Annotated in this window: 51 protein-coding genes and 3 pseudogenes (1 of these 54 running past the window's edge); 24 read left to right on the forward strand and 30 right to left on the reverse strand. The window is 67.3% G+C overall.

Features of this window, described 5'->3' with window-relative positions:
• Positions 1-387: 387 nt before the first annotated feature.
• From ACIRRA_RS29885 to ACIRRA_RS29910, 6 genes and pseudogenes are all read right to left on the reverse strand, one after another.
• Positions 388-1587: a TetR/AcrR family transcriptional regulator gene (locus ACIRRA_RS29885; RefSeq protein ID WP_402774906.1), complete on the reverse strand. Its 1200-nt coding sequence runs from the start codon at positions 1585-1587 to the stop codon at positions 388-390.
• Between the two features lie 40 nt (positions 1588-1627).
• Positions 1628-2249 (reverse strand): annotated as a pseudogene (locus ACIRRA_RS29890) (acyl-CoA dehydrogenase family protein).
• A gap of 7 nt (positions 2250-2256) precedes the next feature.
• The gene (locus ACIRRA_RS29895) at positions 2257-3087 is read right to left on the reverse strand and encodes an SDR family NAD(P)-dependent oxidoreductase (protein WP_402774908.1); all 831 of its coding nucleotides are present in this window, start codon (positions 3085-3087) and stop codon (positions 2257-2259) included.
• A gap of 36 nt (positions 3088-3123) precedes the next feature.
• A complete protein-coding gene (locus ACIRRA_RS29900; protein ID WP_402774911.1) occupies positions 3124-3537 on the reverse strand; it encodes a MaoC/PaaZ C-terminal domain-containing protein in 414 nt (137 codons plus the stop codon).
• The gene (locus ACIRRA_RS29905; RefSeq protein WP_402774913.1) at positions 3534-3992 is read right to left on the reverse strand and encodes a MaoC family dehydratase N-terminal domain-containing protein; all 459 of its coding nucleotides are present in this window, start codon (positions 3990-3992) and stop codon (positions 3534-3536) included. The genes ACIRRA_RS29900 and ACIRRA_RS29905 overlap by 4 nt, the downstream gene beginning before the upstream one ends.
• Before the next feature lie 4 nt (positions 3993-3996).
• Positions 3997-5181: a lipid-transfer protein gene (locus tag ACIRRA_RS29910; RefSeq protein ID WP_402774915.1), complete on the reverse strand. Its 1185-nt coding sequence runs from the start codon at positions 5179-5181 to the stop codon at positions 3997-3999.
• A gap of 262 nt (positions 5182-5443) precedes the next feature.
• Here ACIRRA_RS29910 and ACIRRA_RS29915 point away from each other — a divergent pair, with 262 nt between their 5' ends.
• A complete protein-coding gene (locus ACIRRA_RS29915; RefSeq protein WP_402774917.1) occupies positions 5444-7057 on the forward strand; it encodes a class I adenylate-forming enzyme family protein in 1614 nt (537 codons plus the stop codon).
• On the opposite strand, the gene ACIRRA_RS29920 is transcribed toward ACIRRA_RS29915, so the two are convergent.
• The 3 genes from ACIRRA_RS29920 to ACIRRA_RS29930 form a co-directional block, all read right to left on the reverse strand.
• Entirely contained in the window at positions 7044-7244 is a 201-nt protein-coding gene (locus ACIRRA_RS29920; protein ID WP_402774919.1) for a hypothetical protein, read from the reverse strand. The two genes, ACIRRA_RS29915 and ACIRRA_RS29920, sit on opposite strands and share 14 nt — an antisense overlap.
• A gap of 475 nt (positions 7245-7719) precedes the next feature.
• Positions 7720-9096, reverse strand: coding sequence for an FAD-binding oxidoreductase (locus tag ACIRRA_RS29925; protein ID WP_402774921.1), 1377 nt, complete (start codon positions 9094-9096; stop codon positions 7720-7722).
• A 157-nt stretch (positions 9097-9253) separates the two neighbouring features.
• Entirely contained in the window at positions 9254-10324 is a 1071-nt protein-coding gene (locus ACIRRA_RS29930) for an alkene reductase (RefSeq protein WP_402774924.1), read from the reverse strand.
• 243 nt (positions 10325-10567) lie between these two features.
• Between ACIRRA_RS29930 and ACIRRA_RS29935 the strand changes: the two genes are divergently transcribed.
• Positions 10568-11098, forward strand: a complete 531-nt coding sequence (locus ACIRRA_RS29935) for a MarR family winged helix-turn-helix transcriptional regulator (protein ID WP_402774926.1) — start codon at positions 10568-10570, stop codon at positions 11096-11098.
• Positions 11099-11118: 20 nt separating this feature from the next.
• On the opposite strand, the gene ACIRRA_RS29940 is transcribed toward ACIRRA_RS29935, so the two are convergent.
• The gene (locus ACIRRA_RS29940) at positions 11119-12009 is read right to left on the reverse strand and encodes an NmrA/HSCARG family protein (protein ID WP_402774928.1); all 891 of its coding nucleotides are present in this window, start codon (positions 12007-12009) and stop codon (positions 11119-11121) included.
• A gap of 528 nt (positions 12010-12537) precedes the next feature.
• Between ACIRRA_RS29940 and ACIRRA_RS29945 the strand changes: the two genes are divergently transcribed.
• Positions 12538-13440: an LLM class flavin-dependent oxidoreductase gene (locus ACIRRA_RS29945; protein WP_402774932.1), complete on the forward strand. Its 903-nt coding sequence runs from the start codon at positions 12538-12540 to the stop codon at positions 13438-13440.
• 80 nt (positions 13441-13520) lie between these two features.
• Here the strand turns inward: ACIRRA_RS29945 and ACIRRA_RS29950 are convergent, their stop codons facing one another.
• From ACIRRA_RS29950 to ACIRRA_RS29960, 3 genes are all read right to left on the reverse strand, one after another.
• Positions 13521-14228, reverse strand: a complete 708-nt coding sequence (locus tag ACIRRA_RS29950; RefSeq protein WP_402774934.1) for a TetR/AcrR family transcriptional regulator — start codon at positions 14226-14228, stop codon at positions 13521-13523.
• 309 nt (positions 14229-14537) lie between these two features.
• Positions 14538-14966: a pyridoxamine 5'-phosphate oxidase family protein gene (locus ACIRRA_RS29955; protein ID WP_402774936.1), complete on the reverse strand. Its 429-nt coding sequence runs from the start codon at positions 14964-14966 to the stop codon at positions 14538-14540.
• 39 nt (positions 14967-15005) lie between these two features.
• Positions 15006-15596, reverse strand: coding sequence for a TetR family transcriptional regulator (locus tag ACIRRA_RS29960; protein ID WP_402774938.1), 591 nt, complete (start codon positions 15594-15596; stop codon positions 15006-15008).
• Positions 15597-15683: 87 nt separating this feature from the next.
• On the opposite strand from ACIRRA_RS29960, the gene ACIRRA_RS29965 reads away from it, so the two are divergent.
• From ACIRRA_RS29965 to ACIRRA_RS29975, 3 genes are all read left to right on the forward strand, one after another.
• A complete protein-coding gene (locus tag ACIRRA_RS29965) occupies positions 15684-15830 on the forward strand; it encodes a hypothetical protein (RefSeq protein ID WP_402774939.1) in 147 nt (48 codons plus the stop codon).
• Between the two features lie 250 nt (positions 15831-16080).
• Positions 16081-16284, forward strand: coding sequence for a multicopper oxidase domain-containing protein (locus ACIRRA_RS29970; RefSeq protein ID WP_402774941.1), 204 nt, complete (start codon positions 16081-16083; stop codon positions 16282-16284).
• Positions 16285-16313: 29 nt separating this feature from the next.
• A complete protein-coding gene (locus ACIRRA_RS29975; RefSeq protein WP_402774943.1) occupies positions 16314-17093 on the forward strand; it encodes an SDR family NAD(P)-dependent oxidoreductase in 780 nt (259 codons plus the stop codon).
• 761 nt (positions 17094-17854) lie between these two features.
• On the opposite strand, the gene ACIRRA_RS29980 is transcribed toward ACIRRA_RS29975, so the two are convergent.
• The gene (locus ACIRRA_RS29980) at positions 17855-17992 is read right to left on the reverse strand and encodes a hypothetical protein (RefSeq protein ID WP_402774944.1); all 138 of its coding nucleotides are present in this window, start codon (positions 17990-17992) and stop codon (positions 17855-17857) included.
• A 603-nt stretch (positions 17993-18595) separates the two neighbouring features.
• Between ACIRRA_RS29980 and ACIRRA_RS29985 the strand changes: the two genes are divergently transcribed.
• Both ACIRRA_RS29985 and ACIRRA_RS29990 read left to right on the forward strand, forming a co-directional pair.
• Positions 18596-19066 carry an HIT family protein gene (locus tag ACIRRA_RS29985; RefSeq protein ID WP_402774946.1) on the forward strand — a complete coding sequence of 157 codons (471 nt, stop codon included), beginning with the start codon at positions 18596-18598 and terminating at the stop codon, positions 19064-19066.
• A gap of 754 nt (positions 19067-19820) precedes the next feature.
• On the forward strand, positions 19821-20453 hold the full coding sequence (locus ACIRRA_RS29990; protein ID WP_402774949.1) for a hypothetical protein: 633 nt from the start codon (positions 19821-19823) through the stop codon (positions 20451-20453).
• A gap of 212 nt (positions 20454-20665) precedes the next feature.
• Here the strand turns inward: ACIRRA_RS29990 and ACIRRA_RS29995 are convergent, their stop codons facing one another.
• The 3 genes from ACIRRA_RS29995 to ACIRRA_RS30005 form a co-directional block, all read right to left on the reverse strand.
• Complete coding sequence (locus ACIRRA_RS29995) at positions 20666-21043, reverse strand: recombinase family protein (protein WP_402774952.1); 378 nt, start codon at positions 21041-21043, stop codon at positions 20666-20668.
• Positions 21044-21106: 63 nt separating this feature from the next.
• Complete coding sequence (locus tag ACIRRA_RS30000) at positions 21107-21952, reverse strand: IPT/TIG domain-containing protein (RefSeq protein ID WP_402774955.1); 846 nt, start codon at positions 21950-21952, stop codon at positions 21107-21109.
• A 941-nt stretch (positions 21953-22893) separates the two neighbouring features.
• Positions 22894-23823, reverse strand: coding sequence for a carotenoid oxygenase family protein (locus ACIRRA_RS30005; protein ID WP_402774958.1), 930 nt, complete (start codon positions 23821-23823; stop codon positions 22894-22896).
• A gap of 347 nt (positions 23824-24170) precedes the next feature.
• On the opposite strand from ACIRRA_RS30005, the gene ACIRRA_RS30010 reads away from it, so the two are divergent.
• Positions 24171-24476 carry a PadR family transcriptional regulator gene (locus ACIRRA_RS30010; RefSeq protein WP_402774961.1) on the forward strand — a complete coding sequence of 102 codons (306 nt, stop codon included), beginning with the start codon at positions 24171-24173 and terminating at the stop codon, positions 24474-24476.
• A 27-nt stretch (positions 24477-24503) separates the two neighbouring features.
• Here the strand turns inward: ACIRRA_RS30010 and ACIRRA_RS30015 are convergent, their stop codons facing one another.
• The gene (locus ACIRRA_RS30015; RefSeq protein ID WP_402774963.1) at positions 24504-25769 is read right to left on the reverse strand and encodes an APC family permease; all 1266 of its coding nucleotides are present in this window, start codon (positions 25767-25769) and stop codon (positions 24504-24506) included.
• Positions 25770-26058: 289 nt separating this feature from the next.
• Here ACIRRA_RS30015 and ACIRRA_RS30020 point away from each other — a divergent pair, with 289 nt between their 5' ends.
• The 3 genes from ACIRRA_RS30020 (at position 26059) to ACIRRA_RS30030 (ending at position 27321) form a co-directional block, all read left to right on the forward strand.
• The gene (locus ACIRRA_RS30020; protein WP_402774966.1) at positions 26059-26223 is read left to right on the forward strand and encodes a hypothetical protein; all 165 of its coding nucleotides are present in this window, start codon (positions 26059-26061) and stop codon (positions 26221-26223) included.
• Between the two features lies 1 nt (position 26224).
• Positions 26225-26590, forward strand: a complete 366-nt coding sequence (locus ACIRRA_RS30025) for a hypothetical protein (RefSeq protein ID WP_402774969.1) — start codon at positions 26225-26227, stop codon at positions 26588-26590.
• 233 nt (positions 26591-26823) lie between these two features.
• Positions 26824-27321 (forward strand): DoxX family protein, encoded by a 498-nt coding sequence (locus tag ACIRRA_RS30030; RefSeq protein WP_402774972.1) that lies wholly within the window; start codon positions 26824-26826, stop codon positions 27319-27321.
• On the opposite strand, the gene ACIRRA_RS30035 is transcribed toward ACIRRA_RS30030, so the two are convergent.
• Positions 27288-27572 carry a multicopper oxidase domain-containing protein gene (locus tag ACIRRA_RS30035; protein WP_402774975.1) on the reverse strand — a complete coding sequence of 95 codons (285 nt, stop codon included), beginning with the start codon at positions 27570-27572 and terminating at the stop codon, positions 27288-27290. The two genes, ACIRRA_RS30030 and ACIRRA_RS30035, sit on opposite strands and share 34 nt — an antisense overlap.
• A 1397-nt stretch (positions 27573-28969) precedes the next feature.
• A complete protein-coding gene (locus tag ACIRRA_RS30040; protein ID WP_402774978.1) occupies positions 28970-29803 on the reverse strand; it encodes a FadR/GntR family transcriptional regulator in 834 nt (277 codons plus the stop codon).
• A 207-nt stretch (positions 29804-30010) separates the two neighbouring features.
• Here ACIRRA_RS30040 and ACIRRA_RS30045 point away from each other — a divergent pair, with 207 nt between their 5' ends.
• The 6 genes from ACIRRA_RS30045 (at position 30011) to ACIRRA_RS30070 (ending at position 36140) form a co-directional block, all read left to right on the forward strand.
• Positions 30011-30529 (forward strand): flavin reductase family protein, encoded by a 519-nt coding sequence (locus ACIRRA_RS30045; RefSeq protein WP_402774981.1) that lies wholly within the window; start codon positions 30011-30013, stop codon positions 30527-30529.
• 44 nt (positions 30530-30573) lie between these two features.
• A complete protein-coding gene (locus ACIRRA_RS30050) occupies positions 30574-31779 on the forward strand; it encodes an acyl-CoA dehydrogenase family protein (RefSeq protein ID WP_402774984.1) in 1206 nt (401 codons plus the stop codon).
• A 32-nt stretch (positions 31780-31811) separates the two neighbouring features.
• The gene (locus ACIRRA_RS30055; RefSeq protein WP_402774987.1) at positions 31812-32186 is read left to right on the forward strand and encodes a nuclear transport factor 2 family protein; all 375 of its coding nucleotides are present in this window, start codon (positions 31812-31814) and stop codon (positions 32184-32186) included.
• A gap of 157 nt (positions 32187-32343) precedes the next feature.
• Positions 32344-34356 carry an acetoacetate--CoA ligase gene (locus ACIRRA_RS30060; protein WP_402774988.1) on the forward strand — a complete coding sequence of 671 codons (2013 nt, stop codon included), beginning with the start codon at positions 32344-32346 and terminating at the stop codon, positions 34354-34356.
• Positions 34353-35276, forward strand: coding sequence for a VOC family protein (locus tag ACIRRA_RS30065; RefSeq protein WP_402774990.1), 924 nt, complete (start codon positions 34353-34355; stop codon positions 35274-35276). Before ACIRRA_RS30060 ends, ACIRRA_RS30065 begins: the two co-directional genes overlap by 4 nt.
• A gap of 30 nt (positions 35277-35306) precedes the next feature.
• Positions 35307-36140, forward strand: coding sequence for a fumarylacetoacetate hydrolase family protein (locus tag ACIRRA_RS30070; RefSeq protein WP_402774992.1), 834 nt, complete (start codon positions 35307-35309; stop codon positions 36138-36140).
• Between the two features lie 137 nt (positions 36141-36277).
• Here ACIRRA_RS30070 and ACIRRA_RS30075 read toward each other — a convergent pair whose 3' ends face one another.
• The 3 genes from ACIRRA_RS30075 to ACIRRA_RS30085 form a co-directional block, all read right to left on the reverse strand.
• On the reverse strand, positions 36278-36502 hold the full coding sequence (locus ACIRRA_RS30075) for a hypothetical protein (protein ID WP_402774995.1): 225 nt from the start codon (positions 36500-36502) through the stop codon (positions 36278-36280).
• Between the two features lie 308 nt (positions 36503-36810).
• Complete coding sequence (locus ACIRRA_RS30080) at positions 36811-40110, reverse strand: protein kinase (RefSeq protein WP_402774998.1); 3300 nt, start codon at positions 40108-40110, stop codon at positions 36811-36813.
• A gap of 459 nt (positions 40111-40569) precedes the next feature.
• Entirely contained in the window at positions 40570-41472 is a 903-nt protein-coding gene (locus tag ACIRRA_RS30085; RefSeq protein WP_402775001.1) for a LysR family transcriptional regulator, read from the reverse strand.
• A 96-nt stretch (positions 41473-41568) separates the two neighbouring features.
• Here ACIRRA_RS30085 and ACIRRA_RS30090 point away from each other — a divergent pair, with 96 nt between their 5' ends.
• From ACIRRA_RS30090 to ACIRRA_RS30115, 6 genes and pseudogenes are all read left to right on the forward strand, one after another.
• Positions 41569-42339: an aspartate/glutamate racemase family protein gene (locus ACIRRA_RS30090; protein ID WP_402775003.1), complete on the forward strand. Its 771-nt coding sequence runs from the start codon at positions 41569-41571 to the stop codon at positions 42337-42339.
• Positions 42340-42393: 54 nt separating this feature from the next.
• Positions 42394-42600: pseudogene (locus tag ACIRRA_RS30095) on the forward strand (PLP-dependent transferase); the annotation flags it as partial.
• Between the two features lie 143 nt (positions 42601-42743).
• Positions 42744-44003 carry an MFS transporter gene (locus ACIRRA_RS30100; RefSeq protein WP_402775006.1) on the forward strand — a complete coding sequence of 420 codons (1260 nt, stop codon included), beginning with the start codon at positions 42744-42746 and terminating at the stop codon, positions 44001-44003.
• Complete coding sequence (locus ACIRRA_RS30105; protein ID WP_402775009.1) at positions 44000-44290, forward strand: sulfurtransferase TusA family protein; 291 nt, start codon at positions 44000-44002, stop codon at positions 44288-44290. Before ACIRRA_RS30100 ends, ACIRRA_RS30105 begins: the two co-directional genes overlap by 4 nt.
• A 123-nt stretch (positions 44291-44413) precedes the next feature.
• Positions 44414-44845, forward strand: coding sequence for a hypothetical protein (locus ACIRRA_RS30110; RefSeq protein WP_402775012.1), 432 nt, complete (start codon positions 44414-44416; stop codon positions 44843-44845).
• Positions 44846-44914: 69 nt separating this feature from the next.
• Positions 44915-45508 carry a TetR/AcrR family transcriptional regulator gene (locus ACIRRA_RS30115; protein WP_402775014.1) on the forward strand — a complete coding sequence of 198 codons (594 nt, stop codon included), beginning with the start codon at positions 44915-44917 and terminating at the stop codon, positions 45506-45508.
• A 25-nt stretch (positions 45509-45533) separates the two neighbouring features.
• Here ACIRRA_RS30115 and istA read toward each other — a convergent pair.
• From istA to ACIRRA_RS30150, 7 genes and pseudogenes are all read right to left on the reverse strand, one after another.
• Positions 45534-46469, reverse strand: a pseudogene (istA, locus tag ACIRRA_RS30120) (IS21 family transposase); the annotation flags it as partial.
• Positions 46470-47300: 831 nt separating this feature from the next.
• The gene (locus ACIRRA_RS30125; protein ID WP_402775017.1) at positions 47301-48524 is read right to left on the reverse strand and encodes an oxygenase MpaB family protein; all 1224 of its coding nucleotides are present in this window, start codon (positions 48522-48524) and stop codon (positions 47301-47303) included.
• On the reverse strand, positions 48521-49066 hold the full coding sequence (locus tag ACIRRA_RS30130) for a nitroreductase family deazaflavin-dependent oxidoreductase (RefSeq protein ID WP_402775020.1): 546 nt from the start codon (positions 49064-49066) through the stop codon (positions 48521-48523). Before ACIRRA_RS30130 ends, ACIRRA_RS30125 begins: the two co-directional genes overlap by 4 nt.
• The gene (locus ACIRRA_RS30135; protein WP_402775023.1) at positions 49063-49689 is read right to left on the reverse strand and encodes an ester cyclase; all 627 of its coding nucleotides are present in this window, start codon (positions 49687-49689) and stop codon (positions 49063-49065) included. Before ACIRRA_RS30135 ends, ACIRRA_RS30130 begins: the two co-directional genes overlap by 4 nt.
• On the reverse strand, positions 49686-50828 hold the full coding sequence (locus ACIRRA_RS30140; RefSeq protein WP_402775025.1) for a thiolase family protein: 1143 nt from the start codon (positions 50826-50828) through the stop codon (positions 49686-49688). Before ACIRRA_RS30140 ends, ACIRRA_RS30135 begins: the two co-directional genes overlap by 4 nt.
• Positions 50829-50830: 2 nt before the next feature.
• The gene (locus ACIRRA_RS30145) at positions 50831-51982 is read right to left on the reverse strand and encodes a Rieske 2Fe-2S domain-containing protein (RefSeq protein WP_402775028.1); all 1152 of its coding nucleotides are present in this window, start codon (positions 51980-51982) and stop codon (positions 50831-50833) included.
• Positions 51979-56690: the 3' portion of an SDR family NAD(P)-dependent oxidoreductase gene (locus ACIRRA_RS30150; RefSeq protein ID WP_402775030.1), read on the reverse strand. The gene runs 1798 nt beyond the window's last position; 4712 of the gene's 6510 nt are visible here — the last part of the coding sequence; the start codon falls outside the window, past its right edge; its stop codon occupies positions 51979-51981. The genes ACIRRA_RS30145 and ACIRRA_RS30150 overlap by 4 nt, the downstream gene beginning before the upstream one ends.

Raw genomic sequence — 56690 nt, forward strand, 5'->3', positions numbered from 1 at the left:
CCCACCGCAGCAGTATCGGTCACATCGATCGTTGTCGTGTCAGACATCAAGTGCCACTCCTTGATTCGGAGTTACACCGTTGTTTTTACAGTCCCAAGATCAACGGGCGGTATCGATTAACTTCGACGGTCCACGCTTGTCCTGCTACGTCCGGCCAACCACCGACGCCGACGGTATTACTCGGTCACTGGGAGATCCCGGATATCGAGATACGCTGTGTGCCTTGATCAGCCAGACCGTCGTATCTATTGAAGAAGCTGTCGGCACCGCGCTTGTCCTGCGGTTCGCGAGTTTACGAACGACAGTGCGACAGAGCCGTTGTTTCCAGTCCCCACCGAGGTGCGCCAGAGCTGTTGTCTCGACATTTCCCCGGAGATGAAGTCGAGGCTATCGCGGGGGTAATTCGAGAACGCGGGTGGCGAGGAGTTCGGTAGCGTCTGCCAGGCCGGTGTAGGCGTGCAGGTGCGGGGTGGCGGCGATGTCGTTGATGGTGTTGATGATGGCTTGCACCCGGATTCGAGCGTGGATGGATTCCTGAGCGGGGTGGAGTTGGCGCAGTAGGTCGACCCACTGGGTGATGTAGTCGTGCTGGGCGGTGCGGATGCGATGGCGCTGTTGGGGACCCAGTTGGTCGGTGTCGCTGGTGAGTAGGCCGATGAGGGTTGCGTTTTCGAAGGCGAATTCGGTGTAGCTGTGCAGTATTCGGTGCAGGGCGTCGGCGGGGCCGGTGGCGCGGTTCAGCTGGCGGTGCAGGTCGGCCTGCAATATCAGGTTGCCTTGGTCGAGGATGGCGGTGAGGATGTCGGCTTTGCTGGCGAAGTGGTTGTAGATGCTGGGGCCGGCGATGCCGACAGCTTCGCCGATGTCTTCCGTTGCCACTCCGGCGTATCCGCGTTCGCCGAACAGAATTGTCGCCTCGGTGAGGATCGCGTTGCGGCGCGACGGCCACCAGGCGCGGTGCTGCGGGGATGGCGCAGGCGTGGTGGCGGGCAATGGCAGAACCGGGGCGGTGATGAGGGCATCGATCATGTCCGCCAGTAGCCCCTGGTATTGCTCGCGGGGCAGCTCGAGGCTGTGGAAGGAAACGCTGGTCGCGACGCCTAGGACGGCCCAGGCGAGCATGTCGGCTTGTTCGAAGCTCAGTTGTGGACGCTGTCGTGTGATCAACGCGGCCAGTCGGGATGCGATGGCGCGTAGCCGGTTTCGCAGCGTAGTGCGGGCGTTGCTGTCGAGGTAGCGGGCCTCGCGGTGCCAGAGTGCTCCGATGCCACGATGGTCGAGCATGGTGGCGGCGAGTGTGGCTGCGATGTCGGTTGTGGGGTCGTCGTGCAGCCGGTCGAGGGCGGTGTCGGTGGTGGCGAGTGCGTCGGCGATGACCGCGTTGAGTATGTCTTGTTTGTTGGGGAAGTGCCGGTAGAGGGCGGACGGGCCGATCGCGACGGCGTCGGCGACATCGCCGACGCCGACGTTGGTGTAGCCGTTCCGGTAGAACAGGTCTGATGCTGCTGTCACGATGAGGGCGCGGCGGTTGGCCGGGCGGGTGCCGCGAGCGGGACGGGTTCGAGCCTGCTCATCCGTTTCGCTCACGGCATACCCTTTCTTCCTGGCCGATGCGGCCCCCGACTCACTATAGGGAGCGGGCGACGAGTTCTTTCATGACCTCGTTGGCGCCGGCGTAGATGCGTTGCACGCGAGCGTCGGCATACATGCGCGCGATCGGGTACTCCAACATGTATCCATAACCGCCGAACAGTTGCAGGCAGCGGTCGACCACCTGGCCCTGGACATCGGTGGTGTAGGCCTTGGCCATGGACGCGGTGGGACCGTCGAGTTCGCCGCGCAGGTGTCGTTCGATGCAGCTGTCGACGAAGACCTGAAGGTTTTCGCGCCGTTGATCACATAGGTGCCACCCTCGCGCACGGCAGTGGTGCGGATGGCCTTCAGGTCCGATCCCGTGCCCGGTTCAGTCATGGCGATGGCCAGTACCAGTTCTCCGGTGGCGGCTTTGGGCAGCCACGCGCGTCCCGGGTCACCGCGTCGGGTCAGATGGTCCCGCCGTACTCGGCCGGGATGGAGGCGCATAAAAGGCCCAGATCGCCTGCCTTGTTCCAGAATTCACGGTCGACGCATTGCTGTTCGGCGAATCGTTGCTCGTGTGGCAGCAGTTCGGCTTGAAAGAACTTCGTGGCCATATCGTGCAGTGCCGCGATTTCGTCGTCGATCCACGGCGAGCGGTAGGACAAGCTCATGGGTGCCTCAGAAGATGTAGCCGCCGCCGCAGACCAGGGTTTGGCCGCTGACGTAGTCGGATTCGGGTGTGCACAGCAGATATACCGCGCCTGCGGCCTCGGCCGGGGAGCCGGCGCGGCCGAGCGGGATCATGCGCTCCATCGCGGTGAGCAGTTCTGGGTTCACGCCGACCTTGAGCTGGCGGCCCTGCACGTCGATGGTGCTGTTGCCGTCGGCCGACGCTTCGGTGAGGCGGGTCTTGATGAACCCGAACGCGACCGTGTTGACGGTGACGTTGTAGCGGCCCCATTCCTTGGCGAGGGTCTTGGTCAGGCCGAGGACGCCGGCTTTGGCGGAGGAGTAGTTCGCTTGTCCCGCATTGCCTCCGGTGCCGGCGACAGAGGAGATGTTGACGACCTTGCGGCCGTGCACCGGTACCCCTGCCGCCTGTGCCTGCTTGACCAGTCCGGCGATCACCGGCTGTGCGGCGCGCAGGATCCGGAACGGCGCCTTGAGGTGCACGTCGAGAATGGCGTCCCACTGCTCGTCGGTCATCTTCTGGATCACCGAATCCCAGGTGTAGCCGGCATTGTTGACGATGATGTCCAGGCCGCCGAAGTTGTCGACCGCGGCGGCGACGAACCGGTCGGCGAAACCCTCCTCGGTCACGCTGCCCGGCACCGCGACCGCACGCCCGCCCGCGGATTCGATCGCGGCGACGGTCTCCGTCGCGGGTTCGGCATCGAGGTCGTTGACGACGACGGCGGCGCCCTGGCCGGCGAGCTTGAGCGCGATCTCACGGCCGATGCCGCGACCCGAGCCGGTCACGATGGCGACGCGATTGTCCAGATTTCCCATGTGCAGCAGGTCCTTTCGAAGATGTGGGGTGCGGTGTCAGAGGGCTACTACGGCGGTGCCGGTGAGCGTGACGGTGCCATCGGCCAGGGTGACCGCGAGGTCGACGGTGGCGCGGCGTTCGCCGTTCACGTCCTCGATGGCGACGATGGTGCCGGTGGCGGTCGGCTCGGCGAGAACCGGCGTGATCGCCGCGAACCGCACGTGATAGGAGCGGATGGCTTCGGGCGCGACCCAGTTGGTGAGCAACCGGCCGAGGTAGGCCATGGAGAGCATGCCGTGCGCGAAGACGTCGTCCAATCCGGCGGAGCGGGCGACGTCGGTGTCGATGTGGATCGGATTGTGGTCACCGGATGCGCCCGCGAACAAGGCCAGTGTGGTGCGGGTGACGGTCCCCGCGGCGACCGGCGGCAGTTTGGAGCCTACGGTGATATCGGTTGTGCTGCTGGTCATTTCCCTGCTCCCGGATGCCGGACGACGAGTACGGACTGCAGCTCGGCGACGAGGCTGCCGTCAGCGCGGGTCAGCGTGGACTCCTTGACGACGAAGTCGAGTGCGCCGCCCTTCTTGCTGTAGACGTCGGTGATCCTCGGGCTGACGGTCACCACGTCACCGGCGTGGGCGGTCGAGTGGTAGGTGAAGCGCTGTTCGCCGTGCAGCACGTGGCGCAGGTCGACGCCGAGATCGGCCAGCCAGGCGAAAGGATCGGGGTTCTCGAGCTCGATGGCGAAAAGGTAGGTCGGCGGCACCGGCAGCGTCGCGTGCCCGGCGGCGCGGGCGGCCTGCTCGTCGGTGAAGATCGGATTGGTCTCCCCGATGGCCTTGGCGAACAAGCGCAACCGGCCCGCATCGATGGTCATCGTGGTCGCAGGTAGCACGGTGCCGACCGCGCTGGGATCGACGGTCACTGGTTCAGCTCACTTTCCGGTAGAGGGTCACGACGGCCGCGCCACCGAGACCGATGTTGTGCTGCAAGGCAATTCGCGCATCCGGGACCTGGCGGGCGTCGGCTTGTCCGCGCAGTTGCCAGACCAGCTCGGCGCACTGCGCCAATCCGGTCGCGCCCAGCGGGTGCCCCTTGGACAGCAGTCCGCCGGACGGGTTGGTCACCACCCGCCCGCCGTAGGTGTTGTCGCCGTCGGCGATGAACTTCTCGGCGGTGCCCTCGGCGGTCAGGCCGAGGGCTTCGTAGCTGAGCAGCTCGTTGGTGGTGAAGCAGTCGTGCAGTTCGACCACCGGGATGTCGAGGGGATCCACGCCGGAGTCCTCGTAGACCTGCTCGGCGGCAGCCTTGGTCATCTGATAGCCGACGATGCTGATCATCGAAGCGTCGGCGAAGGTGGACGGCAGGTCGGTCGTCATCGCCTGCGCGGCGATCACCACATCCGATCGCAGACCGTGCGCGCGGGCATAGTCCTCACCCACCAGCACCGCCGCCGCGGCACCGCAGGTCGGCGGGCAGCACTGCAGCCTGGTGAGCGGCCCGTAGATGCGCGGCGCGGCCAGCACCTCCTCGACGGTCACCGGGTCACGAAACACCGCGTACGGATTGTTGGCCGCGTGCCTGCGCGCCTTCACCGAGATCTGCGCGTACACCGCGGGGTCCATACCGTACTTCTCGGCGTATTCGCGGCCCGCGCCGCCGAAATACCGGGCAGCGAACGGCTCGTCACCGTCACCCTGCAACGGGTGTACCACGGTGTCGAAACTGTCGAACGGTGACGGACGATCGGTCCACTTCGCGCCGAGCGCCCCACGCTCCATCTGCTCGAACCCCAGCGCCAGCACCACATCGGCGACGCCGTGCTCGATGGCCTGCCGCGCCAGGAACAGCGCCGAGGACCCGGTCGAGCAGTTGTTGTTGACGTTCACGACCGGAATGCCGCTCGTACCGACCCGGTAGAGGGCGGCCTGCCCCGACGTCGAGTCCCCGTACACGTACCCGGTGTAGGCCTGCTGGATTCGGTCGTAGCTGATCCCGGCATCGGCCAGCGCCGCGCGGGCGGCCTTCTCGCCCATCCGGTCGTAGGACTCGGTTCGGCTGGGCGTGGTGAACGGGATCATGCCCACGCCCGCGACCACGGCACGTCTGCTCATTCAAGAACTCCTACACTGGAAAACTATTTGATATTCACTTAATAGACGATGCAGGGAGGACGCGCAAGTGCCCAACATGGTCACTTCTAGTGTTAGTCAGCGAAAGATGCGAATCGGCGAACGGCTCATGCTGTGTCCTACGTGTTGTTGCTGTGCTCTTTACAGCTATCAGGTTTTCACTTACGGTAGCGGATGAGAGGCGGGTCACACTGCAGTCGGGGGTTGCTCGCCGGTAACGAATTCGACCCAGGAGAAGCAGCCCATGCATACGATCGACGCGACACTGCGAGCAACGGCGGCCCGGGTGCCTGATCGCCGGGCTTTGGTGTGCGGTCCGGTGGAATACAGCTATGCCGAACTCGACGCTGCGGTCGGCCGGGTCGCCGGGGTGCTGGCAGATCACGGTCTATGCAAGGGTGACCGGCTCGCCCTGCTGGCCACCAACTCCGAGCGGTTCGTGCTCGTCTTCTATGCCGCTCATCGGCTGGGCGCGATCTTCGTGCCGATCAATCCCGCTTCGGCGAGCCCTGAGGTCGACTACATCCTGCGCGATTCGGGCGCAACCGTCCTGGTGTTCGATGCGGCCATGGAGAAGACGGTGCACACGCTCGCCGTCAGCGGCCTGCCCGAGGGCCTGCGCCTGCTGTCGCTGGGTGCAGCAGCCGGATCCGAGGATCTGATCGCCGCCACCGCACACCACCGCGACGATCCGATCGCCGACATCGTCACCGCCACTGACGACGCCCAGTTGCTCTACACCTCCGGCACCACCGGCGCGCCGAAAGGCGCACTGTTCGACCATCATCGGGTGCTGGCCACGGCCGCCGGCGTCATCGCGATGTGCGGACTGGCCGACGCCGACGTGCTGCTGCACGTCGCACCGCTCTATCACGCCGCCCAACTGTGCATCATGCTGATCCCCGGCACACTCGTCGGAGCCACCCACATCGTGCACAGCGGCTTCGACCCCGCCGCCACGCTGGACACTCTCGAACGTGAACGCGTCACCATGTTCTTCGGCGTTCCGACCATGTACCAGTTCCTGCTCCGCCTGCCTGATTTGCCGCGTCGCGACCTATCCGCCTGGCGCACCGGCATGTTCGGTGCGGCGCCCATGCCGCCGGCCGCCGTGCAACAACTCGTCGCCACCCTGCCCGGCGTGAACTTCATGCAGCTGTGCGGCCAGACCGAGGCCGGTCCCGGCGGCATCTTCGCCAATCGCGACCAAACGCGCCAGCGGCCCGACGCCACCGGGCGACAAGCGATAGTGGGCATGCAGTTCCGCGTCGTCGACTCCGACAGCAACGACATCATGCCCGGCGAAGCGGGGGAACTGCTGCTGAGCGGTGACGGAGTCATGAAGGGCTACTGGAACAAGCCCGAGGCCACCGCCGCCACCCTCGTCGACGGTTGGGTGCACACCGGCGACGTCTGCCGACTCGACTCGGATGGCTACGTCACACTGATCGACCGGCTCAAGGACATGATCATCACCGGTGGCCGCAACGTGTACTCGGTCGAGGTGGAAGCAGCCATCGCCGCGCACCCCAGCGTGCTCGACGCCGCAGTCGTGGCCAGACCGCACCTCGAATACGGTGAAAGCATCGTCGCGGTGGTAGTACTCGCCGACGGGGCCGGCCTGACCCTCGAAGAACTACGCGCCTTCGCCGCAGACCGCATCGCACGCTACAAGCTTCCACACGACCTGGTCCTCGTCCCACAGATCCCGCGCAATCCCTCGGGCAAGATCCTCAAACGGCAACTGCGCGAAACTCTGCCGGCCCCAGCGGAACTGGTCGAGGAACACCGAATGAGGCAGCGCCGTACCGACGATCCGGACCCTCACCGAGGCCGTCGCAGCGCTATGCAGCCATGAGGTCAGCGCGGTCGAGGTGATCGAGGCTGCCCTCGCCAACGCCGACCGCCACGATGGCGCCATGGGAGTGTTCATCAACCGGGTTCGACGAACGGGCCCGGGAACAGGCCGAGCGTGCCGACGCCAGGATCGCCGTCGGCGCACCGTTGTCGGCGTTGGACGGAATACCGGTGGGAGTCGAGGACATTGTCGCTCTCCCGCATGGGCCGACGACCGCGCAGAGTCTCGTTCTCGATCCCGAATGGGCCCGCGCGGTGACCTGCTCGATCGATGGACCGGCTACGGCCTCGGAACCCGGGGCGTCCTCGCTGCGGGTGAGGCTGTGACCGGCGCGGATTATGTTCAGGCGCAACGTGTCCGGCGAATTGCGCAAGATCGAGTCAGTGAGCTCCTCGACGATGGGGATCTTATTGTCACACCGACCAGTCACCTGGGCGCATCGCGGCTGGATGCCATCGACCAACATCAGCCGATGGCGGTCTTGGCTTCCCTGCATGCCCTTCGGCGCACAATTACGCCTCGAAAGCTCATCCCATTCCGGGGTCAACCGACGCCCACGCTGGAGCGTTCCGGTTCGGTGGGCCCTTGGGGCGCGTGCAGATCCCGTGTCGCTCCTGCCCGAAGCCAGCGCAGCGCGTGGGGTCGTGGCGGGGCGGTGCGCGTCAGACGGTTTTCGCAGGTGGGATGTTGTGGTTGATCCGGAAGATGTTGTCCGGGTCGTAGGCGGCCTTGAGTAGGGTCAGTCGCTGGTAGTCAGCCGGTGTGTAGCCGCGGCGGACGTCTGCGGTGGTCGTGTCGCTGGTGGACATGAAGTTCGGCAGTGTGGTCCCGGTGTCCCATTCCGCCAGGCGGTTCAATATGGCCAGCTGTGCGTCGTGCGAAGCGGCAGCAGCTTGGGCCGGTGCCGGCATGCTCATCGACAGGAGAAACTCGCCCTGCGGTCGGCCGAAGGCGCCCGGCCGGGTGGCGGGCCGGCTCAGGGCCCCTCCGAGGTGGCGTATCTCCACCGAGCCCGGCGGCAGGCTCGCCGCCGGTCCCGCGATGTCCAGGAGGGCGTCTGCCGCCGCTGCGTCGATGCTGCGCAGGACGGTTGCCCGGGACCAGGCAGGTGTCGGCTGGGTCGGCTCGCCATAGACCTCGCCGATGCGGGTGTAGGGCATCTCGGCGACGGTGTCGCGCTCCGGGCCGAGCGCGCGCAGCGGCGCTACCCGTTGTTCCCCTTCCTCGGCGGGTCCGGTGTAGACGATCCGCAGATGGATCAGCAACCGTGCGCGCTGCTGGTCGGGCAGGGCGGGGCTGTCCGGGAAGCGGAGCAGCGCCATCGAGGAGCACATGTCCTCCGGTTGCTCTGGTAGCCAGGCGAGGTACCGCCTCAGCACGGTTTCGGCCTGTGCGCCGGAAAAGAAGAGACCGCCTCCGTACAACCGCGTCATGGGCACGAGGTCGATGTCGGCGGTCGTGACCACGCCGAAGTTGCTCTTGCCGCCGCGGATCGCCCAGAACAGGTCGGTGTCGGCGGAAGGCGACACCGACCGCACGTCGCCGTCGGCGGTGACCACCTGCATCGACCGGACATGGTCGGCTGCGAAGCCGAACCTGCGTCCGAGGACGGGAAGCCCGCCGCCGGTCAGATAGCCCATGACCCCGACGCCCGGGGCGGAGCCGTTGAGCGGGGCAAGCCCCGCCGTCGCGGTCTGGGCGACTACCTCGCCCCATCGCAGGCCGGCACCCACACGGGCAGTGCGGGAGTCCGGGTCCACCGACAGTTCGGTCAGCTGTCCGGTGTTGATGAAAACGGCGCCGTCGGCTGGTAGGGAGACCCCGTGACCGGTGGCCTGAACGGCGACCGGAAGACGGGCGCGGGCGGCATGCCGGACTGCTTCGGCGACGTCTTGGGCGCAGGTGGGGATCACGACGACCGCCGGACTGTGGGTAGCGGTCAGGTTCCAGCCGGCGTGCTGTTCGGCGAAGCCCTTCTCGCCTGGGAACAGCGTCCGGACAGTCAGATCACGCAGCGCCGAAGCATCGTTCGAAGTCATGGCGTGTCGCATTCTGGAAGACGGATCGGGTCTGGTCCCCGACGCGCTTTCGCCAGGTCCCCAACCGCCGTCCTGCCGATCAGGGGTCCACGCTGATGCGAAGATATGCCGGCCGATAGCCCGACGGCCCTCATCCGCATCACCCTTTCTAGCACGGTCAGCCGGTGAGAGCGGGGTAGTCGGTGTAGCCGTGCTGGTCGCCGCCGTAGAAAGTGGCGCGGTCGGGATCGTTGAAGGGGCCGCCGGCGGCCAGGCGGTCGGGGAGGTCGGGGTTGGCGATGAACAGAGCGCCGAAGCTGATGATGTCAGCGGTGCCGTCTTCGATGAGCGTGAGTTCGCCGGGGCCGGTCACGGCGTCGGGGGTGGAGGGGTTGAGGATGAAGGTGCCGCTGAACCGCTTGCGCAGCTGAAGGGTCAGCTCCCGGTCCGGACCTTCCATCACGTGCAGGTAGGCGAGACCGAGTGGCTCGATTGCTGCCACGAGGGCCTGGTAGGTGTCGTGGTAGCCGTCCTCGGTGATGTCGTTGTACGTCACGGCCGGGGAAATCCTCAGGCCCACGCGGTGGGAGCCGATGGCGTCGGCGACCGCTCGGGTGACCTCGACGGTGAAACGGATTCTGCCCTGCACCGAGCCGCCCCAGCCGTCGGTGCGCTGGTTGGCGTTGGTGGATAGAAACTGGTGCAGCAGGTAGCCGTTGGCGCCGTGCAGTTCGACCCCGTCGAAGCCGGCGGCGATCGCGTTGCGGGCGGCCTGCGCGAAATCGTTGATCGTCTCGGCGATGCCGGCCTCGGTCAGCTCGGCCGGGGTGACGAAATCCTTCATGCCCTGGTGGGTGAACACCTGGCCGGCCGCGGCGATGGGCGAAGGGCCGACGGGCATCAGCCCGGCGGGTAGCAGGCTGGGGTGACCGATGCGGCCGGTGTGCATCAGCTGCGCGAAGATCACGCCGCCTTCGCGGTGCACTGCGTCGGTCACCTGCCGCCATGCTGCGACCTGCTCGTCCGAGTGCAGACCCGGGGTGTCGATGTAGCCCTGGCCGACTACCGACGGCTGGGTGCCCTCGGTGATGGTCAGCCCCGCGCTTGCGCGCTGCGCGTAGTAGGTCGCCATCGCTGCCGTCGGGCTCGCACCGGCTCCATACGCGCGGCTGCGGGTCATCGGGGACATCGCGATGCGGTTGGCCAGGCGCCTACCGCCCAGGTCGATCGGATCGAACCCAGTAGTCATGATCACAAACCAGTCTTTCGTGAGAAGGTGTGGCGACGGCCGGGCCGACCGACCGCGTATCCGCCGGTGCGAATTACTCTTGTTCGAACAGGTAAGTCGCTTCGAGCATTCCCGCGACGCAGTGAGGCCAGCCACAGTCGTTGCAGCTGCATCGATACCATTTCCGTACGTCGAGATTGGGTGCCAGAGGCGATTCGACTACTCTCGTTATCTGTCTGGTCAACTTCAAGGGGAAGGGGCTGCATGGTCCAGAGCGAACCGGTTTGCGGAGGGAAACCGGCCCAGCCGGCCGACGAGGCGGGCCGTGCCGATGCGACGGTGCCGCTGCCCGTGTCTGCCCGTACCGGGCCGATCAGTCATGCGATCTTCCGCGTCGCCCGCTTGCACCGTATGCTCGCCGGCCAGCTCCTGCGCCGCGTGGGCCTGCACCCCGGCCAGGAACTGGTGATGATGCAGCTGTGGGAACTCGGGCCGCAGCGTCAGACCGACCTCGTCCGCCTCCTGGACTCCGACGCCGCCACCATGACCCGCACGGTCCAGCGCCTGGAACACGCCGGCTTCGTCCGTCGCAGCCCCTGTCCCACCGACCGGCGAGCCACCCTTATCGCGGCCACGGTCGCAGGGCAGGCCCTGCGCCACGAGGTCGAACGCATTTGGGCCGAACTGGAGGAGCGCACCACCGGCGACCTCACCGCTCAACAGCAAGACGCCTGCCTGGGTGTCCTCAACCGCCTCGAAAGCAACCTCGCCCGCGCAGCCGATACCCGCACCTGAAACCGGCGGCCGGTATCGGGTCAGGGCTGCCAATGGTGCCGGTGCAGATAGTTCTCGAAGGTCAGCATGTCCGGGTTCAGCGTGCGCAGGCTGTCGAGATCGGCTTCGTAGCCGGTGGTTTCGAACCAGCGGTTCATCACATACATTTCCTCGCCCTGCCGGTCGCGGAATTCGTCCCAGGAGATCGGTGCCACGGCGACGGGCCGTTGTGTGACCCGGGTGAAGACCTCGGCTGTTTCGGTCATGGACAGCTCGTCCCCCGCCAGGTCCACCGACCGCCCGATCCAGTGCTCCGGCCGGGTGAGGGCCAGTAGGGTGAACGTGCCGATGTCTTCGACACTGACCTGCTGCAGCGGCCGGTCCGCAGACAGCGGTGTCACCAACGAGCCGTGCATGATCTCCTCCCGACGGCCCTCCCAGTTCTCCATCAAGAACACCGGCCGCAACACGGTGAAGGGCAGTGAACTCGCCGCCAGATGCCGTTCCACCTCGTACTTGCTGTCGAAATGCGGAATCCCGGTGTTCTTGTCGGCACTGCCGACCGAGCTGAAGACGAAGTGTCCGACCCCCGCTTCCGCGGCGAGATCCACCATGAGCTTGCCCTGCGCCACCTCCCCGTCGTAGCCGGCTTCGAAGAACTGGGTCACACAGAACACCGAACCCACACCGGCCAGAGCACCGCGTATCGAGTCCGCGTCACCGAGATCCCCGGCCACGACCTCGGCACCGTGATCGGCCAGGGCACGCGCAGAGGCTTTGCCCGGATTTCGGGTCAGCGCCCGCACCGGCACACCAGCCCCCAGCAGGCGCCGCGCCACCGCTCCCCCCTGTTGGCCGGTGGCACCAACCACCAAAACCGGAGAATGGGACCTACCAGCGTCAGAATTCATCGGCGATGACCTCCAGACCATCAGGCGGAACCACCCGGCCGCAAGGCGCAGCAGACGTCCGCATCACCACTGTCGGCACCAACCCGATCAGTCTCACCAGCGAGAAGCTGCCCAACCCCGCGCCCGTGTGTGGGACCCGGCCAACCCCTGCGACAGGGTCCGTCAGTGCTCGCACTGGACAGCGCCCTGCCACATACGCTTCAGGCCGGGCATAGCGCGCCTCGGCTTCGGCGAGCGCCCGATACAGCGCCGCGGCCGAGGAGTTCTTGCCAGCGATCGTGCCAGCTATGACGACCGGCTCCTTGGACCGACACGCGACGCTGGCACCGGTACCTCTTTTCGCCCCGCGCTCGGTATTCGTTGCGGTCGACTGCGGCGCCGACGTGTCAGCTGTGGTTGCCGGTCAGACGCGTCCGCGACCGTCCCGACGACAGGGCTGCAGTGACGGAACACGACAACCCCTATCAGGCGGGACAACCGAGCGCCGAGCGTGTACGCCACTGCCCATTCGGCGACTCGGGTGGCCGGAGAGGGACTACGGTGCGAGATATGGCCGACTACGGACGTCCTGTCGAGTTCGGAGCATTCCCCACGCCCGACGCCGCCCGGGCGCCCGATGTCCTCGCCCTGGCGCAGCTCGCTGAACGAGCGGGCCTGGAGTTCGTGGCGATCCAGGATCACCCGTACCAGAGCCGTTTCTTGGACACGTGGTCTCTGATGGCGGTGGTACTGGCCCGCACCGAACGAATCCGCGTGTTCCCGGACGTGGCCAACCTGCCGCTGCGTCCGCCCGCTGTCATGGCCAAGGCGGCTGCCAGCCTCGACATCCTGTCCGGCGGACGTTTCGAGCTCGGCCTCGGCGCGGGCGCGTTCTGGGAGGCCATCACCGCCATGGGCGGCCCGTCCCGGACCCCCGGGCGGGCCGCGGCCGCTCTCGAGGAAGCCGTCGATGTCATCCGGCTCCTGTGGTCCGGCGAGCACTCGGTGCGCTACGACGGTGAATGCTATCGGCTCGCCGGCGTCCATCCCGGCCCTCGCCCCGCTCATCCTGTCGGCATCTGGCTGGGCGTGCTCGGGCCGCGTCTGCTGAACATGCTGGGCCGCAAGGCCGATGGCTGGTGCCCCTCCAGCAGCTACGTGCCGCCCGAGAAACTGCCCGCTCTGCAGCATCGCATCGATGACGGCGCCGCCGCAGCCGGCCGCGATGCGCGTGAGATCCGCCGCGTCTACAACGTTTTCGGTGCCATCACCGACGGTCCGTCCGGTGGCTTCCTGGTCGGCCCGCCCCGCAAGTGGGTCGAGGAGCTCACAGTCCTTGCCCTGGAGTACGGCATGGACACCTTCGTCTTCGGCGCCGAGGCCGACGACCCCGTCCAGCATCAGCGTTGGGCTGCCGAAGTCGTCCCCGCCGTGCGCGAAGAAGTCTCCCGGCACCGAGGCGGGCGCAACTGAGTCGACCGCCGCTCCCGCACGAAATCGTCATCACAACCGAAGCTCGGCGATGACGTTGGTGTTCGACTTGCGGGGTTGTCTCATGGTTCGTGTTCTCCGGGGAACCTTGGTGTGCGGGCGGTCATCTGGTCGGCGGTGGCGTTGGGCGTGTATTGCTGGGTGAGTCGTCTGGCGACGGTCTCCCAGTTGTCGGCAATCCGTTCGAGCGGGATGTTCTGCTCGCGTATTTGATGCAGGACCAAGTGCGCGTCGAGGCCGGCGAGCAGCAGTTGAGCGGTGAGCAGCAGGTCGCCCGGGGTGCCGGACTGCCCGAGCAACATCACGGCGTGGTCGAGCATGGCTGCGTAGGCCCCCTCGGCGAAGATCGGGCCCACAGCCATGAGCACGTCACCCTGGACCGGTATCAGCTCGAGTTTCGCGCGGCCGAACGCCACCAACCGGTCGACCGGGTCGGCGCCCGGCCCCAACGGCGGCGGGCCGGAGATCATCGCGGCCTGCAGCCGGCGCTCGGAGTGGTCGAGCAGCGCCAGCATCAGGCCAGAGCGGCTGCCGAAGCGTCGGTAGACGGTGCCTTTCCCGACGCCGGCGTGCCGGGCCAGCTCATCCATCGTCAGCGCGGCGGGTCCGTGTTCGGTGATCAGCCGGGCCGCCGCTTCCAGAAGAGCGCGCCGGTTACGGGCGGCATCGCTGCGTTCGTTCGGCACGTCGGTGTCGGGAATCGTCAGTAGCGCCGGCTCGCCGCAGGGCTGGTGAGCGATCTCCTCCTGGGCGGGTATCCCAAGGATCATACCTGTCTGAACAGTTAATCTGCCGCGATCATTTCCAGCTGCACTGCATAGAGGTTCACCAGCGCAAGCTATCCAGTGGTCCTGATAGGCCGAACCTTCTCGAGGGCCGTATTCTTGATCACACAACCAATTAGTTGATTGAGCGGAGCTATGTCAGCGTTTGTTCGAACATGCGGGCAGTCTCGACAGCGATTGGCGTCGACGAAAGGGGCGGCTGTGACCGGGCCCGTCACCGGCAACAGCGCTCGGGGGTGATGAGCCCCCTGCGTCACACCGGGGGAGCAAGCCGGCGCAGCGAGTGCCGATGGATCATTGGTTGGCCGAGGTGCGCTTGCGCGGGGCGGCCGACGCGTAGGGGTCCGCGTCGATGCCCCATGAGTTCACCCAGTTCGGGATCAGCTCGATCCAGCGAGGGCCGAAACCGGGCCCGAGGACCTCACCGCCGGACTCGTGAATGCGTACGTCGCCTTTGACGGTGACGCCGCGGGGCGTCCATGTCGGCTCGGTGACGAGGTCGTCGACAACGAACGCGGCCTGCGGATTGACGCGGAGGTGGCGAATGTAGAGCCGCTCCCGACCCTGGAACGAATGGCCACCGATCTTGATGACCTCATGCTCGGGGTCGAGGCGGAACCCGGTCGGTATGACATGCGGTAGGCCCGACTTCCCTGTGGTGGCCAACCGTCCCAGTGGCTGCTGCAGGAGAAACTGCTTCTCGTTCTCGGTGAAAAAGCCCATGGTGGTGCTCTCCTTTCTGGATCAGTCGGTGCGAAATGGTTATCCGGGGTGTTCGGTATCCGGATCGGCCGGCGCGATCAACTCGCGCAGCAAAGGTGTCGTCAGCGCCACGATGTCATCGATGTCGGCGGCGTGCAGATCGGGCATGCGCAGCAGATATCGCTGGCTGGCAATGCCCATGAGTATCGCCTGGACCAGGGCCGCGCGCAGTCGCGCATCCGGCGCGTCGATATCGGCGGCGAGCTTGTCCACGGCCTGGACCGTGATGTGGGTGCGCAGGATCTCGGCGGCCTCCTCGCTGGTCATGCTCGCGCGCAGGAGGACCGCCATCGGACCGTCGGGCTGGGCTGCCCAGCTTTCGAGGATGCCCCGTATCTGGTTGGACGCAGTGGCGGCCGGGTCGTTGGACAGGATTCGATCGAAGGGGATCTCCCAATGCACAACCTCACGGAACAACTGAAGTTTGCTGCCGAAGTACTGAATGACCGATGACTTGTCGACCTCGGCGGCCGCGGCGATTGCGCGAACCGTCGCACGCTCGAATCCGACCTCGGCGAACGTGCGCCGTGCCGCATCCACGATGCGTGCCCGGGTGCGCTCACCCTTGGCCGAGCGCGGCTGCTCCGGCATGTGATCCGCCCCTCCCTAAAAATAGACAAGCGTTGAGATATCGTGAGTATAGCCCACCACGCCACCCGGACAACGAAGGAGACAGTGATGCGCAAGCTCCGCTCGAACCCGGCGACGAGGGTCTTCAACCGCATGATGAGCGCCCGCGCCCGCCGCAACAGAGGCCGGGTCATGGGCATGAACGTTCTGGTCCTGCACACCACCAGAAGAAGGCAGACCGGGTCATTCCGGTGATTCGCCTGTCCGCCACCGGGCAGACCCCGCAGCCACCACGAGCCCTTCGATGACCATGGCGCCGTATCCGGACACACGTGCGAGGAATACATGACAGACACCCGGACCGACACAACCGAGCAGGTATCGCCCATGGGGGTGCATCCGGTCGTGCTCGAGGCGCGCGATGGGTGCTGCGGCTGGTGCCAGCGGTGGCCCCGGCCGACAGCCTCGCGCAGCGCAGCGCAGCACTGCTCGGCGCGGGCGTGCGATGGCAGCTGTCGACCCCGCACACCCTCTCGAGCGCGGTCAGGCTCCCGGAGGCGTTCACGCTGTCGGGAACCGCGCCGACCCCGCTGGCCCCCACCGCAGCGACGACCGAGCCGACTACCCCGGCCGCTTCCTCATCCACTGCCACACCCTCGAACACGAAGACATGGCCATGATGGCCAACCTCGTCACAAGCCGGGATTGAATCCCGATCCTCCTCCCCGAAAGGAAATCATGACACCAGGACAGAGCACGCGTTTCACCGACAAGGTCGCGGTGGTGACCGGCGGCAGCCGAGGTATCGGCGCGGCGGTCGCTACCCGGCTGGCGGCCGAGGGCGCCGTCGTGGCCATCGGCTACCGCGGCAACCAGGAGGCGGCCGAACAGCTCCTCGCCACACTGCCGGCCGGGCGCGCAATCGCGGTGCGCGCGGACGTCGCCGACCCCGACCAGACCGCGGCACTGATCGAGCAGGCAGTCACCGAGTTCGGCCGACTCGACGTGTTGGCCTCCTGCGCCGGTATCGAGCATTTCGGCACGCTCGAGAGCCTCACTCCGGGCGAGTTCGACCGCGTTTTCGCCGTCAACACCCGCGGCCAGCTCTTCGCGGTCCAGCACGCCGCCGCACATATGCGCGAAGGCGGCCGGATCGTGCTCACCTCATCGGTCAGCGCCTCCCGCGCGGTGTTCGGCCACACCCTCTACGCCGCCTCCAAGGCAGCGGTGGAATCGATGGTCCTCAACCTCTCCGCCGAACTGGGCCAGCGCGGCATCACCATCAACGCCATCGCCCCCGGTGGCACCGCCACCGATATGGCCACCGAGCACGGCGCCAGCTACCAGCACCCACAACTACGTGACGTGCTTTCCATGGCACAGTGGCTATCGGTGCACGGCGCGCTCGGCCGCCTGGCCGAACCCGAGGAAATCGCCGCCGGCTACGCCTTCCTCGCCTCCGACGACGCCGCCTACATGACCGGCCGCACCCTCCAGATCGACGGCGGCTTCTTCTAAATCACCCGACCGTCCTCGGGGCAGGTCATACTCTGCTGCGAAATCGAAGTCGTCTCGGTGGTCAGGTGCGGCAGCGCGCGCAGACCACGGATCAAGGTGGCGAAAGGGTGCGGCGGGTGGTCGCACGCCGACATCTTCATGCGGGGGCGTCGCGCAGACGCCCAGCTCAGCACCCAGCGGGGGCCGAGCTGGTTACCGACATTTCGTGGGAAATCCTACTGCCATGAGGTGGGGAAATCCGCGGGCCGAACGTCACAGTGACACAACCGCACCGGGTTCGGTCCCCACCGCCGCAGGCCACGCGGGGGAGGACCCCGCCCCTCCGGGCGGTGGTCGCCGACGGGCCGCCCCGCCGGGTGCCGGACATGAGGACGAGTATCGGCCGCCGCGGCGTCGATACGCCAGACCGTGAGCCCGCAGGCTGCCCGCATGCCGATGGTGTTCTGGGCCAGCCGAACCCTGCGGTGGCCGGCCACACCAAAACCGCAGTCCTGCATCGACTTTCGACACGTGACGCAAGACTTGGAGACACCTCATCTGACCGCAGTGCCCTAGTGTCTCCCGCATGACAGAAGATGCCGCCCGCCGAGGATGCGGTCGGCGACCCGACGACCATGGCGGGACCGCAATGACCGCACTCGACGGCTGTGCTGGTCGGGTATGAGGCCGGTGTCAACGGTCAGATGGTGCGGTAGATCGTCAGTCTCGTGAACCAGCCGGCGCAGGAACGCCACGACATGTGCATCGAGGTTCGAAGTGGGTCATCTCGGTTTGCGGCGAATGACCCGGTTCTCGAACATGATTCCGCCGATCAGCATCGCAAAGAGAACGGTGAAGCCGAGCCACATTGCCGTCGCCTGACCGACGGCACCCGCGGCCAGGATCGCCGCGAATGCCACGAGTAGACGCCACGCCCGAACCAGAAACACAATCCGCCCCCATAATTGCGATGATCTTGTCGCCTCGATCCTAATCACGGTCTGGCGCAGGGCAACTCGCGGCTGCCGTCTTCATCTTCGAGATCACCATCGCCGAACCGACCCTATCAGCACAGCTCGGACAAACACCTGGGGGAGCCGCACCAGCGGCGCCTGCGGTGGCGCATGGGGGGGTCGGTGTCGGCGTAGGCGAATCCGGTGCCCACGCCGAACACGATCGGGACGGCGAGCGCGGCGACAGCAAGCGCTGTTCTCGAGACAGTTCTCCTGGACGCGGGGTACGGCACAGTGGACCGCGCCCTCTGGGGCGAGGTAGCAATGGTGAATTTCGTTGGGCTCCTAGACATTCGGTGTTCGTTCGGTGTCTTGATCGGATCGCTGTGGCTACCGGCGTCCAGCGTGGCTGCCGCGCTAGCGGCGGCAGGGCGAGTCGGTTCGGCTCGTGCGTGTCGCACGACGGAACCGAAACCTACGGCACCAAGTTGATAGCCTGCGGCCATCGCGATCATGGCCTGACCTGTGTCGGTGTCGGTGCGGCCTTTCGCAGCTGGCTACGGTGTGGGCATGGGTGATTGGCGCGACGACCGGATCGGCAGTGCCTTGGGTGGGCAGAATCCGACGGTGATGCGTCGGCTCAGGGCGGGGTTCGCTGTCATCGGTGACACGCAGTTCCTGCCCGGTTATTCGCTGCTGTTGACCGATGAGCCTGCGGTGCAGCGTCTTTCCGAGCTGCCGCGCCCGCGCCGGGTGGCGTTTCTGGCCGATATGGATCGGCTGGGGGAGGCGGTCGAGCGGGCGTGTGGGCGACTGGATCCGGCTTTCCGGCGGGTGAATCTGGAGATACTCGGGAACACCGACCCGTTCCTGCATGTTCACGTGTGGCCGCGATTCGATTGGGAGCCCGGCGATCTGGTGGGCGGCCCGGTGTGGCTGTATCCGCGCGATCGGTGGACCGATGAGCGCTACGCACTCGGCGCGCGGCATGACGAGATCCGGAAGGCGATCATCAGCGAGCTGGACGCACTACCGGAGTGAGGGAGAGCGGCAGCGGCCTGAGTGCTCGCGCTCGCCACCGATTTTCGGCCCGCGAGTACCCCGGTCCTGGGCGGCCACCCGTAACGGGGGAACTGGTCGTCCGTTATGAACAATCATGGGGAGAGCATGCGACAGAGTCGATGGCTGCGGCGGCGAGGAGGGTATGCGCCGGCTGCTCGAATTGTGGATGCTGTACGAGTAGATCCCTCGGTGGCGGAGTATCACCACGATTGCCTCGGTGCTGATCGACCGTTACCCCGCGCTCGCCGCACTGCTCATCGATATCCGCTGCCGATCGTGGATGATCGGATCGGTGTTGGAGCGAAAGCGCGAGCACCACACGATCAGTCAGCGCTGTTGCCGATGCCAGAGCCGAGATGCGGCGAGGGCGCGGTGTGGCTGTGGGCGGGTGTTCCGGGATGCGAGCGCGTTGGCGATGTTCGTCGCTCAGCAGAGTGGGGGACCGAATCAGACCACACCCGACCATGACTGCAGCGTCCGCTCTCTTGCTGACGCAGCGGCCAGGCCCCGCGACCCGACGGTTTCGCCACGAAACCGGACCACGATGCAGCCGGGCTTCCGGTAAAGTTCGCGGGTTGACAACACATTTGAAGGTCAGGGGCTTGCCGAGGCTCTGTGAGCAATGGCTCGTCATCAGTGGCGAGTTCACGGCTCGCATTGCTGTCGGTTCCACGGCCGAAGCTACGGGATCGCTGGTCATGGATTCCGATCCACGAACAGTGATGAGGTCTCGATGTCCGAACCGTACTCCGCGATGGCGCAGTTCCAGATCTCGCGGTCGTCCCTGAGGAGCTACCTCGCGGCACCTGCGCGGCCCACGTCCTATTGGTCGGACTGGCCCGCCATGTGCGGCCGCAAGGATGCAACGGGGCAGCAGAACGGCCTGCCGTTCTCCCTGCACCGGGAGATGGACTTCGACTCCGTCGACCGCTGGCTGTCCGAGGGGGATTACCGCAGTCACCTGCGCGTCATCCTGGGGGTTGCTGAACTGCCGTCCCTCGCTCGCTTCAACTACGACGAGGAGACGGGTCTGGCCACGGTTGTGAATCTCACGGTGGGTGCCGAGTGCTTTCGCAACCCGCTCTGGTTCCTCGCCACCGTCCGAGGAGCCGCCGGTTACATGGATGGCACCGGAGGGCTGGCGGTAATCCGTCAGCACATCTGGGGTGGCCCGGACAGCAAGTACACCATGGCCGTGTTGCGGCTCGAACAGGGCGGAACGCGCTTCCTTCACTCGGCCGGTGACGCCGACGCCTACTCCGATGCAGTGCGCCGGGCCAACACCGTCTTCACTGGTATCGGCCTTGGCCCGGATGGGCTCGCCCTTGGCGACACCGAAGCCGTCGCCAACCTCGACCGGGTCTGAGCGGCCCAGCCCAGATTCATCAGGCGCAGCCAGCCAGCACGCCCGTCTCCCCGAGAGACGACTGATGAGATCGCATATTCCAATCTGGAGCCTCGGGAAGTACGACGAATCCGGCCAGCGGTGAACGTCAGAAGCCACCACCCCCGGACCGGTACCACCACCCCAAATACCACCGTCGGCCGAGCCACCTCCGTCACCGAGGAAACCGCTACTCAGGATCTCACCGTCCCGACCGCCGAGGAAGCCCCACACGTGCTGACCTGCCGATTCGGTGTCGCTCGACTGGCGCGGAAAGCAACGGATATGGCGTACCCGCAGGTGAGGGCTGACAGGTTGGCTCGGTCATGGCGCCGGTCGGCTTCAGGGGCGCGGGCTGCGGCCAGCCCGTCGCGGGTGCGTTCGGACATCAGCGCGTGCTCGAATTCGGCTATCCCGCCGAGGATTTGGAAGAACATGCGGCCGACAGCGGTGCAGGTGTCGATGCCCTGGTCGAGCACCACCAGGTCCACGCCTCGGTCTTGGAGTGTCCTGGACAGCTCGATCAGGTGCTCGAGGGAGCACCCGAGACGGTCGAGCTTGGTCACTACCACGATTGTCCCCGGCCGGCCCGGGCCGGCCGGGGACAGCGAATAGTTCAGCAGTCCACCCGAAGCTCAAAAGGTGAGACCGATTGCGCCGGTGGGGACGGCGGCGACCAAGGTGGGGCTACCGCCACCGATCGGCGCCGATACCACCCTCAGGCTGCCGCTGTCGGTGATGAACAGGGTGCCACCGGCCGCGACGACATCGATAGGGCCCACCAGACCGGTCGTCACCAGGGGGGTGATCGGGCCGCCGGTTGTCGGTACCGACACCACCCTGTTGGCCCCGAATTCGGCGATGTAGAGGGTGTTACCGACGCGGGTGAGCCCCCTGGGCTGATTCAGGCCGGTCGCCAGGACAGTTGCCGCGCCGCCGGTTGCCGGTACCGAATACACCGTGCCCGGGTTGGCGCTATCGGTGACATAGAGAAGGCCGGGGCCATAGATGTAGGGCAGCGGGTTGCTCGTGCCGTCCAGATTCGCGGCGACGGTGACCTGCACCGTGCCTGTCCCGGGCGGGGCGATGGCCGTGATCTGCGTATCGGAGACGATGGTGAATGTGGTTGCGGTGGCACCGAACTGCACCGTCAATGGGCCGACATTGGCGAACCCCGAACCGGTGATGGTTACAGAGTTCCTACCCGCTTCAGGGCCGAAAGAGGGTGTAAGCGACGTAAGAATAGGGGACATGGGTCGGCCTCCAGACTGAAATACGGTGAAAGAGTTATCCTGCAAAGGGTTCCGATCTTGTCGTGACCTCGCTATCTCCAGTAACCCTCCATCGGAGGCACTTCGGCAACGAATCTGCAGTCCGTTTCCGTCCGGTATTGCCCAGTTTGGGGGTTTACTGGCCGGCTGGATCCGGCGCTGAGGCGGTCCAATCGCCGAACAGGGTTGCCGTGTAGCGAAATCACCCATGCCGCAGCATCACTCGTAAATCCGAAAACGGATGAAAACGGACCGGCAGAGACGTTGCCCGGCAACCGATCCGGAGAAATTAGGGATTCCGGACTCGCACGGAAAACAAGTGGTTTCGGTAGTAACCGTGCGGAAACAACGACAATGGCTCGACCAGCAGCGATACCGTGCTGTCGGTGCCTGGTGCGACGATGGGCCGGAGGTCGGTGTCCGGTTCCCTTCCGGGACAGCGGCCGGTGTGGAGGGAGTCCTGGTGTGTGATTCCAGGGCTCCCTCGTCGATTACAGGGTTGGGATGCGGCCGGGTGCGGTGTCGGTGCATCAAGTAGCCGCATACCGCGCTGACCGAACCGGTCAGCGCGGGGCGCCGGCGGCCGGAACCCGTTGCGGTGCAGAACGTCCGCAACTGCCGATGAGCGACCTCACCGTATGAGCAGTAGCATCCTCCACGACCAACTCGACCTTGCCGACCCCGTCAGCGCCCGGCTGCTCGATTCCGGGACGGGGTTCACCTCCGACGCCACGGTCACGCGACGGTGGCGATCCTTCACAGGTGGCGGTCGGGGTCGGCGAGGTGGGCGGCGTATCCGCCACATTTGGCGCCCTCGGCCGCCTTGATGATGGACCCACCGACGGATAGGGCGGTGGCGATCACCTCGTCCGCCTTCTCCCGGCTGTCGACGGTGCAGTGGAACGAGACGCCGCGGAAGCCCTCGCCCTCTGGCGAGACGCCCGCGTCGTTCGCGGCCCAGTCGATCGGATAGATCCCAGCGGCGAACCGCCGCCCAGCTCGAAGGTCGCGAAACTCGGAAAGTCCTGCCCCAGCTTCGCGCCGAGCCCCTCACAGAACTTCTTGGAACGCTCCACGTCGGAAACGGCCGGCCCGATGGTGGTCGCCTGCGGAGTCATTGTCTTCCCCATTCTCTTTCGCAGGTCACATCTTCAGTCGGCGATCCAGGAGCCGTGGGTTCCGCCGGGGACGCGGCGCGGGAGTCGCACCGCCGCAAGGGGATCGGCGGTGAAGTCGCGGGCATCGAGGATCAGCAGCTCGGAGGTGGCGGTGGCGGGATCGCCGACGAGGGTGAGCAGGTAGTCGTCATCCTCGGCGGTGGCGTCCGCGGCGGAGACGAAGACGGCCTCGCCGGGAACGCGGCCCGGACCGGTGGATGCGAGTACACGAGCGCCGGTGTCGTTGTCGTACTTGATGATTCCGATGCGGTCGTGGCCGGATCCGGGGAAGGCGACGGCGTAGCTGTAGCGGTTGCGGCGGCCGAGGTAGTCGCCATTGATGGTGGGGAAGTCGGTGATCAGGTCATCGAGCAGGTCCTCCCGGGCACGGGTGCCGGTCGGGTCGATGGCGTAGCGGTATTGGAGGGCACCGCCGTTCGGGTTGGTGGGGTGGCCGGGCGCGCCGATCCACCACTTCCAGGAGGTCTCCCACGCGGAGCGGTCGAAGCGCGGCCCCTCGACCACGACCCGGCCATCGTCGTCCTCATAGGTGTTCGAAACGTGCAGCAGCGCACCGGGATCGACCTCGTACCAGCGGACCGGGCCATTGTCCGAGCGCGGCAGCAGACCGATGCGCGGGGCGTAGGAGTCACTCCAGCGGTAAGGGATGCCCGAGGTCTCGGCGTGATCGAAGACCACCGACATGTCCAGCCACACCACGTAGTTCGCGGTCAGGCCGAAGTCGTGCATGAGGGACGGACCCGCACCGTCGACCACCCGCTGGTGGCGGATCTCGCCGTCGGCGGAGGCGATGTAGTAGGTCAGATGCGGCGCGAAGGGGGAGTAGGCGAAGAAGTGCAGTTCACCGGTGATCGGGTCCTCCTTGCTCGCCTGTCGACGGTGGAGTCGAACTGGAAATCCCACGCCCACACCACCTTCGGTGCGTCCGCATCGACCGCCTGGCACCGACGAACATCCGGCCCGTTTGCGCGGGGGAATGGGTGCGGACCTGCAGGCCCTGCTCGCGCCAGAGCTGGTGCACCTTCTTCTTGTTCATCGCGCTGCCCTCGTCGAACCGCAACGCCGCCCAGGCGCGACGGGGAACCCGTGACCGGGGTGCTCGGGTGCGTAGGAACGCGGCCAGGCCCGCAGGCTGGCATCCGGATCCGCCAGTGTCGCCGCGGTCCTGCCAGGGACCGGGTGGTGGCCCGGAGCGGATAGAATCGGTTGCCGATATCGGTTTCGTCATATCGTGTGAAGGGTGGTGCGGGATGCGAGAGTTCCAGAGAGGGGCCGTGCGGCTGCACATCCTCCATCACGCGGCCCAGGAGGGTGTGCACGGTGCGTGGCTGACCACCGAGCTGGCGCAGCACGGCTACGACATCAGCCCGGGCACCTTGTATCCGACGTTGCATCGGCTCGAGGCCGACGGGCTGCTGGCCTCCGAGCAGCAGGTCGTGGATGGTCGGGTGCGGCGGGTGTATCGCGCGACCCCGGACGGGCTGGCGGCCTTGGCCGCAGACCGGAAAGCGTTGGCGGAGTTGGCGCGTGAGGTACTCGGCGAGCACACCGCCTGAGCTGCCGCTACCGGCAGGGCGCTGCGCTCACCGCGAGACCGGGGCGAGCCGGCGGCGCAGCAGGTAGACCAGCGCGCCGGCGGCGAGGACCGCGGTGCCGGACAAGACCGAGTTCAGGGGCAGGGCGAAGGCCAGGATCACGCATCCGGCCAGGCCGAGAACGGGAATCACGCGGGGCGGGCGGCCTTCATCGGCGGCGAGGGTCCAGGCCGAGGCATTGGCGATGGCGTAGTAGGCCAGCACGCCGAAGGAGGAGAACCCGATCGCGCCTCGCACGTCGACGACCGCGGCGAGCACCGCGACGACTGCGCCGACGGCCAGCTCGGCGTGGTGGGGCACCTCGAAGCGAGGGTGTACCGCTGCCAGCTGGTGGGGCAGGTGCCGATCACGGGCCATGGCCAAGGTGGTGCGCGAGACGCCCAGGACCAGCGCCAGTAGTGATCCCAGGGCCGCGACCGCCGCACCGGCCCGCACCACCGGCACCAGCGCCGGTGCCCCGGCCGCTCGCACGGTATCGGCCAACGGTGCTGTGGCAGAACCCAATCCGTGCGGGCCGAGCACCGCCAGGGCCGCGACAGCGACAGTGGCGTAGACGACCAGCGTGATACCCAGCGCGATCGGGATCGCGCGGGGGATCGTGCGGGCCGGATCGCGCACTTCCTCGCCGAGGGTGGCGATGCGCGCGTATCCGGCGAAGGCGAAGAACAACAGTCCGGCTGCCTGCAGCACCCCGCGCGCCGAGGCATCGGACCCGATCGCCAGATGCCCGGCATCGGCGGCCGAGGAGGTGAAGGCGGCGACCACGACAGCGGCCAGCACTGCGAGCACGACCGCGACGATGATCCGGGTCGCCAGCGCCGATTTCTGCACGCCGCGATAGTTGACCGCGGTCAGCGCGACCACCGCGGCGACGGCGACCGCGTGCGCTTGGCCCGGCCACACGTAGGTGCCGATGGTCAGCGCCATGGCCGCACACGAGGCGGTCTTGCCGACCACGAACCCCCACCCGGCCAGATACCCCCAGAACTCACCGAGGCGTTCACGCCCGTAGACGTAGGTGCCGCCGGAGGCCGGATATCGCGCCGCCAAGCGGGCGGAGGAGGTGGCGTTGCAGTAGGCGACCACCGCCGCGACCGCCAGCCCGATCAGCAGTCCGGACCCTGCCGCCGCCGCGGCAGGGGCGAGTGCGGCGAAGATCCCGGCGCCGATCATCGAGCCCAGCCCGATCACCACGGCGTCGCCGACGCCGAGCCGCCGCCGCAACTGGGTATCGGGATGGCTGGACGATGACATGACGCAACGCTCCTGTCTGGCGGGGACGAGACAGCGGCCACGATAGCCGATATCGGAAACCGATAATGATCGGCGGAAAGGAGTTCACCCACTCGCCATGTGGGTATCGATCCGGCGTGTGGGCCACGCGGGTCGCCGTGCTCGCCGGTAGGGTCGGGTGCTGTATCGGGTGACGATATCGGGAGGCGAGTGTCGATGGCAGGAACGCGGCGGTGGTAGCCGATGCCCGGCCCCGACGGCCCGACGGCGACGTTCGGCACGCCGTAATGCCGGCCCGGGGAGTGCAGCCGTGACCGGGCGATCGGCTCGCCGTCTGAGGGTCGCCGAGGCCCTGGTCGTCGCGACCGTGATCGTCGGCGGGCTGTTCGGATCGCTGCTGGACCGTGCGCTGGTCGCCACGCCCGCGTGGCGGGATCTAGGGGTGGTGGCGTGGGCCGATTCTGGGGCCGGGTGACGTGGTGTACCCGGTCGGCGGGATCCTCTGGTGGGGCCTGGTTTTCGCGGCCGTGATCGCCTGCCGGCGGGATCGGTCGGTATCGCACGCGGTCCGGGTGCCGCTGTATCTGGCAGTGGTGGCGGTACTCGGGGCGATCGTCTCAACCGTGATCGCGGCTCCGACGATGCAGCATGTGGGCGCGGTCGCCGACACTGACACCGCCGCGTTGCAGCACGCGTTCGACACGTTCACCGTGTGGGGTGTCTACGTGCGGGGCATCTGCTTCGCTGCCGGATTCCTGTGCAGCGTATGGGCGCTGGTCGTCCTGCTGCTCGAACACCCTCTACCGGTACCGAACTCCTCGGCCACCGCCTCGACCCCGTGACACCGGTGCCGATCGGTCCGCGACGAACGCAAGGACCCGACGAGGTCATCAGCGCAGCGGCGGGATCGGTGGCCCGCGGCGGATTCACAGGGCTCTCCCCGGCAAACGGCACCCCCACGCCGAGCGGGAATCCGCACTGTTCCAACCCCGCGCCATCGACACCCCTGCTGCCCAGGTGAGTACGCTCGATCCGAAATGCCGTATCGGGTGACGATATCGGGAGGCGAGTACTGATGGCAGGAACGCAGCGGTGGTCGTTGTCGCGGATACTCGGCGCGGACGGCCCGGCGGCGGTGATCTGTATCCGGGTGGCGGTGGGGCTGGTGTTCCTCAGCGAGGGCGTTCAGAAGTTCCTCTACCCGCACACGCTGGGGCCGGGCCGCTTCGACAAGATCGGAATACCGGCACCGACGTTCTTCGCCAACCTCGACGGTGTCGTCGAAATCGCCTGCGGCACCCTGATCGTCATCGGCCTGCTGACGCGGCTGGCAGCGGTGCCCCTGCTGATCGACATCAGTCTGGCGATCGTGCTGACCAAACTGCGCGAGCTGCGCCCCGGCGGATTCGGTGGCGTACAAGGCTTCTGGGGCATGGCCCACGACGCCCGCACCGATTTCGCGATGCTGCTCGGCCTGATCTTCCTGCTGTGGGTCGGCCCTGGCCGCTGGTCACTGGACGCGATGATCGCCCAGCATGCTCAGCTCACACGCAGCAAGGCCATGAACCCGTAGTCCATATGCAGCTGCTGGTGGCAGTGCAGCAGCGAGGCACCGGTCTGGTCGGTGACGACACAGATGGCCATTTCCTGGTAGCCGCCGAGCATCGGCATATCCTTGCGCAGCCCCGCAGTCGGGGTTCCGGCGATGTGGGTGACCTCGAAGGTGTTGCGGTGCAGGTGGATCGGGTGGATGTTCCCCATGTCCACCTCCGGGATGTCGAGCAGCAGCAGCTCATCGGCGCGGGCCGCGGTCTCGTACAGCATCGTCCACAGCACCTTCTCCCGCAGCGGCACATCCTCCGCAATCCGGACGCCCGGAGTCGGCGGAGGCCACCCCCGCCCCGCGCCGATAGCAAGGAATGTCGATAAAAGGACGGTTCGTCACTGTGGCGTAGGGGGAGCGCGGGGAGGGGAGAAAACGGACGAAGCAGGCCCGGAAGCCCGACCGACGCGGCCGACCCCCATCCACGCCCCGACAATGCGCCAACACCCGCCGCCGCAGCGGACTTCGTCCACGCGCAAGCGTCGGCATGAACAACGCGCGCCGGACAGTGTTCACGTAAACATCCGCGCACCGGGAAGCGCGACAACCGACACAAGGGGCCGATGCGGGGAAGCGACGCACTGGGGCCCGGACCAACCGGGGCCGATGCCTCAACTTGACATAATTTACTTCTAATCGGCGAAAGCTGTTGCAATACAAGACAACCCAGGGGAGAGGCCCCCAGAACCGTCCAAACAAACCCGAGAGTGCCGAACCCACCCGCATGCCATCCAGAAAAGGTGAAAGTGCCGAACCCGCGACACCGACCAGACCGACCGAACCAACCACACAACCGCCCGGCAGCGGGGGCAGAATCCAGGCGCACCTGAAAGTGCCGAAGCCTCAAAACGCCAGGGAGCAACGAACACCCGCGCCGCGGGCCGCACAATCCAGGAAAACCCGGAAGCTCCGGCGCGAGCCGTGAAACCGGAACTTCAGGTCACATCAGGAACAAAACGTCACAGTGACGCAATTAAATCATGAATGACTATGCGGAGACATGAATCAAACACGGCCCAACACTCAGGTCTTCCTGGATTGCCGCGCATCGCCGAAGCCGCTCTCACGCCCCGCGGATGACTCCCACCTTTTTCCTGGACCGAACAGCGTTGCCACACTGCGGGTTTCAAGATCAACTGCCCTGCCCGTAATCGCGCCGATAATCTACATTATGTAAAGCTGTGGAGATGTCGGCCCGTCCCCCGCAACGAGCTCATCCGCGTGAGTGAAGGTGCACAGGAGCTCTGTTCGTTTCCCGTTGAGCGGTCAGGCCTAGCTTCTGCTGATTCCTCCGTCCAGATACCGGAACAAGCGAACGGCTTCCCCCCATCTGTGGTGCGCCGGCAATGCCTTCGCGCAACATGATGGTGCGGAACAGCTCGAACAGTTCCTCGTGCTGGAGGGCAGGCCGGTTCTCTTGGCGCCAGCGAAGGATGTCGGGTCCGTCCATCCAGCTATTCGACGGGCGCGGCACGGCTATACACGGGTGCCCCACCCCGCCCAAAGGCCCGGTCCGCGCTACGGCCGCGATCGTCGACCCGGACGAACCCTGAGCCTTCGGCTCACCTGTGTTCCGCTTTGGCCTTGCGCAACAACTACCGGACGGGCTCGATTCGATCTACTGACGCCGTTCGCGAGGTGCACTCGGCGCGGCCCGCCGCAGGATTGCATTGGGGATCGTGCGGCGAAGCGCGTCGACCGCGGCATCCCGGTCGGGCCTTTCGAGCGCCTCGACGAGGTCTTCCATGACCTCGGCCAACGGGTTCAGATCGATATCTTCAGGCGCGGTCGTCTCGAGTTTCGTGAGCAGGTAGGTCGTGCCGACGTCCATGATGCTCAGGTAGAGGGCGTTGAGCAGAACCCCTTTGCCCAGATCGGCAAGGCAGGCGTGGAGATCCCAGCACGCCCGGACGAAGTCCGAGACCGATCCCGAATCGCGAGTGTGGCGCACGCGTTCCAAGTTCTCGGCGAGTGCGTCCCGATCGGCGCGGGTGATCCGGCGCAACGCCTCCTCGATGAGCAGGGGCGCTATCGCGTCGCGAATTTGCACGGCTTCGGCGAAGGCCGCGTCCTCGTCGGCGGCGGTGCGAAACCATCCGTTCATCCGAGACAGCGGCGAGGGGTCGCACGCGAATAGCCCCCCGCCCGGTCCGGGGCGGGAGGTGATGATCTCGCGTGTCTGCGCGAGTTTGATCGCTTCGTTGATGGTGCCGACAGAGACGCCGCAGATTTTGCGCAACTCGTCTTTGCTGCCGATACGCGCGCCGGCGGGTACTGCCGCCGCAAGTCGGGCGATCTGGCCTGCGGCCTGTTCGGCGCGGGAGCTGCCCAAGGACACTGTGCTGCCCACATCTGTCGCACGGGTCCAGAGCTCACGGGAGTATGCGGGGCCCTCGAAATCCTCGATGGCCGCTCCGGCGACCGTGCCGTCGTTCTCGTCGCTTCCACTCATCGCTGCCCTCCCAGCCGAAAGACCGTGCTCAGCCACTCTAGCAATTAATCATGACTATTAGGCCACAGCGCCTCGCGCGAGGGCGATCGAGGATGGAAAAAAATCATGATTAATTCAGCCCAACCTCTTGACACGTGACCGGGGTCACCTCAACACTGGGGCATGCAAGCAATTAATCATGATGATTTGCTGGAAGGTTGATCGGCCATGTTGGAGCAGCATTTTCGGGACCTCATGGCGGGAGTGTGCGCTCCGGTCACAGTGATCACCGCCGCCGACGAGGACGGCCCACACGGCGCCACGGTGAGCTCGCTGGCCTCGCTGTCGTTGCGTCCGGCGTTGATCTCGATCGCGCTGGATCGCCGATCCAGCCTGCTGACTCGAATCAGGACGAGCGGCCGCTTCGCGGTCAACGTCCTCGCTTCCACGCAGGACGACTTGGCGATGCTGTTCGCGACTCGCGGCGCCGACCGGTTCTCCGCCACCGAATGGTCCCCCGAGGAAGGGCTACCACGCTTGGCCGGTGTGGCCGGCTGGGCTGCCTGTGAGGTGTGGCAGACCGTCGAAGCCGGCGATCACCTGCTGTTGATCGGCCTGGTCACCCGCGCTGCGTCCGCCCAGGAGGCGCCACTGGTGTACGGCTACCGCACCTTCGGCACCCATTCGCGCTTCGCTGCTCGTCCCCGCAAGCCCATCGTCGACGACATCGCCGCCTACTCCCGCTGAACTCACTCACATGCTCCACGCAACCGATCAGGAAAGAAGGATCAATGACTGCCACCGAACTGCCCTACGTCACCGACACACCGAGCGCTGCCGAACTGGTTGCCAGGGTCAAGGAACTCACTCCTCTGTTGAAGCGCAACGCCGCGGCCGGTGAACAAGACCGCCGGGTCGTCGAGGAAAGCATTCGCGCCCTCACGGATGCGGGCCTGTTCAAGATCGCCGTCCCTGCGCGTTACGGCGGCTACGAGACTTCGATGCGCACCATGCTCGATGTCTCCGCCGCGGTCGCTGAGGCCGACGGCGGCACGGCGTGGGTGGTGACACTGACCAATGTCATGTCGTGGGTGGTCGGGCTGTTCCCCGAACGCGCCCAGGACGAGGTCTTCGGCGCCGACCCCGACGCCAAGGTCTGCGGCGTGCTGACCCCCACCGCGGAAACCCGCAAAGTCGACGGCGGATGGCGCGTGACCGGCAAGTGGTACTACAACTCCGGCTCCCTGCACGCCACGTGGGCCGGGCTGGGCATCCCGATCACCGACGAGGACGGCAACGTCACCGATCAGGGCATGGCGCTGATCCCGCGCACCGATCTGAACCTCGAGGACACGTGGTTCGTCGCCGGGATGCGGTCCTCGGGCAGCAACTGCATGGTCGCCGAGGACGTGTTCGTACCCGAGCACCGCGTGATGCGGATACCGCCGGCGATCGGCGGCGACTATCCCACCGAGCACAAAGACGAGGTCTTCTACCGGTCCGCGATGGTTCCCGTACTGGCGTTGGTGCTGATCGGCCCGCAGCTGGGCATGGGCAAGGCCGCACTCGACCTGGTCGTGGAGAAGGCCGCGAAGAAACCGATCTCCTACACGTTCTTCACCGCTCAGAAGGACTCGGTCGGCTTCCAGTTGCAGATCGCCGAAGCCGCGCGGCTGATCGACACCGCTCGTCTGATCGCCTACCGCGCCGCCGCCGACATCGACGAGGCCGCCGCGCGCGGCGTGTACCCCGACTACCTCACCAGGGCCCGCGTGCGCTCGGACACCGGCTATGTCGCCGAATGCACCACCCGAGCCATCGAGATCCTGCTGTCCGCACACGGCGCCGGCTCCTTCGCCGAGGCCAATCCGCTGCAACGGATCTGGCGTGACTCCGCCACTGCCGCCCGCCATGCCATCGTCTGCCCACAGGTGAGCTACGAGACCTACAGCAAAGCCCTGCTCGGCGTGACCGAGCCCATCACTCCGCTGGTCTGACCGTGTATGTCGCCGCAACCGCAGACGCCGCTGTGATCGCTCAACGAGAAGAGATGCGCACGCTCGCTCTGGTGGAAGGCCGCTATGACGAAGTCGCCGCGATATACGACGACCGACTGGTCTACACCCACTCCACCGGAGCTCGCGATGACAAGGCCACCACGCTCGGGCGGCTGATGGAAGGCACCCTGCGCTACGAGGTGATCGACCACGATCTCGACCACATCGAAGTCGTCGGCGACACCGCCCTCGTCACCGGTCGTCTGCGGGCCACCGTCGTGGTCGCCGGTGGTCGCCGTGAGATCGAGTCGTCGACCTCGATGGTGTGGACACGACCGCGCCAGGGCGGTGCCTGGATCGTCCTGATCTTCCACTCTTCTCCCGCGCCTTCGAAGGAGTCGAGATGACAACCTCAGCCGCCTGGCGCCGTGGATACCGCGATGGTCCCCGGTGTTCGCATCCGGAGCGAAACGGTCCCGTCGCCAACGCTTACGGCAACGAGGTTCATGCCCTTCGTGGCCCAGACGGATGCGTGATGCCCGCATGATTCGACAGGAGAACGACATGGCTGCGCCCATCTGGGTGCCCGACCCCTCTGCTGTCGAGGGTGCACGTATCTCGCGATTCACCGAATTCATCGAGGCCGAGCATGCGGTGCGGTTACCGAGCTATTCCGACCTGCATCGCTGGTCGGTCGAGAACCTCGGCGAGTTCTGGCAGGCGGTGTGGGACTTTTTCGGCGTCCAGTCCCCCACCGCGCCGGGTCCTGCGTTGACCGATGCGCTGATGCCTCATGTCACATGGTTCCCGGGAGCACAGCTCAACTACGCCGAATATTTGCTGCGCGGACGTGATCCGGACGCGGTCGCCCTCGTCGACGCCACCGAAGCCGGGGGCGAGACGACCATGGTGACCTGGGGCGAGTTAAGCAGGCAGGTCGCGGGTTTGGCCAAGAGCTTGGCCGGCCACGGCGTCGGACCGGGTGACCGTGTGGCGGGATATCTGCCCAACTGCGCCGAGGCGGTCGTGGCGTTCCTCGCCACGGCATCACTAGGCGCGGTATGGGCTTGCTGCGGGCAGGACTACGCGGTGCCCGCCGCGCATGCCCGGCTCGGGCAGCTCGAACCGGTCGCGTTGATCACCTCCGACGGCTACCGGTTGAACGGTGCCGTCCGCAGCAAGACCGATGATGCGGCCCGACTGCATTCGCTGCTGCCGAGCGTGCGGGTGGCGATTGCGGTGGACCGCGTCGGTTCCGGCGTGGCCGGGATGATGCGGTGGTCGGATGCGACTGCCGGCGAACACCGCCTGGCCCCGCGGCCTGTGCCGTTCGACCACCCGCTGTGGGTGGTGTTCTCGTCCGGCACCACCGGCGTGCCCAAAGGCATCGTCCACGGTCATGGCGGTGTGCTGCTCGAACAACTCAAGTCCAGTGCCCTGCACTTCGACCTCGGCGAGACCGACACCTTCTTCTGGTTCACTACACCGAGCTGGATGGTGTGGAACAGCCTGATCGGCGGTCTCCTCGTCGGGGCACGGATCGTCTGCTACGACGGCAGCGCGACCCATCCGAATGCCGGCGCCTTGTGGGACATCGTCGACCGGTTCGGTGTCACCGTCTTCGGCACCAGTCCCGGCTATCTGCTCGACTGCCGGAAGAATGCCTCTGACCTGCGCAGCACCCGATCGCTGGACGCGTTGCGGTGCGTCGGGGTGACCGGGGCCACGTTGCCCGCCGCCACCGCCGAATGGGTGGCCCGCGAGCTCGGGCCGCGGGTGCGTATCGCGTCGACCAGCGGCGGTACCGACGTTGTCACCGGATTCGTCGGTGGCGCACCGACTCTCCCGGTCTACGCCGAGGAGATCTCGGGGCCGTGCCTCGGGGTGGCCGTCGACGCCTACGACGCGGACGGCAACTCGCTGACCGGGCAGGTCGGTGAGCTGGTGGTCACCGCCCCGATGCCGTCGATGCCGCTGCGGTTCTGGAACGACCCCGGCGATATCCGATACCGCGACGCCTACTTCTCGATGTACCCGGGCGTGTGGCGACAAGGCGACTGGATCACCCGCACACACACGGGTGGAGTGGTCATGCACGGCCGCTCCGATTCCACCCTCAACCGGCATGGCGTGCGAATGGGCAGCTCCGACATCTACGACGCCGTCGAGGTCCTGCCCGAGGTCAACGAAGCCCTCGTCCTCGGCGTCGAGGAACCCGGCGGCGGTTACTGGATGCCGCTGTTCGTCGTCCCGACCCAGGGCGTCGCGTTCGACGAGCGGCTTCGGGCGCGGATCACCGACGCGATCCGACGTAACGCCTCACCGCGCCACGTCCCCGACGAGATCATTCGCGCACCCGGCATCCCGCACACCCGCACCGGCAAAAAGCTCGAGATCCCGCTCAAACGCATCATGCAGGGCGCGCCGCCCGAGAGCGTGGTCGACCCCGCCACCGTGGACGCCCCCGAGCTCGTCGACTGGTACGCCGGCATCGCCGCCGACCGTGGCAAGCCCCCGCTCGCCCAACCCGATACCGGCCTCGATCGGCCGGCCGAACACGCTGAGGAAAGACCATGAGCCTGCATCGTTTGACCACCATCACCATCGGGGTGCCCGATCCCGACGCCACCGCCGACTACTACCGCGACTTCGGCCTGACCGACCTGGGCGGAAACCGCTTCGGCACAGTCGACGGCGGAGAACAACTACGCATCGCGCGCACACCGCAACGGCGGCTGCTCGAACTCGGCATCGGAGCACACGATCCCGAGGACCTGGCCCGGATCGCGGCACAGCTGGACAAGCTGGCCATCGCGCACACGGCCGACGATCGTTCGTTGACCGTGCAGGATCCGAACTCCTCGCTGACCGTGAACGTCGAAATCGCCCCGGAGATCCAGCAGCAGCCCGCTTCGTCGCCGGTCACCAACGGCCCAGGACGTCACGACCGGCGCGACCAGCGCGCTGCGGTGATCAGCCGCACCGAGCCGGTTCGACCCCGCAAACTCGGCCACGTTGTCATCGGCTCGCTCGATCAGGAAGCCAGCCAACGCTTCTTCGCCGAGGGCCTCGGTTTCAAGGTCAGCGACAGCGTCCCCGGACTGGCCGCTTTCATGCGCTGCTCCACCGACCACCACAACGTCCTCGTACAACAGGCACCGCTGAACTTCCTGCACCACACCGCCTGGGAGGTCGACGACGTCGACGAGGTCGGGCGGGGCGCCACCGCGATGCTCGAAGACAACCCCGACCGCCACGTATGGGGCCTGGGACGCCACCACATCGGGTCGAACTTCTTCTGGTATCTGAAGGACCCGGCCGGAAACTTCTCCGAGTACTACAGCGATCTGGACTGCGTCGTCGACGACGCGCTATGGAAGCCCGAAGTCGTCGAAGGCATCAAGGGCCTCTACAACTGGGGTCCGCCACCGCCACCGTCGTTCCTGGCACCGGAAGATCTCGCCGCCCTCATGACCGGCTCGCACGCGCCGCACTAGACCGAAAACCATCGCCTCCAAAGGACACTCATGCGTATCAGCAGCATCGACAACCGCTACCACGTGATCGCGGGTGACACCGCCGTCGACATCGCCGAAGCCAGCAACGGACGTTTCGCCCCGGAAGGCTTCGACATCTACGAACGTTGGACCGAACTCGCCGACTGGGTGAGCACCCTGCCAGCCGACGTCTACCACCCGTTCGGCCCGGCCCGAGTGGGCGCGCCGGTGGCGATGCCGCGTCAGGTGTTCGCGATCGGGTTGAACTATCGCGATCACGCCGCCGAATCGAATCTGCCCGAGCCCGACGCACCGCTGGTGTTCACCAAGTTCCCGACCTGCATCACCGGCCCGAACGCGGCTGTCACTCTGCCGTCGGGCAATGTCGACTGGGAGGTCGAGCTGGTCGCGGTGATCGGCAAGCGCGCCGATCGAGCCGCCGAGGACCACGGCTGGGACTACGTCGCGGGATTGACTGTGGGACAAGATCTTTCCGAGCGAAAGGTGCAACTCGCCGGGCCCGCCCCCCAGTTCGGGCTTGGTAAGTCATTTCCCGGTTTCGGGCCGATCGGTCCCGCCGTGGTGACCCTCGACGAAATTCCCGATCCGGGCAACCTAGCGATCGGATGCTCCCTCGGCGACGAGGTACTGCAGAAAGGCAATACCAGCGATCTGATCTTCGCGGTGCCCGAACTCATCGCGCGGATCTCCGCGATCTGCCCGCTACTCCCCGGTGACGTGATCTTCACTGGAACCCCCGCCGGGGTCGGCGCCGCCCGCACACCGCAACGGTTCCTGCCGCGTGATGCCACACTCGTCAGCTATGTCGAGGGCCTCGGCGAACTCCGCAACCCCTTGGTGTAGCCGCGACAAACAACTCGACGCCGAGGGAAGTCGGCGGGACCAGGCTTGCTGACCAAGCCCAAGAGTCGCCGACCGGCTCCTGGGCTTCGGGCGATGAACGCACCATAATGCCGCGACCCGCGCGGCTCAGCGCCGCCTCAGAACAACCGATCACCCGAAGGCTCCGACACCGAGGTAGCCCGCATGCGTACACGCTCCTCGTCGCCGACGACGTCCTGGATCGCGTCGATCTGGTCCTGAACCACCTCGGCGCGCGCCACCAACTCGACCCGGTCGGGCTCGGTGAGGCTCTCGGCACCGAGCTTCTCGAAAACGCACGAGAGCACTGACCGTAAGTCCTCCAGCCTGCTGTCCGACTCCACGAGCCCTCACCCTACGTCCGAACCCAACGAACATCCGCCCCTGCCACGACCCGCTCCGCGCTGGCCGGGCCGGCCAACGCGGAGCAGCGACAGATCAACCAGGCGCGCGAGGACAGCGGATCGTCCGCTCATGCCGAGTTGAGTGTGGTCCATCGCGAACGCGGTCGGCTCGAGTCATCAGGCGAATGCAGAGCCTTTTGTTCTCGGTTCGGCTGAGTTCGCCAGGCGGGACCACCCGCGTATCGCGCCGGGACCGTGTGGATCCCGTGTTCCACAGCGGTCTCGAACATGGTCAGCGGCCCGAGCCCTCAACTGTGTGCGGGTCGGCTCTGTTCGGTGACCCAGGCGGCAATCTGGACGCGCGAGGTGAATCCGAGTTTGGTCAGGATGTGTTCGACGTGTCCCTCAGCGGTGCGCTGGGCGATGTGCAGGCGGGTGGCGATGGCCCTGTTGGTCAGGCCGTCGGCGACGAGTGTGGCGACCTGCTGCTCCCGGCGGGTCAGCTCCGCGGAGGGACTTCGACCGGGGGCTGTGGCCGTCGGTTGCTCTCCGATGGCGTAGTTGATCGCGGCGTCGAGATCCAGCGCGGCGCCTTCGCGGTAGGCGGTCTCGAAGGGTCCCCGGCCGAGCGTGCGACGGGCGGCTCGCTCGCAGTCCTCGTGGTAGACCACCAGGTCCGGAAAGATCATCGCGGAAGCGCTGATCGCTCGAGACAGAGCGTTCGCGGCGCCCAGCAACACGGCCGCGCGCCGCGCGCTGCCCTGCGCTTGCGCAATCCATGCCAGTGTTTCCATGGTCTGCGCGACCATGAACCAGTCTTTCTGCTGCCTGGTCATCTGCATCGCTTGCCGCAGCAGCCGCAGCGCCCGGTCGCTATCGCCCTGGTGCCACGCGGCAATCGCTGCTCCCCACGAGGCAGCTGACCGATGAAACGATTCGCCGTGGGATTCGGTGATCGCGACGGCCTGTTCGTAGTACGAGAGGCATGCTGCGCTGTCCTCCCGAAATATGGACACCCATCCGAGCGCGAACAGGGCCCAGATCTGTCCATAAGCGTCCCCTTGCGCAGCGAACCACGCGAGGGCGGCTTCCGCGGGGGCGCGGGCGCGCTGCGGGTCGCCGCTGTTGAGCGCGTGAAGGGCTTGGCCGAGATCCGCGAACGCGTGCACGATCGGGTTGTCCGTCGTTGCGGCGAGTGCCTGCGCCTGCATGGCCCGTGCGGACACCGCGACGCGATCGTCCTGGCCAATGGCCACCAGGTTGGCGCGCCACAGCGCCTTGGCGCGCAGCGTCGTAGCGGTAGCTGACCCGTCGGCGAGGGCGCGATCGAGCCAGTACCGCGCCTCACTGAGCTGGCCTCGCGCGATCCAGAACGGCTGCAGGGCCGCCGCGAACGACACCGCGGCCTCGGGTTCCGCCTCGGTATCGGTCAGGCAGAAATCCAACGCCTCGCGCAGATTCGATTGCTCGCGGTCGAGGCGGGCGATCCAGTGCAGCTGGCGGGGGCTTATCCAGTCGGCCTCGGCGCGCTCGGCGAGCTGCCGGTACCAGGCCCGGTGCCGACGCCGGAGGTCGGTGTACCGGCCGGACTGCTCGAGCTTGTCGCGGCCATACTCGCGCACCGTCTCGAGCAGCCGGAACCGCACCACCGACCCCGACTCCTCGCGGTTCAGGATGGACTTGTCGACCAGGGCGGTGAGGATGTCGAGCAGCTGCGCTCCGAGGTCGTTTCGGCACATCTGTTCGACAGCGTCCAGCTCACAGCTGCCGGCGAACACCGACAGCTGTGACCACACCTGTTGTTCGGCTGCGGTGCACAGGGAGTAACTCCAGTCGATACACCGCTGCAGGGTCTGCTGGCGGTCCGGAGCGCTGCGGCTGCCGTGGGTCAGCAGCGCATACCGGTCGGTGAGCCGCTGCAGGATCTGTTCGGGTGACAGTGCCCGCAGCCGGGCCGCGGCCAATTCGATCGCCAACGGCAGCCCGTCGAGCCCGCGGCAGATTTCGGTCACGGCGGAGAGGTTGTCCTCGGTGAGCGCGAAGCCGGGTACGGCGGCGGCAGCGCGTTCGACGAACAGGGTGACCGCGTCGCAGCGTGCCGCCCCCCGCAGCGACGGCGGCCGATCCGGATCGGGAACCGACAACGGCCGCACGTGTAACACCGTTTCCCCGCCGATGCCCAGGGGCTCGCGGCTGGTGGTGAGGATCCGCAGAGTCGGGCACTCCCGCAGCAGAGTTTCGACAATCCTCGCAGCCGCGTCCACGATGTGTTCGCAATTGTCCAGCACCAGCAGCGACTGTCGCGAAGCCAGGTAGTCGATCAACACGTCGAGCACCAGTTTCCCTTGCGGGCGCAACCCCACGGCGGTGGCGATCACTCCCGGCAGCAGGGCATCGTCGTGCACGTCGGAGAGCTGGACCAGCCACACCCCGTCTGGGAATTTGCGCTGTGCATCGGTCGCGACCCGCGACGCCAGTCGCGTTTTGCCGACCCCGCCGATTCCGGTCAAGGTAACCAGCCGGGAACTCGCCAGCTGGGTCTTGGCCTCGGTCAATTCGGTGCGGCGGCCGACGAAGCTCGTCAGCTCGAGAGGAAAGGACCCCGCGCTGACCGGCGAAGCGAATGGCAGGGGCTCCCGGGCCGGCGAGCGGCCGGTGGTCACAGGAGTCAACGGAACCGGGGTGCTCTCCTGCCGCTCGGTACCCGCTTCGGCGCGCACCGCCATCTCGTCCACCGGCAACCCGCGCCCGGCTTGCAGTGCTTGCAACTGCTCGCTCAACGCCTCGGCGGAGGGTCGCTCCCCGGGCGTACGAGCCATGGCATGTTCGATCACCGTCGAGATGCCGTCGTCGATGCCATGCTCGCGCAGATCTGGTGCCGGTTGGGTGGTGATCCGAACGAATTGGGCGACCACCTGCTCGCCGCTGCGTCGCTCGAACGCTGCGTGCCCGGTCAGCGCGGCGAACAAGGTGGCGCCGAGCCCGTAGACGTCCGCGGCGGGGGTGGGTGCCTCACCCGCCAGGACCTCCGGCGCGGTGAACGCCGGCGAACCGGTGACCAAGCCGGTAGCGGTGTGGAACCCGTCGGGGATACGCGCGATACCGAAATCGGTCAGTGCCGGCTCACCGTAGTCGGTGATCAGGATGTTGCTGGGTTTGACGTCTCGGTGCAGGATACCGAGCCGATGCGCGGTCTCGAGCGCCCCCGCAATCCTCACCCCCACTCGCAACGTCTCGTCCACCGACAGCGGACCGTAACGACGGATCCGGGCGTCGAGGGAATCCTGCGGATAATAGGGCATCACCAGATACGGCCGACCGGACGCCGTCATGCCCACCTGCAGCACGTCGACGATGTTCGGGTGCCCGGTCAGCCGACCCATCGCCCGTTGCTCCCGAACGAACCGCTCGCGGTTGTCCTCCTCGAGGTGCGCGGTGAGCACCTTGATCGCCACTGTCCGGTCCAACGCCTCTTGGGTGCAGCGATATACCAGACCGAACCCGCCGCACCCGATCTGCTGGGCGTCGGTGAATCCGGCCGCTGCCAGCTCCGCCGTGATATCACGGACCACGTCGCGCTGAGTTTCCAATGGGTCGATGTCGACCATGCGCCGGTCCTGCTTCCTGACGCACCCAGGATATCGCGCGGTCAATCGTTGCCACCTCACCTTTCACCCCGTCGAAGGCGGCGAAAACCTGAAGTGCACGGCCCGTAGCGCCCAATCTCGGCAGATCCGGCGCCAGCGCGATCACTAACGCCCTGACCAGTGGATTTCCGGGGTGAGCCGATTTCTGCGAAATCCGGCGCTGAGCGGTTGTCGCGCACCGGTACCGGCTATGTGCGATAACTCAGGTGCTCACCTGGGGAAACTGCCCTACCGAGGCGCGGCGGCTCCGCGAACTATCTGCGGTAGAGCCTTACCGCCGGATCTGGCGGACTTGGCCCTCACGGGCCGGGACGTCCACCGCGCCTTGGGTTTTGGCGCGCGTAGCCAGCGGCACCGTGTCGGTGATGATGGCGGTGCCAGCGACCAGGCCGAGATTCCCCCTCCCGGCTCTGCGTCAGATCACCGGCGCGCCCGCCGGCGTGCGGTCGCTGTCTGTTGGAGGGCTCGGACGGCCTGGGTGACGGCGGGGATCCGTAGTGCTTCGCGGTGGCACAGCAGGTGCAGGGCCCGGTCGGTAATCTCGAGCGGGAGCACGTGCACGTCGGGGTGGCGGTAGGCGTCGAGGGCGAGCTGCGGCAGCAGGGCGACGCCCAGGTCGCGGGCCACCAGGTTCTGGACGACCACGTAGTCGTCGGTGCTGTGCCGGATGTCGGGGGTGAAGCCGGCGGCCGCGCAGGTGCGGGTGAGGTGGGCGGCGCAGCTCGGGCAGCCGGCGATCCACGGGGTCGACGCCAGGCGGGCCAGCGGATCGGCGGCGGTCGCTGCGGGGTGGCCGGCGGGGACGACCAGACGCACCGGATCGTCGGCGAGCGGGATCAGCCGGAGGTCGGGGCCGTGGTCCGGCGGCCGATCGTCGTGCGAGAAGAGCACGGCGAGATCGGCTTCTCCGGCCGCCACCAGCCGGGCGGCCTCGGGAGGTTCGCACTCGGCCAGGCGGATCTCGAGACCCGGGTGGCGGCGGGCCAGGTCCGTCATGGCGGACGGCACCAGGATGGCGCAGGCGGACGGGAAGGCCGTCAGGCGGACGGTGCCGGCGCTGAGCTCGGCGAGCGCGGCCATGTCCTCCTCGGCCGCGTGCAGACGGGTGGCGATGGCGTCGGCGTGGCGCAGCAGCGTCGTGCCGGCCTCGGTGAGCCTGATGCCGCGGGAGTGGCGGATCACCAGGGGAAGGCCCGCCTGCCGTTCGAGCTGGCGCAGATGCTGGCTGACGGCGGGCTGGGTCCAGCCGAGCTTCCGAGCCGCCGCCGCGATCGAGGCGGTCCGGGCGACCTCGCGGAAGATCAGCAGGCGGTGCGTGTCCACAGCTCCAAGTATCCCTTGGGGGTCGGGCAAGGAGGACGGGGCTACCAGGAGTGCCGGGCGCGGAGCACGCTGGGCGGACCGACCTCAGGAGGAAACGTGCGGACCATCGGATTGATCGGCGGGATGAGCTGGGAGTCCTCGGCGGAGTACTACCGGCTCCTCAACGGCCTCACCCGCGAGCGGCTGGGCGGGCACCACTGCGCGCCGAGCGTCATGATCACCGTGGACTTCGCCGAGATCGAGGCGATGCAGCGGGCCGACGACTGGCAGGGCGCGGCCGAGCGGCTCGCCGAGGCTGCCGTGGGACTGGAGCGTGCCGGGGCGGAGCTCGTGGTGCTCTGCACCAACACGATGCACCGCGTGGCGGACGACATCGCCGCCGCGATCCGGATCCCGTTCGTGGACATCGTCGACGTCACGGCGGAGCGGATCCTGGCGGCCGGCAGCGGTACCGTCGGCCTGCTCGGCACGCGCTTCACGATGGAGGGCGGGTTCTATCGGGCCCGGATGGCGGCGCACGGGATCGAGGTCCTCGTCCCGGAGGCGTCGGACCGTGCGCTCGTCCACGACGTCATCTACCGCGAACTGACCCGGGGCGTGGTCCGGGACTCCTCGCGGCAGGAGTTCCGGCGGATCATCGGGGACCTCGCCGAACGGGGTGCCGACGGCGTGGTCCTCGGGTGCACCGAGATCCCGCTGCTGATCGGCCCGGCCGACACCCCGGTGCACCTCTTCGACACCACCCGCCTGCACGTCGAACACGCCGTCGAACTGGCCCTGGCCGCACCGGACGCGGTGCCCGGCGGCACGTCGGCCCCTGCCCGGCCGGCGGCGACGGGAGGAGGCGCCTGCTCGGCGCCCGGATGACGGTACTTCCGGTCGACCAGGACGGCTTGGTCGGACACCGACGCCGCCCAGACCGCCACCGTGGTCGACCGCCCGACGCTATGTGCCAGCGCCCCCAGCCTCGGCGGCGTCGAGTCCCTGGTCACCCTGCCCATCACCACCACCCACCACGGCCTGGACCCCGCCGAACGCGCCCGCCGCGGCATCGCCGACAGCATGATCCGCCTGTCCGTCGGCCTCGAAGACCCCGCCGACCTCGCCCAGGCCCTCCAAGCCGACTGACAGCCGCGCACCTCCGGCCCGGACCCGATGGGCCCGGGCCGGGGCCTGCACCCCACGAACCACGCGCGCGCACCGCGCCCCTGCTCGCCGCCCCTGACTTCAGCCTGCCCAGCCACTCCACCGCCCACGGAGAGCCCCCGGACATGACCAACACCGCCACCGGCAGCGCGACGGCCGCCATACCCGGCACCGCCCAGGCCCAGCACCGCATCCTGCGCGTCCTGGTCGCCTCCCAGATCCTCAGCGGCGCCGGGCTCGCCGCCGGAGTCACCGTCGGCGCCCTCCTCGCCCAGCAGATGCTCGGCTCCACCAGCCTCGCCGGCCTGCCCAGCGCCCTGTTCACCGCCGGATCCGCCCTCGCCGCCGTCGCCGTCGGCCGTATCTCGCAGGCCCGCGGACGCCGCCCGGGACTCGCCGTCGGCTACCTCACCGGCGCCATCGGCAGCGCCGGCGTCATCACCGCCGCCGCCCTCAACAACCCCGCCCTGCTGTTCATCGCCCTGTTCATCTACGGCGCCGGCACCGCCACCAACCTCCAGGCCCGCTACGCCGGAGCCGACCTCGCCGACCCCGCCCGACGCGCCCGAGCCGTCTCCACCGTCCTGGTCGCCACCACCCTGGGCGGCGTGGCAGGCCCCAACCTCGCCGCCCCCACTGGCGACCTCGCCCACGCCCTCGGCCTCCCCACCCTCACCGGCCCCTTCCTCCTGTCGGGTGCCGCCTACGCGCTCGCCGCCCTCGTCCTCGCCCTGCGACTGCGCCCCGACCCCCTGCTCTTGGCCCGCACCATCGCCGCCGCCGAACCCGCCCACGCCACCGACGACACCCACAGCCCCGACCAGACCCGCGACAGCCGCCGCAGCCTCGTCCTCGGCGCCGTCGTCATGATCCTCACCCAGCTCGTCATGGTCGCGATCATGACGATGACCCCGGTCCACATGCACGACATGGGCCACGGCACCGCCGCCTCCGGTCTGGTCATCGCCATCCACATCGGCGCGATGTACCTCCCCTCGCCCCTGACCGGCTGGCTCGTCGACCGCTACGGCCGCATCAAGGTCGCAGCCGCCTCCGGCGTCACCCTCCTCGCCGCGGGCGTGCTCGCCGCCACCGCCCCCGGCGACTCCGTCGCGCTCCTCGCCCTCGCCCTGGCCCTGCTCGGACTCGGCTGGAACTTCGGCCTCGTCTCCGGCACCGCGATCACCACGGACACCGTGCCGCTCGCCACCCGCGCCAAGACCCAGGGCCTGGTCGACGTCGCCATCGCCATCGCCGGCGCCACCGGCGGCCTCACCTCCGGCCTCATGGTCGCCGCCACCAGCTACCCCGCCCTCGCGCTGACCGGCGGCCTGCTCGCCCTCGCCCTCATCCCCGCCGTCGCCGCCACCGCCTACCGCCGATGACCCCCACCAACCCCGCGCCCGACATCACCGTCGACGGAACCGGCCTGCTGTGCGTGACCCTGCTCATCAAGCTCCGCGACGCGATCGCCGACGCCACCCCCAGCACCCGGGTGCACGTCATCGCCACCGACCCCGCGGCCCCGCTCGACCTGCCCGCCTGGTGCCACATGACCGGCCACCACTACCTCGGCCCCGTCGTCGACCCCGCCGAGCGCCCCGTCTACGCCCTCACCCTGGCAGCCGGCGCCCGACCCACCCAGCCCGACGCACCCTGGCGCCTGCGGTAGTCGAGCGCGGCCCGCCCGGCCTCGGTTCGGGGGCTGCGCGATCTTTGCCTTTTAATATGAGTACAACGTAAGCTTACGCTGTACTCAAACATGAAACGCCTTCGACCCACAGGGAGATGCTCCGTGTATACGATCGCCGTCACCGTGCCGCTGGTCTGGCTGGCCTGGCTGGTCCTCACCGAGTGGGTACCGATGTTCCCGCTCAACGACCTGAGAGCCGACAACCGCCGCGAGAGGCTCGGCGACGCAGCCGTCAACTACCCGATCCCGCTGCTCATCGCCGGTGGTATTGCCCTGGACCACCAGGCTTCGCGGATCGCGGCCCTGGCGCTGTGTCTGCTGGTCCTGGCCGGTCACGTGGCGAGCTGGTGGCTGCCCTACTTCGGTATCAGCACGGCGGCGCAACGGGAGTCCTACACCCGGGACTACGCCCGCACGCTGAAGGTCCTGCCCGTCCAGGGGCACGCGGTGGTGCCTGACGTCCAGCACATGGCGGTCGGTGTCCTCACCCTGGCGATGACGGGCAGCACCCTGGCCGTCACCCTGACCAGGTGAATCTGTCACGCTGAGGGCATGAATCAGGCGTCACGAGCCGGCCGGGGAGGCCGACCCGCACAAATCAGTGTGGACCAGATCACCGCCGCGGCGATCGAGGTGCTCGACCGCGATGGCCTGGAGGCGCTGACGATGCGCCGGATCGGTGCGCACCTGGGGGTGGCAGCAATGTCGCTGTACCGTCACCTCCCGGGCCGTGACGCCATCCTGTCCACAGTGGTCAACCACCTGTTCGCCACCGCGCTGGCAGATCTGGACGCCGGGCCGGCCTGGCCCGAGGCGCTGACCGCCTTCGCGGTCGCCTACCGCCGCATGCTGCTGGAGCATCCGAACGCGGTGCCCCTGCTGGCCACGCGCCCGGTGGACCCCGACACGGCCGTCCCGGTCCTGGCCGTGCTGCTCGAGCGCTTCACCGCCGCCGGCGTCGCCCAGGACGAGGCGCTGATCCGCATCCAGTCCGTCGGCGTCTATACGCTGGGCCACGCCCTGGCACAGGTGGGGGCAGGAGGGGACACCGAGGACAGCCGCACCGGGGTAACGCAGGACTCCGCCTCGCTTGACTACTACCAGCGGTGGTTCGACGCCGGCCTGCAGGCGCTGGTCGCCGGCCTCGAGCTCCGCCAGACACCCGGACAGGGAGCCGGGACAACAGCGGGCGCGTAGCCGTGCCGCTCCGAACGTGAAGGCAATCGCGCGGCAGCCGCGCCGAACGCCTCCATCCGGTCTGCGGCGCGACAGGCGGCCGGGTGAGCATCGCCTGGCGGTCCGCCGTGATCCGGTCGGTCGGTGCGCAGCCCAGCGCGCGCCGAGTCCGGGCGTTCACCAACTCCAGCCACTCGACGAGCTGGGTGTTGAAATCGGTTGGGCCGGCGAATGTTCGGCCTGGCAGGAACGACCGTTCCCGATAGTCGTGGGCTCACTCGATCATGCCCTTGGCCTCTGGATCAGCGGGCTTGCAGACGATCACCTTGCAACCCGGCGTTCCTCGGAAGGCCCGGCATTCTCTGGTGAGTTCGCTGTGCCCGCCGCGCCAGCGGCCGATCGCTGCTTCGCCGTCCCAAACCAAAACCTTTGGCACAGAACCTAATCGGTGGATATGAGCCCACCATCCGGCGAACAAGTCTTCGGCATCGCGGGTCGGGATCAGCATCGCCATCAACCACCGCGAATATCCCAGCACCATCGTCAGCACCGGCACCTGTTTCGGGCCGCGGACCTGCCCGAACCCGACCGGCAGATCGATCGGCGGGAACCAGAAATCGCACTGGGCGATCTCGCCTGCGACATAGGCGGTCCGCGACGCCGGATCCGGCGGCAGATACGCCGACCGCAACTCCGCGACCCGGCCCGAGAGCACCCGAACCGAACGGGTCCACCCGATCCGCTCCGCGATCACCGTCGACGGCATCGTCGGATAAGTCTTCAGCAACTCGCGGATCTGCGGCTCGACCGCATCCACGATCGGCCCCTTCGCCGGCCGCTCGTATTCCGGCGGCCGATCCGAGGCCAACGCCGCCCGCACGGTATTGCGGGACACGCCCATCAGCCGGGCGATCGCCTTGATCGGAACACCTTCTGACCGGTGCAAACGACGAATCTCAGCCCAATCCTGGAGGGCAAGCATCCCTTCGTCCTTGTCCTCCAGGCTCGGTTGCTGGCTCACCGACGACCCAGCGACACCGACCCGGACCGGCAAACAGCGATGGGACCGCTCGACGGTGTGGGGATGCTGCGCAGCCCCGCCTACGCCGGTCGCGCAGTGTTCGGCAAGACCATGGTCGTGCACGAATCGCCCAAGCGACCTGTTCGCGGCCGCGGGAATCATACTGTCGATACCGCCCTCGGTCGGTGAGATGACCGGCACGCTCACCGGATTCGGCTCACCGCCTACACGGCGTGCCGGCGACCGCACGGGATGTGGGATCTGCAACCGCGCAACAGCTTCCACACGGTGACCGTAGACCGAGGCACCGACAGACCCTCGCCCCATCGCCGGCCGGTGAAGTCCATGGCAGAAAAGTCCCGGTGGCAACCTTGGTCACCCGAACTGCCTGCGACCAACAAGATCGCGCCGGAGCCGTGCAGGGCATTCCGATAGAGAGCCCCCTGCAGCACAACAACAGTCACGTGACGAATCAATCCACCGTGGAGGGATGACGGCCTTGGCGATGGCTCCGCGCAAAGCTGCGGCCAGGAACGGCGCAAACGCCTCCGGAATTGTCAACTACACTGCGAAAGTCTCCGGAACTGCCAACTATTTCGCGACAAACGACCGTCGACTTGTCGCAATGAACCTGTCAATCGCCTGGTCGCCAGTGACAAATTGAATACGAACGGACATCACGTTCCCGCTAACTTCCTCGACATGACGAAGGACCGCCAGGCGCCGACGCGCCTCACGGTCCAACACAGGCTCACTCGCCCGAATCGCCTTACGGTTCAAGGGATCCGGGTGTCAAGCATTTCCGTAAGTTTTATCCTGACTCGCGAGAGAGGCATTCTCCTTTCCCCAGTATTCCCGCATGACAATGTCGAGTTCGCGTTCACCGAGCCGGGTCAGCCGCTCGTCGCCACCGGGAAAAGCCCGAAGCACATTGAAGACCAGCAGGTTCCGAAGCCCGCGTGCGAAGGGGTACCACGGGAAGACCGGTCGCAGCCCCAGCTCACGCATGCCGGTCAGGCCCAGGTAGAAGGAAGCCAGACTGCGGAATCGGAGATACTCGTAGCGACGTTCGAGCTCGGGAAACGAATTGAAGTTCAGATGCTTGCGAGACTCGACCAGCGAGTCCGCGAGCAGAGGTGAGTTCGCATCTCCGGCGGGTGTTGCCAGGGTCAGGTGGAACAGCTTCCTGCGAGCCTGCTGCTCATCGAGTCCGAGCAGTTCCTCATCGACGCCGGTCAGCCATCCGATATACCGCCACAGGTGCATGACCGCGTAGCCGTCCGAGCCTTTGATGCGCATGCCGAGCAGTCGCAGCATCAGCAGGAACGATGTACAGAAAAGGTGGTAGGTGCCTGCCAGATCGGCCTGATTGATCGGTTTGCCCCACGCCGACTCGTCCCAATCATCGGCGGCCTCGTAGTGCTGGTTCACCATCGAATGCATCAGGCGGACATGGGCGGTCAACTGCCAGCCGGGGGCCGAGCGGTCCAGTCCGCCTGGCTGGATGCACTCGAACCACCAGGTCGCCGTCTCACCAATGCGACGCGCCGTGCCGGATCCACGCAGACCGCCGGTCCGCACCAGGATGTCGGTGGTGGCGGAGGCGCGGTATCCGCTGAGCAGGCCGATCGTGATCACGTCGATGCCATTGCGGCCGCACTGCCGCACCACGGTCGCGCCGCGTTCGAGCAGCTCGTCGTCGACCCAGTCGGGTCGGCGCTCGAGCTGGGCGAAATACTCGCGCAACGGTTCCGGCGCGTCCATCAGGGCGTCCACTCCCTCGGCCAGGGCCTGGCGGAATTGCTTCATGCTCACTTTTCGCGACTTGATCGCCGCGGCCAGATCTGCGCCGACGGTGTCGATCTTCGTCAGCGACGTGGCCACCAGGTCCCATTCGGCAGGTCCGGGTTCGGCGGGGCCTTTGACGAACCGCTTCAGCGGTTCGGCCATTCCCCGCGACCACTCGGGATCGCGGTAGAACCTGGTCGGGATTGTTTTCGGTGCAGGTGTGGTCATGGGATGCTCCGATCCCGCACCGTGAGCTCGAAGACGCGCAGGGTTCGCCCACTGCGTGCGGTGTGAATGTCGTAGGGCGGCCAGATGGCGGTGAGCACCGGCCAGATGCGCTGCCGCTCATCGCCTTCCAGCAGCCGGGCGGTGACGGCGTGCCGACGGCCCTTCACCGTGATCACCGCTTCCGGATTCGCCAGTAGATTCGCCGTCCACTCCGGATGGGCGGCCCGGCCACTGTTGGAGCCGGTGAGGTAGAACCGATCTCGATGCTCGATGTAGAGCAGCGGCACCGAGCGCGGCAGTCCGCTGCGGCGGCCGGTGGTGGTGAGCAGCAGCCCGGTGAACAGTGTCATGGTGCTGTACCGTCCCCGGGTGAGTGCGTACATGCCCCGGTCCATGCGCGGCTGCACATGACGCAGCAGGGTCGTGGCCCATCGCCGGCCGGCGATGGCGACGGTGGCTCTGCGCGCAGCGGTACGCAGCGGCCGCCGGGCACTGTAGAAGTCGGTGGCGGGATCGGTATCCGGTTCGGGGGTCGGCGTCATCGTTTCCACCGCCCGGGCGTGAGCAGGGGCGTGAGCAGTCGCTGGGCCCGGAGCGCGTATTTGATCTGTCGGCTGTTGGGGTCTGGGATCAGGCCGAGCTGGCGCGCGAGGTTCATCTGGTCGGCGACGCTGGTCCAGTGGCAGAGCAAACCCTCGCGATAGGTGTAGAGGTCGATTCCGTGGATGTCGAAACGACGGCCGGTGGGGGCGATCGTCAGATCGTCACCGGCGCGCAGGTCGCCGGTGAAGGTTCCGGTCAGCCGCCACGGCACGGCCAGGCCGGTGCCGATCAGCGGCACGAAGGGCGTGGAGGGGATCTCCATAGCCATGTCGGGGAACGCATGCCACATCATGGTCAGGAATTCCCGGAAGGCTGCCCTGCCGACGATCTGGTCGCCGAACATCGACGGATCCTGATAGACGAAATCCGCTGTGACCAAGGCGAGTACGGCGTCGACATCGTAGGTGTTCCACGCGTGCAGCCAGTCTCGCGACCAGTCCCGCAGGGTCTCGGCGTGCTCGCCCAGTCGCGAACTCACCGTTGCAATCAGTGGCGGAATCGCTTCGACCAATTCGTCCGGGGTCATGTTCCCGGCGGGCGCGGATTCGGTGGCTTCGCTCATGCGGCAGGGACCTCCAGGGCGATCGCGGTGGCCATGCCGCCGGCGCCGAGTATGACCCCGACGCCCGTGCCGCCACCGCTGTGGCGCAGTGAGTGCACGAGCGTGAGGGCCACGCGGGCACCGGATCCGGCGAACGGATGCCCCAGCGCCAGTCCGCCGCCCAGCACGTTGATCTTGTCGCGGTCCAGGTCGAGCCCGCGTTCGAAGGCCAGTCCGAGCACCGCGAAGGAGTCGTGGACTTCGAATCGGGTGACGCTGTCGGTCCGCAGACCGGCCACCTGCATACAACGCCTGGTCGCGGTGAGAGCGGCGGACATCGCCTCGTTCGGCTCCGATCCCACGTTCGCCCAGCCGCGTACCGTCGCCAGCGGCGTGAGCCGGTGCTCGGCCGCGTACGCCCGCGAGCAGATGGCCAGTGCCGCCGCCCCATCGGTCAGGCCGGTCTGATTGCCGACGGTGACGGTATGGCCGGGTCCGAGCACCGGTTCGAGCTCGGCCAACGCCTGTGGCGTCAAGTCCCGGCGAGGTAGCTCATCGGGTGAGGTGATGCTCCGCCCGCCGAACTCGACCGGGATGTACTCCTCGTCGAACAGGCCGTGGTCGATGGCGTCGACGGCGGTACTGTGCGCGCGGTAGGCCCATTCATCGATGTCGGTCCGGGAGACGCCCAGCTTGCGGGCGGTCATCTCACCGAGATTGAAGGTGAGGTCCGAGGCGGGTTCACCGGTCGATCCGGGGTGGCTCGGCGACCATTTCTTGGGTGCGGTGGCCGGATCGGCCGAGATCGACACCGAGGTCACGCCGCCGGCGATGACGCAGTGCTTCATGCCGGAACGCACCGCCGCCACCGCGTGGTGCATGGCGACCATGCCCGACGAACAGAAGGCGCCGATGGCGATACCCGGTGTGTCGGCGGGCATTCCGAGGTCCAGCGCCACATAGCGGGCGATGCAGCCGCCACCCTGATAGACCTCGCCGAGGGCAACCTCGTCGATGGTTTCCGGTCGCAGGCCCGGCTTCTCCATCGCGCCGCGCACCACGGCCTTGGCGAGGTCGAACTCCGATGCCTGCGCCAGCGCACCGGAGAAGGCGCGGGTGAACGGCGTTCGTACGGCGGAGACGATGACTGCGTCGTGCATGGCTACCTCGTGGATTCGCTAGTGGCGTAGATGGTTTCGGATTGCGGCCGGTCTGCCATGTTGGCCGCGACCTCGCGGTCCCAATGCGAGGTCGCCCATTCGGTGTCGACCTCGAACTCGAAGCGCTCGGTCATTTCGGGCCGGACGTCGGCGGCGTTGACGAAGAACTGCTCGTACCAGCGGCGTACCTGGTAGACGGGTCCGTCGTCGTCGCAGAGGAGCGGGTTGTCGATGCGGGTCTTGTTGCTCCAGATCTCGACGTCCTGGAGGAAGCCGCGGGAGGTCGCGTCCTGGAGCCGGTCCGCGATCAGCCGGGTCACACGTTCGTCGAAACCGGGCGGCCGCTGCACGCAGACACCCCATTGCAGGAGAAAGGAGTTCGCGTCGATCGGATAGTTCACGAAGACGGCGATGGCCTCGAGGTTCAGCCCGCTGTAGTCGTAGTGCTGGAAGTTCACCATGTAGCCGGGTCCGTAGTACCGGGCCTCGGAGACGACCGACATATCCCCGGTGTGCTCACTGCCCGGCCCGTGGTCGCGGCGGCCGCGCATCTGCAAATACTGGGTGGCCCGATCGCCTTCGAACACCGCCCGGAAGTAGTCGGGAATGCTGAAGTGCTGATAGAAGAAGTGGGCGAAATCCACCAGGTTGTCGAGCAATTCGCGTGGATGCGCCCCGTCGACCCGGATCTGGTCCCAGCTCCAGTCGGTCCAGCTCTCGTCGAAGATCTGATCGATGCGGGGGATCTCGGCCGCGACCGGAGGCGGCGCGCCCTCGGGATCGTGCCAGATCAGCAGGAGCTTGTTCTGCCGGCGCACCGGCCACGAGCGCGTCCTGGCCGGCGGCGGAACCCGTTTCGCGTAGGGGATGCCGGTGCAGCGGCCGTCGCTGCCCCAACGCCAGTCGTGGAACGGGCAGGCGATCGAGTCGCCCTTCACCTCCCCCTTCGACAGGTCCGCACCCAGGTGCCGGCAGTACCCGTCCAGGACATGGATTTCCCCCGCGCTGTCGGCGAAGACCACCAGCTTCGTGCCGAAGGCTTCGACAGAGTGTGGCCGGCCGTCGAGGAAGGTCTCGGCCAGACCCAGGCAGTGCCAGCCGCGCGCGAATCTGGACAGCGGTTCACCGACGTCGATATGGCGGACGACAGTCATTCCACGCTCCTTCCCAGTCCGATCTCGCGCTCGATGGCCGCGTAGAACTCGTCATCCGACAGCGTGGCCAGATCATCGACCGGCTGGTCGCCGAGCAGTTCCCGCTGGAGTTCACCCAATTCGGTGCCGAGCCGGGTGCGGCCGTCTCCGGTGAGGCGATCGGAGGCCGTGAGTTCTTTCATCCGGCCGAGGAGGACGCGCAGCTCGTCGTCGACGGCGTCACGCAGCTCGCCCGCCAGCTCCTCGACGATGGCGGTCGCGAGCGCACGCGGCGTCGGGTTGTCGAACACCACCGTGGTGGGCAGCCGCAGCCCGGTCAGCGCATTGACCCGGTTGCGCAGCTCGACCGCTGTGAGCGAATCGAATCCGAGCGATCGGAATGCCAGGTCGGGGTCGACGTCATTGCCGGATTCCAGGCCGAGAGTCGCGGCGATCTCGAGCCGGACGGCGGTGAGCGCCGTCTGCGCCCGCTGCTTGGGCGGTGTCGTCGCCAACTCCATACGGAATCCGTCATTGCGTGGCGCGGCCGGTGTGTCAGTACCCGCATGATCAGGCACACCCGCCGTACCGTCCTGCCGGAACAGCGGCGACAACAGCCGGGTCCGATCGAATCGGCATGCCACGGGCCCGGTTTCCGGTCCGGCCACAGCGAGATCGAACAGCCGCATGGCCTCCTCGGCGGCGAGACCGACGATGCCGAGGCGCTCGAGCCGTGCGGCGTCGTCGGTGACGACATCGGCGGTCATCGCACTGGCGTCGCTCCACAGTCCCCAGGCGATGGACGTCGCGGCCAGTCCACGATCGTGGCGGAGCGCCGCGAGCCCGTCCAGGAATCCGTTGGCCGCTGCGTAGTTCGCCTGACCGGCATTGCCGAGCGTGCCCGCCACTGACGAGAACAGCACGAAGAAGTCGAGGTCGAGGTGTTCGGTCAGCCGGTGCAGATGCCAGGCGCCGAGCGCCTTGGGCCGCAGCACCGTGTGCACGTCTTCGGCGGTGAGCGAGGCGGCGATGCCGTCCCGCAGGACACCGGCGGCATGGACTACGCCGCGCAGCGGATGGGCCGCCGGGATCGATGCGAGTAGCGCGGTGAGGGCGTGCGGATCGGCGATGTCGCACGCGGCGATACGCACGCTCGCGCCGAGGTCTCGCAGCTCCTGCGCGAGTTCGGCAGCACCGTCGGCCTTTTCGCCGCTTCGGGAGACCAGCAGCAGGTGCCGTGTCCCGTGCTCTCGCACCAGGTGGCGCGCGGTGTGCGCACCGGCCATGCCGACACCGCCGGTGATCAGGACCGTGCCCGTCGCCGACGCCGTGGCCGACGGGATCGACACCACGTTCTTCCCGACGTGCAGGCCGTCTCCGATGATCTTGAACGCATCGGCGAGTTCGCGAATATCCCACGAGCGCACCGGAATCAGCGGCCAGTCGCCGGAGGTGACGAGTTCGATGATGTGGCCCAGTCGGTCGCGGACCTCCTGCGGCCTCAAACCGAACAGGTTGAAGATCTGATAGTCGACGCCGTTGTACGCGCGGGCCACGCTGTCGGGATCGCGCAGGTCGGCGCGGCCGATCTCGATGAACCGTGCGCCGGGCGCCATCAATCGGAGGGTGGCATCCACGAGCGGACCGGAGAAGGCGTCGATCGCGACGTCGAATCCAGTCGGCCCGACGATGTCGCGGAAGGTCTGCTCGAAGTCACCGTCGCGGGAGGAGCAGATGTGGTCGGCGGGAATCCCCAGCTCGGTCAGCACACCGAACTTCTGCGGGCTCGCGGTGGCGAACACCTCCGCGCCGAGCAGCCGCGCCAACCCGACCGCAGCCATGCCGACACCGCTGGCCGCCGAGTGGATGAGGATCTTCTCCCCCGCTTGCAGCCCGGCCATGTTCACCACCGCGTGGTAGGCCGAACCGTAGGTGATGGGGATCGCCGCCGCGGTCGCGTACGACCAGTGCCCGGGCACGGTGGCGAGTTCGCTGCGGTGGGCCACCGCCAGATCGGCCAGGGAGTCGACGACGCGACCGAAAACCCGGTCACCGGGCCGGAACTCGGTCACCGCCGAACCGACCGCGACCACGTCACCGGCGCATTCGTTGCCGATCCGGCGGCCCGGCCCCTCGTAGACGTTCAGCGCGATGAGAACGTCACGGAAGTTCAAACCGGTGCTGCGGACCGCGATGAGGACGTCGTCGGGCGCGAGGGCCGCCTCGGAGTGCAGACCGGACTCCTCGACCACCAGGCTGTCGACCACACCGTCGGCACCGGGAATGATCCGCCAGCCACCGGTCTGCGGCAACCGGAACTGCTTGCCGCGCACCGCTTCGGCGCGGGCGAGCCGGCGAGTGAGAACCGCGCCCCGACGAATGGCGGCCTCGGGCAGACCGCCGTGCACCGCGAGAGTGACAGCGCGCCCGAAAGCTGTCTCGTCGTCGATGTCGACGATCGCGATACGTCCCGGGTTCTCGAGCTGAACCGAGCGGATCATGGCGACCAGAGCCGCCGCCGGCGGATGGACGGTATCGGCCGGAACGGCCCGTACGGCGCCGCGGGTCAGTACCAGGATCCGCGTGTCCGGAGCGGTCTGGGCGACGAGCCAATCGTTCAGGACGGCAAGGACATCGACCAGAGCATCGCCGTCGGGTTCGGCTCCCGGCACCGTGGGTGGCGCCAGCACCAGCACCCGGGCCGCATCGGCCACCGACCGGTCGATCGCCGCCGCGCCCGTACCGAGATGGTCTACGGCGGCGATGATCTCGATGCCGGGGACGGGGGCATCCGGACGGTCGAGCCCGAACAGTGCGCAGGTGACCAGTTCGGTGTCCGCTTCGAGGACCGGCGGCTGGGACACTCGCACCCACGAGGGCACGAACAGGCAGTCGGCGGCAACGATGTCCGGGTCTGCCGCGTCGGTCAGCTCACGTACGGTCAGGCTGTCGATGGAACCGAGCCGCATACCGTGCCCGTCGCTGACCACGATGCGCGCCCGCAGATCGGCGGTGAACGTCACCGACACCCGCATCCGCCCGGAGCGCATTCCGGTGAACCGCACGCCTTGCCATGAGAACGGCAGTACTGTCCGTGGCGTATCGGACTGCCGGGCGGCGAAGCCGTGCAGGCCCGCGTCCAGCAACGCCGGATGGACATGGAACAGCGGCAAAGTGTCCTCGAGGCCGGGTGGGCATTCGATGTCGGCGGCGAATCCGCCGGGCGTGGTCCACAATCGGCGCACGCCACGGAAGGCGGGCCCGTAGTGATAACCGAGCGCCGCTAGCTCAGCGTAGAGCTGATCGGGATCCACCGGCACGCCGTCGGCGGGCGGCCAGACCGCGCCGGTCTCGATCTCCGTGGTCGACGGCTCGTCGGTCAGGTAGCCGGACGCGTGTTCCACCCACCGCCGTGGTTGATCCGCGGTCTCACCGCACAGCGCGAAAACGACGATCCGCCGCCGCGCCCCCTCGGGCACACCCACCACCACCTGCACCTGCACCGTGCCGGCCTCGGTCAGCACCAGCGGCGTGACGACGGTCAACTCGTCCACCCCGCGCAGGCCCAGATGGTCGGTGACCCAGGTGGCGAGTTCCAGGAATGCAGTGCCCGGCAACAACACTCGATCCTTTACCGCGTGGTCCGCCAGCCAAGGTTGTCTGCGCAATGTCACGCTGCCGAAATAGAGTCGCTCGCCCGTGGCCGCGACATCGGCGTACCCGGTCAGTATGGGATGCTCGAGCGGTTCGATGCCGGGGGTGGCGCCCAGGCTTCGCGGTGGATCGACCCAGTAGCGCTTTCGCTCGAACGCGTAGGTCGGCAGCGGAATCGCGGCCCCCTGGTCCGTCGCGACGAGATCCGCCCAGTCGACTTCGACACCGGCGCAGTGCAGTTGACCGGCCGAGGCCAGCAGGCGAGCGCGGCCACCGTCGTTGCGGCGCAGGGTTCCGGCGGTGAAGACCGCCGCACCCTCGTCCTCGGCGATCGACTCGATCGCGAGCAACAGCACCGGATGCGGACTGACCTCGACGAAGGTATCGAAGCCGCTGGCGATGGCGGCCCGCACCGCGGAATCGAATTCGACGGGCCGACGCAGGTTCTCGTACCAGTAGTCTCCGGTGATCTCCGAGGCCTCTGTACGTCCGCCGTGCAGCGACGAGAAGAATCGGACATCGAACTCGTTCACTTCCGTGCGTGTCAGCTCCGCCAGATCCGGGCGAAGCTGTTCGACATGGGCCGAATGCGAGGCGTAGTCGACGTCGATGCGGCGGGCGTCGAATCCGTCGGCCACACACCGCCCGACGATCTGATCGAGGGCCTCGACCTCGCCGGACACAACGATGGACCGGGGTCCGTTGTGTGCGGCGACGGTGAGTGCACCACCGAAGTCCGCCACCAGTTTTCGCGCCCGATTTTCCTCGACCGACAGGGCCGCCATGCCGCCGCTGCCGGACACCCGCGCGAGCGCCCGGCTGCGCAGCGCGACCAGCCGCGCGGCATCCGGCAGGGTCAGTGCACCGGCTACGCACAGCGCCGCGATCTCGCCCTGCGAGTGCCCGATCACAGCGCCCGGCTCCACGCTGAGGGAACGCCAGACCGCAGCCAGCGAGACCATGACCGAAAAGAGCACAGGCTGAACGACATCCACCCGATCCAGCCCGGCCGCATCACCGGTGCCGCGCAGCGTGGCGGTGAGGTCCCAGTCCACGAAGGGAGCCAGCGCCGCAG

Source organism: Nocardia sp. NPDC101769 (assembly GCF_044766925.1).
Taxonomy (GTDB): domain Bacteria; phylum Actinomycetota; class Actinomycetes; order Mycobacteriales; family Mycobacteriaceae; genus Nocardia.

Coding starts and splice junctions, on each gene's coding strand:
- ACIRRA_RS30130 (WP_402775020.1), bottom strand. CDS start 49,066: ATGACGCCGACCCCCGAACCGGATACCGATCCCGCCACCGACTTCTAC.
- ACIRRA_RS29975 (WP_402774943.1), top strand. CDS start 16,314: ATGACACCAGGACAGAGCACGCGTTTCACCGACAAGGTCGCGGTGGTG.
- ACIRRA_RS29950 (WP_402774934.1), bottom strand. CDS start 14,228: ATGATCCTTGGGATACCCGCCCAGGAGGAGATCGCTCACCAGCCCTGC.
- ACIRRA_RS29915 (WP_402774917.1), top strand. CDS start 5,444: ATGCATACGATCGACGCGACACTGCGAGCAACGGCGGCCCGGGTGCCT.
- ACIRRA_RS29900 (WP_402774911.1), bottom strand. CDS start 3,537: ATGACCAGCAGCACAACCGATATCACCGTAGGCTCCAAACTGCCGCCG.
- ACIRRA_RS30035 (WP_402774975.1), bottom strand. CDS start 27,572: ATGCTGTACGAGACCGCGGCCCGCGCCGATGAGCTGCTGCTGCTCGAC.
- ACIRRA_RS30100 (WP_402775006.1), top strand. CDS start 42,744: ATGACCAACACCGCCACCGGCAGCGCGACGGCCGCCATACCCGGCACC.
- ACIRRA_RS30080 (WP_402774998.1), bottom strand. CDS start 40,110: ATGGTCGACATCGACCCATTGGAAACTCAGCGCGACGTGGTCCGTGAT.
- ACIRRA_RS30040 (WP_402774978.1), bottom strand. CDS start 29,803: ATGAGTGGAAGCGACGAGAACGACGGCACGGTCGCCGGAGCGGCCATC.
- ACIRRA_RS30060 (WP_402774988.1), top strand. CDS start 32,344: ATGGCTGCGCCCATCTGGGTGCCCGACCCCTCTGCTGTCGAGGGTGCA.
- ACIRRA_RS30105 (WP_402775009.1), top strand. CDS start 44,000: ATGACCCCCACCAACCCCGCGCCCGACATCACCGTCGACGGAACCGGC.
- ACIRRA_RS29930 (WP_402774924.1), bottom strand. CDS start 10,324: ATGACTACTGGGTTCGATCCGATCGACCTGGGCGGTAGGCGCCTGGCC.
- ACIRRA_RS30135 (WP_402775023.1), bottom strand. CDS start 49,689: ATGAGCGAAGCCACCGAATCCGCGCCCGCCGGGAACATGACCCCGGAC.
- ACIRRA_RS29910 (WP_402774915.1), bottom strand. CDS start 5,181: ATGAGCAGACGTGCCGTGGTCGCGGGCGTGGGCATGATCCCGTTCACC.
- ACIRRA_RS29990 (WP_402774949.1), top strand. CDS start 19,821: ATGTCCGAACCGTACTCCGCGATGGCGCAGTTCCAGATCTCGCGGTCG.
- ACIRRA_RS30070 (WP_402774992.1), top strand. CDS start 35,307: ATGCGTATCAGCAGCATCGACAACCGCTACCACGTGATCGCGGGTGAC.
- ACIRRA_RS29945 (WP_402774932.1), top strand. CDS start 12,538: ATGGCCGACTACGGACGTCCTGTCGAGTTCGGAGCATTCCCCACGCCC.
- ACIRRA_RS29925 (WP_402774921.1), bottom strand. CDS start 9,096: ATGACTTCGAACGATGCTTCGGCGCTGCGTGATCTGACTGTCCGGACG.
- ACIRRA_RS30140 (WP_402775025.1), bottom strand. CDS start 50,828: ATGCACGACGCAGTCATCGTCTCCGCCGTACGAACGCCGTTCACCCGC.
- ACIRRA_RS30000 (WP_402774955.1), bottom strand. CDS start 21,952: ATGGGTGATTTCGCTACACGGCAACCCTGTTCGGCGATTGGACCGCCT.
- ACIRRA_RS30030 (WP_402774972.1), top strand. CDS start 26,824: ATGGCAGGAACGCAGCGGTGGTCGTTGTCGCGGATACTCGGCGCGGAC.
- ACIRRA_RS29955 (WP_402774936.1), bottom strand. CDS start 14,966: ATGGGCTTTTTCACCGAGAACGAGAAGCAGTTTCTCCTGCAGCAGCCA.
- ACIRRA_RS30015 (WP_402774963.1), bottom strand. CDS start 25,769: ATGTCATCGTCCAGCCATCCCGATACCCAGTTGCGGCGGCGGCTCGGC.
- ACIRRA_RS29940 (WP_402774928.1), bottom strand. CDS start 12,009: ATGGTCTGGAGGTCATCGCCGATGAATTCTGACGCTGGTAGGTCCCAT.
- ACIRRA_RS29895 (WP_402774908.1), bottom strand. CDS start 3,087: ATGGGAAATCTGGACAATCGCGTCGCCATCGTGACCGGCTCGGGTCGC.
- ACIRRA_RS30145 (WP_402775028.1), bottom strand. CDS start 51,982: ATGACTGTCGTCCGCCATATCGACGTCGGTGAACCGCTGTCCAGATTC.
- ACIRRA_RS29920 (WP_402774919.1), bottom strand. CDS start 7,244: ATGTCCTCGACTCCCACCGGTATTCCGTCCAACGCCGACAACGGTGCG.
- ACIRRA_RS30010 (WP_402774961.1), top strand. CDS start 24,171: ATGCGAGAGTTCCAGAGAGGGGCCGTGCGGCTGCACATCCTCCATCAC.
- ACIRRA_RS29965 (WP_402774939.1), top strand. CDS start 15,684: ATGCGCAAGCTCCGCTCGAACCCGGCGACGAGGGTCTTCAACCGCATG.
- ACIRRA_RS29970 (WP_402774941.1), top strand. CDS start 16,081: ATGGCAGCTGTCGACCCCGCACACCCTCTCGAGCGCGGTCAGGCTCCC.
- ACIRRA_RS29960 (WP_402774938.1), bottom strand. CDS start 15,596: ATGCCGGAGCAGCCGCGCTCGGCCAAGGGTGAGCGCACCCGGGCACGC.
- ACIRRA_RS29985 (WP_402774946.1), top strand. CDS start 18,596: ATGGGTGATTGGCGCGACGACCGGATCGGCAGTGCCTTGGGTGGGCAG.
- ACIRRA_RS30065 (WP_402774990.1), top strand. CDS start 34,353: ATGAGCCTGCATCGTTTGACCACCATCACCATCGGGGTGCCCGATCCC.
- ACIRRA_RS30125 (WP_402775017.1), bottom strand. CDS start 48,524: ATGACCACACCTGCACCGAAAACAATCCCGACCAGGTTCTACCGCGAT.
- ACIRRA_RS30050 (WP_402774984.1), top strand. CDS start 30,574: ATGACTGCCACCGAACTGCCCTACGTCACCGACACACCGAGCGCTGCC.
- ACIRRA_RS30045 (WP_402774981.1), top strand. CDS start 30,011: ATGTTGGAGCAGCATTTTCGGGACCTCATGGCGGGAGTGTGCGCTCCG.
- ACIRRA_RS29935 (WP_402774926.1), top strand. CDS start 10,568: ATGGTCCAGAGCGAACCGGTTTGCGGAGGGAAACCGGCCCAGCCGGCC.